Source organism: Pedomonas sp. V897 (assembly GCF_051304405.1).
Taxonomy (GTDB): Bacteria; Pseudomonadota; Alphaproteobacteria; order Sphingomonadales; family Sphingomonadaceae; genus Pedomonas.
The window spans coordinates 173,015-230,133 of record NZ_JBPPGG010000003.1; the positions used below are offsets into that span (position 1 = coordinate 173,015).

A 57,119-nucleotide genomic window follows, 5' to 3' on the forward strand; every position below is an offset into this window, starting at 1 on the left:
CTGACCGCGCCGCCACCACCACATCGGCAGCCAGCGCCAGCATGCAGCCAGCCCCCACCACCGGCCCATGAAGGGCGGAGACAATCGGCACCGGCAGGGCAAACAGGCGCTGCATGATGGGATTGTAATAGTCTTCCAGCACAGCGCCGGCATCGAACCCCGGAGATCCCACTGGCGAGGAACCACCCGACAGGTCCGCACCGCTCGAGAAGCCCTTCCCTTCCCCGCTCAGCAGGAGAACCCGGGCCTCGGCGGATCCAGCAATCAGGTCCAGGGCCGTCCTGAACTCGCCCAGGAGAGTGCGATTGAGCGCATTCAGGGTCTCGGGGCGGTTCAGGCGAATGCGTGCGATGCCGCCCTCGATTGAGAACAGGATAGTTTCGAACTGCATGGTCGGCTCGTCCAAGTTTCAGATCCCCTTGCTTTACGTTGCAGCCCGGCAGGGAGGGAGGGACGCGAGGCCCGGATGGAACCAGCGTGCACGTTTCACTGCACCGGCAGGCAAACGGGCCCGCACCGCCATTGATACACTGCTGTGACGGACTGGGGAAATCCTGGACGAGCCCCACCGGAAACTGTGGCAGGAGACTGTGGATGTCTGAGCGAATTGATGCAGCGCCGGCCAGCGTGCCGGAGACTCCGGTCTCCCGCAATTGGCGGACCATTCTGGCCTGTGCGGTTGCATTCAACTTCCCCATGGGCTTTGCCTTTGGCTCGTTCAGCCCGCTGGTCGCCACCAACGAGCTTGCGGTGGGCGCAGACCGGGCCTCGATCTCGTTCGGAATGAGCTGCATCGTCACGGCAATCGGGCTTTCTTCCCTGTTCCTCGGCTCTGTGGTGCAACGGCTGTCCCCCCGGCTCGTGATCGGCGCGGGATTTGCTCTGTGCGCGGCCGCCTATGCGGTTCTCGGCGTGACGTCATCGCTCTCGATTCTGCTTGCGATGTACACGGTGATCGGCGTGGGGTGCGGGCTTGCCTCCATTCTCGGCCCCGTAATCGTTATCGCCCGGCAATTTCCCGGGCGCAGCGGGCAGATCCTCGGCATTGTCAACACCCCGGTGGTGCTGTTCGCCACACCCTATCTTGTGGCGCTGGTCCTGCCGCACATCGGTCGCGAGGCCCTTTATCTTTTCATGGCCGTTCTTCTCGTGGCGCTGCTGCCCTTGCTCCTCCTGTTGCCCGGCGCCACCGCACCGGCAAGCCAGCAGGGGGCAGCGCAAAAGCCCGCGCAGGCCGTGCCCGCGCGGCAGATTCTCGGCCGAGTTGACTTCTGGCAGGTGTCACTGGCCATCGGCGTGATTGCCGGGACGGGCACCGCCTTCAACATCCACGCCGTGCCATTTGCCCAGGCGCGGGGCCTTGACGCCGCAACCGCGGCAATGATGCTCTCCGTCTACTCAGGGGCCGGCATTTTCGGGAATGTTATCCTCGGCACTCTGGCAGACAGGATCGGGCCCATTGCCACGTTCAGCCTGTCGGCCCTCGTCCAGGTGCTGGCCTGGGCATCGCTTGCCCTCGGCCCGGTATCACTGCTGTTTCCGCTCTCCTTCCTGCTCGGGCTGGCGGTGGTGCCCATCACCACACTGCATGGCGCGGCAATGACACGGATGTTCGGGCTGAACGGGCTGGGCCAGGCCATGGGTTACAGCTACGCGGTCAAGCTGCCTTTCCTGTTCTGCCTGGGGCCCATCGTCGGCGCGGCCTATCTTGCCTTCGCCGATTACCGCTTCGCCTTCCTCGGGGCGGCGGCAATGCTCTGTGTCGCCACGCTCCTCTTTGCAATTGCTGCCCGCCGCCACAAGGCGTGACGCGGGGGCGGCGCTGGCGCTGGATGGTCCATGCGGCCGAGGTCTACTCGCCGCATCCGGCCCTCATGATTCCCGCGTCAGATCGCGCGGCGGCCGGTCGAGTTTGAGAGGACGGTGATAGGAAATGTCGGTGCGGTCCTGCGTGCCCTGAAGAAATATCGAGGCATCAAAATTGGCCTGACCAGGGCTGACCTCCGCATTCCATTCGACCAGACAGGCCCGGTCTGCCACAGCCCACCGCCCGTCCCGCTTGGCGAAGCGATCCACATAGCGGCCGCCGACCATATCGCAGGTGCCGTCAGCGCGCTTCAGAACCGCCACGAAATAGGACTCGCAATGGGCGGTGTCCCCGTCGAGGTCGATGACCTGATTGGTAATGTAATGCTGGTGCGACACCCAATGGGCGGAATGCACCCGGTTGGCGTATTCCACAAAATCTTCGGGGCTGCCAATGAACGCACCATGATCATCCTTTGCGTCCGGATGATAGGCCGCAAGCATCAGCTCACGGTCGTGCCGGTCAATCCCGCGGGTATAGCGCAGCGACGCCTCACGGATCGCTTCCTTCTCCAGAAGATCGCGGAGTGCGGCCAGATCAACGTCCACAGCATGCCCTCCCTGCAAGCGAGTGGCACCGCACCGGCATCGTGGCTGTTCACGACACCCGGATCATTGCGTGCGGTAGCAGAACAGGTTCAACGCCACAGAGCGCACAAGTTCGTCATGCTGATTGAACAGCAGGTTCTCGCCGAGGAGGAAATACCCCTCGCCCAGCCGGGTCTTCCTGAGCGGGCTACAGGTCAGCAACCGCTGCTCGGTGCGGAGCGTGTCCCCGACGCCGAGCGGGCGATAGAACTTGAATGTGGCCTCGGTGACGACCGTCTCGGGGCAGTCGGGCGGCGGGAACGGAACGCCGCCCTTGATGATTTCCTGGCGCAGGGCGCTCAGCAACTCCATGCCCTTCAGCCCCTGGCGAATGGGGGCCGGAACCTCGGCTCCAGGCTTGCGGTAGCCCAGGCCAACGTTGAGCGATGAGCCCGCACCGTAGAACAGGCCGGTTGGCGGCGCGATGATCCGGCCAAAGGGCGAAGCGGCCGCATAGTCCGCGTCCCAATAGAGGGGGTTCCAGTCCTCGAGCGCTTCGCACCAGAGATGGATGTCGCTCTGAAGCAGTGGTTCCCGCGGCTCCCAGTTGCCGACGCGCACCTTGCCGAGCATGGCCCGCGCGAACTCCGGCATGTCCTCGTTGGGCGGGACCGTTTCATCCGCACTGCGCTCCCGGGCAATGCGGGGGAGCTGGCCGGTTGAAAAGGGCATCTCCAGCGTGGCGGTTGCGCTGACGGCAGTCGCAACCGAACCGGTCGCAATATTCAGATCGACGAGATCGACCAGATAGCTGCCATCGTCGCCGCGGTACTTGCGCCCGACCTTGCCCGAGACGGTCAGCACATCATCGCGAAGGCACTGCGCCGTCATACGGTAGGTGAGCCGCCGCAGCACGCTCCCCGGCCCTGACCAGTCGGTAATAAGACGGGTCAGGAGCCCGCCCACATGCGGGGTGGAGATGAAGGATGCCTTCGCGCCGACGGCCTGCGCATAGCGGTCATCGTGGTGCACGTAGTCATAAAGACCGGTCGCGCGCACGAAAGCGACCAGACGCAGCAGGCTGAGCTCATAGTCGAAGGGCGGCAGCGTGTCGCCCTCTGACACGTCTTCCCACATGAGCGAGGGATAGCGGTTGGTGGTCATGCTGCGTCCTCCCTATGCGCAAGCCGCAGTCTGAGAAAATCAGCCGTGCTTTCCAAACCAGAGGATTGCCGTTCACGGGCAAGGCGTGCGCCCCAGTAGGACTCCGAACCAAAGGCGAGCTGCCATTGCTTGAGGCGGCGGGTGTAGAGTTGCAGATCGAACTCCTCGGTCGCGCCGATTGCACCGTGGACAGCGTGAGAAATGGCACAGACGGTATGCGAGGCTTCATTTGCCCGGCACTTGCCCGTGGCAACGCGGGCGAGGTCGAATTCCGTGCCGACGAAGGCAATGCGCGTGGCCACCTGCGTCGAGATCACCTGTTCCGCCAGAACAGCGATCTGCTGCTGGATCGCCTGGAACTTGCCGATTGCTCGGCCGAACTGCTGGCGATCCGATGCATGACGCAGCGTCATGTCGAGAATGCGCGCCATGGCCCCCGCCATCTGGGCACTGGTCGTCGCAGCAGCGGCCAGCAAAAGCGGCTCGCCCCCCGCCGGGGCCGACCAGACCGTCTCTCCGTAGGCAAGGGCGGTCGCGCTCCCCGTGTGGAAAACGTCATCCCCTTCGGCCGACGCCTCGACCAGCATGAGGGCGCCGTCCCGTTCGATCAGCGCGTGGGTCGCGTAGCGCGCACCCGGAATGAGCGCGCTGCCCGGCGCCAGCACCACAATCGCCTCATCCGGCACCGTGCCGCCGCGCGCGCTGACCAGACCGCGCGCCACCATGGTCTCGCCGAACGGCAGCGGGACGGCATGTTCGCCGAGCACCATCAGCAGCGGAAACAACTGCTGCAGGCCAAGGCCCGCACCGCCTGCCGCCTCCGGCATAAGCGCGTCCAGAAATCCTGACTGGACCAGGTCCTGCCACATCGATTGCGCCGCGTCGCCACGCTCGACCGCGCGGACCGCTTCCGGGGTCGATATGTCCGCAATGTGACGCCGGAAGGCATCCACCAGAACATCGTTGTTGTCGGTCATCGTAACCCCAGACTCTTGGCGATCATTCCGCGAAGGATCTCGCGCGTCCCTCCCCGAAGGGAGAACACATGATTGAGCTGCATCAGATAGGCGAGTGTGCGCAGCAGCTCGGGATCGGGCGTCCTGTCAGGGGCAGCCGCAACGGCATCGGCGATCTCGGACGGAATGGTCTGCTCAAACTCGGTTCCCAGATCCTTGAACAGAGCCGCCTCGGTGAGCGGCGACTGGCCAGCCGCCAGAAGCCCGGTGATCGCCACCGACATTTCGCGCAGAGGCGCAAGACGGGCCGTCAGGCGGCCGAGACGCGCGGCATCCTCAGGGCTCGCGTTCTCCCCGAGCAGGCTGGCCCAAAGGTCGAGGAGGACGAGACTGGAATAGAGCCGCTCGGGCCCGCTGCGCTCGAACGCCAGCTCGGCGTTGACCTGGGCCCAGCCATTCCCTTCCGTCCCGACCAGCGCATCCTCGGGAAGCAGCACATTGTCAAAGAAGACCTCATTGAAGTCCGCGTCACCGGTGCCAAGCGCGATGGGACGCACCGTGACACCCGGCAGGGACAGATCGACCAGGAACTGGGACAGGCCCGCGTGCCGATCCTGCGGCGTGCCCGACGTCCGCACCAGCGCAATCATGTAGTGGGCCTTGTGGGCGTACGTCGTCCAGATCTTCTGGCCGTTGAGCCGCCAGCCGCCCTCCACCCGTTCGGCCCGCGTGCGGACACTGGCCAGATCGGACCCGGAGTTGGGCTCGCTCATGCCGATGCAGAAGAACAGCTCGCCCCGGCAGATGCGCGGCAGGAAAAAGCGGCGCTGCTCTTCCGTGCCATAGTGCAGGATGAGAGGCGCGCTCTGCCGATCGCCGATCCAGTGGGCGGCCACCGGCGCCCCGTAAGCCAGCAACTCCTCGACCAGCACGAACCGGCTGAACGGGTCGAGACCCGGCCCGCCATATTCTCTGGGCACGGTAACCCCGACCCAACCCCGCGCCGCCATGGCGCGGCTGAAATCTGCATCAAAACCCGACCATGTGCGGGCGCGGCGGTGCGGAGGAATATGGCCCGCATGCTCAGCGATAAAGGCCTTGACCTCTTGCCGCAGCGCTTCCGCATGTGGCGGGATGATTGTGGGCGGAAAATTATGAACGTTTAAAGCCACACCGATCCCCGCAATGGACTGGCCGTGAACCGGCCCCGACACCCTGCGCTATAATGCAGGTGCGTGTCCCCCTCCTGCAGCCGGGCTAGCCTGCAACGGAAGCCAGCACTTGGGGGCCCCGGGATTCGACCTCGCGCAGTTTTGCCGCAACCGCGCCGATGTCCTGAAGCGCGCGCAACATGTCGTTGAGATGGGTGCAACCGCGCGTGCCCGACAGCAACTCGATCACCAGCTTCCGAAACTCGAGCCCGCTCCGCCCAATGAGCGCCTTTGCGGACTCCGGCCCCGCAAGGCAGGTGCGATAGGGCAGAACCCGCGGTGTCGCCTCGATCGAGCGCAGGCGCAGTTCGTCGTCATCGTCGAAGGTCGCCAGGAGCGAATATTCATGGAAGATGCGGCGGAGATCCGTGCGGTCAGGCAGGACCGAGCTGTCCTGAAACCACGCATCAACCACAAGCCGGCCATCCTCGCGGAAGACATCCATGCGCCGCAGGCGCCAGCAATTCGGCCCGGCGGTCTGCACGAACTCATGCCATTGCCACGGGTCATCGTCGGAGAACGGAGGCGGGAAGAACGGATGTTCGGCAATCGCCTCGTTGTTCAACCCCTCTGGCGTCATCGCCTCCGAACCCGGCGTGTAGGAGAGGCACAGCCCTTCCACCGGCCAGTGAAAGCTGATCAGCTCTCCGCTCTCCTTGCTGTAGCCTTCAACGCCGCCCGGCCAGTCATACCAGGCCGACGGAGACATGAAGGCGGCACCCGCCATGTCATCCAGCAGGCGATGAAGAAGCGTGTTCGCCTCCCCTTCCTGAGGAATCTGCGCAGCCATCGCCTTGCGGATCGGTCCGCCCGGCGCGAGGCCGGCGAAACCGGCAAGAATATCCCGGTGCTGGCTGCCATCGAGCGAGACGATCTGGCGTTTGGCGTTGAGGCGGGCGTCAATCCAGGCGTCGTCCACCACCTCCACCTGATCCGCCGTCGCTCGCGTATAGAGATCCCGGGCGCGCCCGGCCATGACGGCAGGCGCCGCACCGCCGCCGGGCCAGTACGTCTGATGGGAACTGGTCCGTCGCAGCGAGTAGGGCCGGCGCGGCGGCGGAGCACCTGCGGTCTGGTTGGATAGAACGAACTGAACAGCCATCACATCTCTCCCTGCACCGGGCAGGATAAAACTGCGCAATGCCCGGTGGTCTTAAGATAGTTTCTGGCCGTCAGCTTTCATTCGCGAAGTTCGCCGAGCTTATTGAATCATTTTGAACGATCGCACCGAGTTCGTTGCGCAGCCAACGCGCAAAGGCGCGCCCCAGGCGCATATTGCCCCGCTCGCTGACCACCACACCCAGGCTTGGCAGCACAGGGCTCTCGAAGGACAGCGGCCGCACCAGCCGCCCCTCCCTGAGAAAATTGCTGATCAGAGTGGGGTTGGCCAAAGCCACCCCCAGGCCGGCAGCGGCAGCACGATACAGCATCGTGTGGTTGTCGCAGGCCAGGGCCGGAGACGGCTGTTCAACGTCGATTCCGGCGGCACGAAACCATGTCTTCCACACGTTGATCGAAGGAATCGTATCGATAAGCGGCAGATTCAGCAGGTCGTGAGGACTCTCTATGGTGTGGCGAGCCAGAAAATCAGGGCTGCACACCGGCGTAACCACGATATCAAGGAGCGGCTCTGCACCATCCCGCAGGGAAGAAGGCGAAAGCGGAACGATTGCCACATCGTTTCCCGCAGCCCGGCGACGCCCGGAGAGCAACTCTATGCGCGTCAGCGGGTGGTCATTCAGAAAACTGTCAAGGCGGGGCACGATGATGAGATCGTGAATGATGGCAGGAGCCGCAACACGGAGCACGGGCCGGGCCAAAGCCTTGCGCGTGTCGGTCGTTGCTTCCGCAAGGGAAGCCAGCCCGGGCTGCAACCGGTCGAGAAAGGCGCGTCCTTCCTCCGTCAGCCGCAGTCGACGCTGACTGCGGTCAAACAACTTGACCCCCAGTTCATCTTCCAGCGCCTGAATGCGATAACTGATGGCCGAAACGGTCACGTTCAGCCGCTCGGACGCGAGCCGCAGGTTCAGCAACTCGGCAACGCAAACGAACGTCTCGATGCCACGCAGAGAGGGTAAGCGGCCAGCCATGCCCGATTCTATATGCCGGCATACGCACAACCGCAACTGCGGGCCTGTTTACCCCGGCACCCACATTTTCTATGACACCCATACAGGCGCGTCCCACAGGCATGGGCAATCCCCATCGCCAGGGCATTTTCCGTGGCCACGACCCGGCTTCAGGCGAGAAATTTGCCTGCAAGTGAACTCTACCCGCTTTCATTTCCATATGAGACAATCGGGACTGCGGAGACAGACAAGCCCAGCCTTCTCGATAATGAGCAAGCAGTGATAGCCTCATAGCGTCTTGGGAGAGAAAGCATATCGAGAGCTGCACCGACTTATGAGGACGATCTCCTGCAGACCTACACAACCGTTGCAGGCCTGAGAGCAGGAGCCTTTCCGGCTCTACCAGCATCTGTCGGACCTGTCTGTGCAGCCCTGCCGAATGCTGTCGCCTTTTGAGAATAACACGAGACCGCGCCGCGCAAATGCAGGCCTGGAGGACAAAATGAACGACATCTCCACCGAAATCTCGAAGGAAGTCGAGAACGACATCACCAAATATGGCAACAAGAAATACGTTCGCGCTGTCTTCGGCAGGCAGTTCGAGGACATGCCGCAGTACGTTGATTATCTCGCCCGCGCCGGGGAGAAAATCCCTGATACGGTTGCAGAGCGCGGCACGCATCGCCCCAATTGCCGGCCCTTGCCCTACAAATATTACATCGACCCGAAATACGTCGATGAGGAAGTTGAAAAGATCTGGATGAAATGCTGGCAGGTCGCCTGCCGCGTCGAAGACATCCCGAACGTCGGCGATCGCGTTGCCTACGATGTCGGCCCCCTGTCGTTCCTCGTCGTTCGCACTTCGGAGACGAGCTTCAAGGCCTTCTGGAACAGCTGCCGGCACCGCGCACGCCGCCTGTGCGGCGACACGCCCGAATCCGGCGACATGATTCAGTGCCCCTTCCACGCATGGAGTTACGGGCTGGACGGCAAGCTCATCTGGGTGCCGCGCGAGGAGGAATTCCCTGGCATCCAGCTTGAAAAGGTCGGCCTGCGCCCGGTGCAGTGCGACACCTGGGGCGGCAACGTCTTCATCAACCCGGATCTGAATGCGCCGCCGCTGAGCGAAGCGCTCGGCGTTATGCCCAGGCACTTCCGTGATTGCCCGCAGGAAAACCGCTACACGGCAATCCGCATCAAGAAGAAGGTCAAGATCAACTGGAAGTCGGGGCTGGAGGCGTTCCTCGAAGGATACCACGTCCTCACCACCCATCCGTCCGGGATGCCGATTTTCGGCTCCACCTACACGCAAACCGACTGCTGGGACGACGGCAAGTCTGCGGTCAGCCGCCTGATCACCCCTGCCCTCGTCCCGGACGGCTGGGTGCAGAACGAAGTCAGCCCGCGGCTCTCGCTTGAGCTGTTCTGCAATACGTATGGTCTGCCCTTCCCGCCGCCCGAGCGGGGCACGACCGTGGCCGATGCGCGCGAATACGCCGCGCAGAAGACTGCCGAAAAGTACCTCCAGACGCTCGGCATCGACTTCCGCGACCGGTCGATTTCCTATCTGGTCGACATGCACCAGTGGTTCATGTTCCCGGCATTCTTCCCCTGGTGGGGTGAAGGTCTGCCCTGGTGGTACAACTTCACGCCGCTCGGCAACAGCCCGGACGAATGCGTCATGGAAATCCGTCTGCTCCAGCCCCTTCCGGCGGATGGTTCGGCGCCTCCGACCGCCAAGACGGTGTGGATCGATTTCAACGAAAAGGGCCGCGATTACCCGGAGACGGGCCAGGTCGGCTACATCATGGACGAGGACATGGAGAACATGGAGGAAGTCCACAGGGGCATGAAGGCGACGGATCCCCGCGTGGCGCGTCCGCTCCTTGCGACCGAGCAGGAGATCCGCATCCGCCACTTCCATGAAGCCTACATGCGGGCCATGGGCATCTCCGACTAACAGCACCTGAAGCCTCGCAGCGCTGGCTCCCGGCCATGGCTTGGGACCAGCGCTGCATCTTTTCTTGACCATACCGGCAAAGCCGCCCGGGCTGTCTGGCCAACCGCCCGAGAATCGATCAACCTCCTGAACAACTGGAACTTTCTGATGCCTGCATCAGATCGGACGAATGGAGGAAAAGTTGGCCACCGACCTTGTGCAACTGGTAAAGGACGCCTACGCCTCGATGCTCGAGCGTGGCGACATTGAGGGCTTCCTGGATTTCTTTGCCGAAGATGGAGCCCTTCTGGAAGCGGACACCCTGCCCTACGGTGGTCGGCATGTCGGACGCGATGCGATCCGTTCAGCACTGCACAAGATGGCAGGCTCGTTCAGCAATTTTTCCTTCCAGCCCGAGGTCTTCACCACCGCGGATGAGTGGGTGGTCGTCTATGGCACGTTTACGGCGACGGCCCGGAATTCGGGCAAGACCGCCTCATTCAAGCTGGCCGAGGCTGTTCACATCGTCGATGGCAAGATCAAGCTGATCAACCCGGTGTATGGCGACACGGCCGCGATCCTCGAAATCCTGCGCTGACGCATCGTCAATCGATGATCTGCATTTTAGGGAGGCGGTAGCATGATCAAGATCATTTATTTCCTGAAGCGGAAAGAGGGCATCACGCCGGAGCAGTTCCGCACCCACTATGAAAACAGCCATGTTCTTCTGGCCAAGAAATACATCGGCCATCTGCTGAAGAGCTATGTCCGCAACTATCCGACCTTTGCCCTGCTCAATCCCAGCAACATCCCGGAAGGGACAGAGCCGGTGCCCTATGACATCGGGTACGACTGCATTACCGAGATGGTCGTTGGCGGCCAGGCCGACGTCGAGGAAATGAAGCGCATTTTCAACGATCCCGAGATCAACCCGATTCTCGTTGAAGACGAACTCAAGTTCCTTGATCGCGACAAGACGGTCATGATTGTGGTGGATGTTGTCAACACGGGGACCCGGGAATGAGCCACGCTTCCCCCAATTCTGTGTCGACGTTTCGCCCCGGCATCCGGGATTCGGTCCTCAATCTTCTGGCACGGGCCACAAGCGCTCATCCCGACCGTGAATTCGTTGTGGTTGACGGCCAGCCCCTGACCTATGGCGAGCTGGACCGCCTGTCCAACGCCATGGCCCACAAGCTGGCGGAGCTGGGCGTAAGTGCGGGCAAGTGCGTCGTCACCCTGCTTGATTCAAGCACGGATGTATTTGTCTGCTGGTTTGCGATCAACAAGCTGGGCGCCATCTGGGTGCCGATCAACACCGCCTATCGCGGTGAATTTCTCCGGCACCAGGTGCACGACACCGAAGCGGAAGTCGTCATCAGCGACCCGCACTATCTCGAACGGTTCGTGCAGATTGCCGACGGCATTCCCTGCGTCAAAATCATTCTGTGCCGGAACCTGACGGAGACGCCTGACTGCCACATCCCGATCCGCTCTCTGGATGAGTACCGCGGCAACGACACCTCGCCGACCGGCATCGAGGTCAAGCCGAGCGATCTTGCCGCATTGCTCTATACGTCGGGAACAACCGGCCCCTCGAAGGGCTGCATGATCTCGCACAACTATCTGGCAGCCGTGGGCCGGATCAACCGCCGCCATACCATCCTCGAAGAGGGGCAGACGCTCTTTACCTGTCTCCCCCTGTTCCATGCCGCCGCCCTTTCGGCCGCGATCGCGGTGATGAGCGATGCCTCCCGCATTGCCATCTCCAGCCAGTTCTCGGTCCGGCGCTTCTGGGAGGATATCGAGGCGTCTGGGGCCGTCTCGGCGCTTCTCATGGCGTCAATCTTTCAGCTTGTGGCACAGGCGCCCGATTGTGACGCCGCAAAACGCTGCTATGGCCAGCTGAAGATGATCTTCGGTTTCCCGATCACGCCGGAAGTCCGAAAGATCTGGCGGGAGCGGTTTGGCGTCCCGCTGGCGTCGAGCTGGTCCTATGGTCAGACCGAGGCCATCCGCATCACCGCCGTTCCCATCGGCGAGACGCCGCCCGAGACCTGTGCCGGTCGTGTGGTCGATGAATACGAGTTGATGATCTTCGACGAGAACGATCAGCCGGTCCCGGAAGGAACCGTTGGCCAGATCGTCGTGCGCCCGCGCGAGGCGAACGTGATGTTCGAGGGGTACTGGAAACGCCCGGCGGAAACGGTGGCAGTCTGGAAGAACATGTGGATGCACACCGGCGACCTGGGAAAACTGGTCAATGGCTACCTGTTCTTTGCGGACCGCGCGAAGGATTACCTCCGCTCACGGGGCGAGAACGTCTCCAGTTTCGAACTGGAGCGCGCCTTCAGCGCCCACCCCGACATTGCGGAGGTTGCGGTTCATGCGGTCGGCGCACAGACCGGCGAAGACGACATCAAGGTCACGGTCGTTCTGCGCGAAGGCGCGGCCCTGACCGAGCGGGAGCTCTGCCTCTGGTCGATCGATAACCTGCCGCACTTCGCGGTCCCCCGTTACTACGAGTTCCGTTCTGAACTGCCGAAGAATCCGACGGGTCGGGTTCTGAAGTATCAGCTGCGGGCTGAGGGGGTCACGGCCGGCACATGGGACCGGGAAGCCGCCGGCATCCAGGTCCGTCGTCGCAAGTTGACAGTGGCCGCAAGCTAAACCGCGGCCCAACCAAAATCTGAGGGGAGAACGCATGCGTGCGTGGATGATCGATGGCCAGACTGGGCCCGGCGCGCTCAAACTGGTCGAAGTAGACAAGCCGGTCCCAACCGGGTCGGAAATCCTGGTGAAGATTACGGCGCCGGGCGTGGTGCCGTTCGATGTGGCCATTATCAACGACCAGAACGAACCCAATTTCCCGCAATGCAACCTGCCCCTGATCCCGGGTAACCAGGGGGCCGGCATCGTTGAGGATGCGGGCAACTCCACCCGCTTCAAGGCTGGAGACCGGGTGATGTTCGGCGCGTTTCCTTACGGCTTCATGCGCGCCGGAAGCTGGGCGGAATACTGCACGGTTGAGGAAATCCATGCCTGGAAGATCCCGGACAGCGTTTCGGACGGTGCCGCCGCGCAGGCCGCCGTTGCCTATCCGACCGCTTACCGGGCCCTCATGGAAGCCGGGTTCAAGCCCGGCATGACCGTCCTGGCGCCGGGCATTGGCGGATCGGTCGGCAACGCCGCCTATCAGCTCGCCCGCGCCCTCGGTGCCGCCAACGTGATCAGCACCACAAGCTCCACCGCCAAGGCCGAGCAGGCCCGCGCGGCAGGCTTCACCAATGTGATCGACCTGTCGAAGCAGTCCATGCAGGAAGGCGTCCATGCGCTCAACGGCGGCGAAGGCGTGGACATTGTGATCGACTCCCTCGGCGGCCAGATCCTTGCCGAGGCGGCCAAATGCATCAAGCGCTACAGCAAGATGATCTGCCTGGGCTTTGCGGCGGGACGCCAGTCGACCATTACGCTTGCGGACCTCATCCTGTACCGGGGCAGCATCCAGGGTTACGGTGTGTATACCTGCACCCCGGAGGAATGGGCTGACGCTTGGACGGTGTTCACCCGTCTGGCGGACGAGGGCAGCATCAAGCCGCTGTTCGCCCGCAGCTTCCCCTTCGACCAGGCACCTCAAGCGCTGGAATACGTGGAAAAGGCGCGGCCCTTCGGCGCCGTTGCGCTCACGATGCCAGAATAATCCGCTCCTCCGGGAGATCGCTGCCTCAGGCGCCGGCCGAACGTTCGGCCGACGCCGCATTTTTTCAGGCCAATGCCGAAAACAATTTGGGGAGCGAGGCCCGGAATGGCTGGCCTCGCTCCCCAGTGAATCAACAACTCTTAAATACCAGTTCCGGCCTTCACCGCAAAAGGGACCGGCAGAACGCCTGACCCGGCCTCAGGCGGTAAACCCGCCGTCCACGACATGCGTGCTGCCGGTGACAAAGCTGCTCATGTCGCTGGCGAGGTAAAGCACCGAATTGGCGATTTCCTCGGCCTTGCCGTGCCGTCCAAGCGGAATCATCGAGTTCATGAGAGCGGTCGCATCGCCACCGCCCATCATCGGGCTGAATGAATCTTCGATATGGGTCTGGAAAGCGTTGTCGACAGGCCCCGGATGAATGGAATTCACCCGAATACCCCGCCCCGCCAGTTCCTTCGCCAGCGACCGCATGAACCCGATCTGGGCGTGCTTGGCCGTGCAGTAAGCATAGATGCCCGGGCTGCCGCCGAGACCGGCCACGCTCGAATTGATGATGATCGAGCCCCCCTGCCCCATGTGCGGCAAGGCGTATTTGCACCCGAGAAACGTGCCCCGCACATGAACCCGGAATGCCAGGTCAAGGCCGTCGTCGGGATAGTCCTCGATCCCTGCGATCGAGCCGGAAATACCGGCATTGCAGAACAGGACGTCAATGCGTCCCCAACGCGATACCGCAGCATCAATATAGGCCCTGGTCTGAGCCACATCCCCAACGTCCGCAGCGCAGGTCGCAACGCGATCGGCAGGGAGACCCTCGGCTGCGCGAGCGAGGTCTGCCTCGCTCAGATCAACCAGCAGAACCTTCGCCCCCTCCGCCAGGAACTTCCTGGCCGTTGCAAGCCCGATGCTGCCCGCACCGCCAGTGATAATGCAGCTCTTGCCCTCCAGCATCCCCATGCCTCTCTCCTCCCCATGATTTTGGCATTATGCGCCGGTTTCCGGTAGATCCAGCGTGATTTGAGCCGCAATCCTGTCCCGCAGCTGTTCGGGCGTGCCATGCAGCAGCTCGTTCATCAGCGCCCGCTTGAGGAACAGGTGGCAGTTGAACTCCCACGTAAAGCCGACGCCGCCGTGGAGCTGCACCGCGTCCTCGGCAACCTGCCGGAACACATCCGTTGCAAGGACCCGGGCTTGCGTGGCCAGCAGCGACCAATTGCCGGAGCGGGACGCGAACATCTGCGCGGCGTGATTGGCCAGCGACCGGGCCAGCTCGACAGCAACCTTGAGGTCGGCCGCGCGGTGCTTCAACGCCTGGAACGAGGCGATGGGGCGGCCGAACTGCTGCCGCCCAAGCATGTACGTGACCGTCTCATCCAGACACTGTTGAGACGCCCCGACGCAGTCCAGAGCGAGCGCCAGTTCGCAGTGCGCCCGGGCGGTGATGGCGGCGTCTTGCGACAGGACCAGGCCGTCCGCCACGTTATCCAGAATGACTTCAACGTAACCCCGGCCAAGATCCCAGGTCTCGACCGGCTTCACCGTCAGCCCCGTCACTCCAACCGGGATGAGCCGCGCCTCCCTTGCGTCGTGTGTTACCACGAGAAAATGGGTCGCGTTCTCGTCGGCGGGGACCACCGGCAGCGACGCTTTGCCGATGCTTTGGCCCTCGGGCAGCATGACAAACGCAATGCGCGTTCCGCCCTCCAGAACACCGGCGACACCCTCACGCGCCGCGTCTGAACCATCGACCAGGAGCGCATCGATCGCCGCCATGGTCCCCGACAGCCAGATCGGCGCCAGACTGCGGCCCAGCTCCTCATAGATCGGTGCCAGCGCGACAAAGCTCTGACCAAGCCCGCCCAGGTCTTCGGGCGCGGTGAGCATGAACCATCCCTGCTCGGCAGCGATGCGGTCAAGCTCCTCTGTCTTGCGCCCATTTCCGATCCATGGAGAACGCCGCTCAATCTTGTCCGCAAGCAGCCGCTGCGTCGTCGAGCGCAATTCACTCAGGTCAATCATGTCCACAGGCATTGTGTTCATGACAACCGCTCCTTCGGCATGTTGAGCACACGTTCTGCAACGATGTTGCGCTGGATCTCGTTGCTGCCGCCGGCAATGTTGTACTGGTAGCTGTTCAGGAAATCGAACATCCAGTTGCCGGTTTCATAGCCTGCGCCCAGCACATAGCTGGTCTCCCGCATGGCGGGGAGACCCCGCAGCCTCAACCCGAGCGACGTGAAGTCCCGCGAGAGACGCGAATAGGCAAGCTTGATAATAGAGGCATCGCCCAACGCCTCGTTGCCAGCAATGCGGTTCGCCATGAAGTTGACAAGTATGGCACGCAGAGCCTCAATCCGTGTGGCGATATCAGCCACGCTGCGCGCAAGGCCGGGATCAATGGCGGAAAGATCTCCCGAACCTCCCGTTGCCGCATCCACCAGCCGCCACAGGGACTGGGCCATGCGCTCGGTCAGTTCCACGAGAGTCAGGCCGCGTTCCGACGCCAGCGTGACCTGCGCGACGCGCCATCCCTCATTTTCCTTGCCGACCACGTTTTCGACCGGGATTTCCACCTCATCGAGGAAAATTTCCGCGAATTCCTCGTCCCCGGTCACCTGCCGAATTGGGCGGACATCGACGCCCTTGGACTTCATATCCATCAGCAGGAACGTGATGCCGGCCTGCTTGGGTCCGCTGGAGTCCGTGCGCACGAGCAGCAGGCACTGGTCAGCGAATTGACCCAGTGTCGACCAGATCTTCTGGCCGGATACGATATAGCGATCCCCCTTGCGGACCGCGCGGGTTCTCAGGCTGGCAAGGTCGGAACCGGCGCCCGGCTCGGAGAAACCCTGACACCAGATTTCGCCGTTCAGAATGGCCGGCAGATGCTTTGCCCGCTGCGCCTCGGTTCCGCACTCGATGAGCGTCATGGCCGCATGATACAGCGACACAAAATAGAGGATCATGCGCGGCGCGCCCGCACGGGCCAGCTCCTCGAAGATCGCGATCTGTTCGGCGAGCGACCGCCCGCCGCCCGGCCATTCCTTGGGCCAGTGCGGAATGGCATAGCCAGCCTTCACCAGGCGGCCAAACCACTCCTTCTGCATGGCGAGGAAGCCGGGAATATCATCGCCGCGCTGACGATCACGCCAGTCCTTCGGAAGATTTGTCCGAAGCCACTCGCGGATTTCGCTGCGCAGTGCCTGAATCTTTTCCTGCTCGCTCATGTCTCCGTCCTCGCCTGCCTATTGCCCGGTGAAACGAGCGGGTCGTTTTTCCAGAAAGGCGTCAACCGCTTCAGCGTGATCGTTGGTCGTATGGCAAAGGGCCTGAGCGGCCGCCGATGCTTCGAGGATGGCGGAAAGCGAGGAGAGCCGGCTCTCACGGATCAACCGCTTGGTCATGCGGACCGCATAGGGAGGATTGGCCGCAATCCGCGCTGCCAGGGCGCGCGCCTCGGTCATGAGCTGATCGTGCGGCACCACCTTCGAGACGAGACCGCATGAAAGCGCCTCGGCGGCATCGAGCATATCGCCGGTAAAGGCCAATTCGCTCGCCTTCGACCAGCCGACGACCCGGGGCAGCAACCAGGCGCCACCATCCCCCGGCACGATCCCCATCTTGACGAAGCTCTCCGCGAACCGCGCTTTTTCGGATGCGATCCGAACGTCGCACATGCAGGCGAGATCGCAACCGGCGCCAATCGCAGGGCCATTGACGGCCGCGATGACCGGAACCTCGATAGACTCGAACAAGCGCGGCAACCGCTGGATGCCGTTGCGATAATTGCGCCGCGTCACCGGCGGGAGGGGGTCATTCAGCCCCCCTCCAACCTTCATCGACGCGATATCCCCCCCGCTCGAGAACGCGCTTCCCGCACCGGTAATGATGACAACCCGGTTAGCGATGTCGGCATCCGCCTCCTCGATTGCAGCGCACAAGGCCTCAATCATGGCGGGATCCGACACGGGATTACGCATCTCCGGACGGTTCAGCGTCAGTGTCAGGATCCCCTGATCGAACTCACGAAGGAGGATCTCGCTCATCTCGGCGGCATCCTGATAGCGCCATCGATACGGATCGTCTCGCCGTTCAACATCGCATTGTCGATGATGTGGCAGGCCAGTTTGGCAAACTCGGCCGGATGGCCCAGCCGTTTGGGGTGGGGAACCGCCGCGGCCAGCGCCTCGCGCACCTCCGGCTTGACGTTTTTCAGGATCGGGGTGTCGAAGGTGCCCGGCGCGATGGTGCAGACCCGGATCTTGTGGCTGGCCAGGTCACGCGCCGCCACGATCGTCATGCCGACGATACCGGCCTTAGCCGATGCATAGGGGATTTGCCCGATCTGGCCCTCGAAAGCGGCGACCGAGGCGGTCATGACCACCACGCCGCGTTCGCCGTCGACGGGCTCGTTTTTGGCCATCCGGGCCGCACCCAGGCGCAGCACGTTGAAACTGCCGATCAGGTTGATCCGCACCACGGTTTCATAGGTCTCAAGCGACCCCGGGTTCCCGTCGCGGTCGACGACACGAATGGGACCGCCCCGTCCGGCGCAATGGACCACCGCCCGCAGGGTGCCCATTTCCTCAGCCGCGTCGAAAACGGCATTCATCTGGTCCGTGTTCGTCACGTCGGCCGGCACAAAGCGCACCATGGGGCCAAGGTCACGGGCGACGGCCTCACCGTCCGAGGTCGGCAGGTCCGCAATCACGACCTTGCCCCCGGCCTTGACGATCTGCTCCACTGTCGCGCGACCCAGACCCGACGCACCGCCGGTGACGACCGCTACGGCTCCTTCAATATTCATTTTTACGTTCCCTGTTCAGATACGCTCAATGATTGTCGCGTTGGCAAGACCACCGGCTTCACACATCACCTGAAGCCCGTAGCGCCCCCCCGTTTCCTCAAGACCATTCAGCAAGGACCCCATCAGGCGGGTGCCCGACGCGCCGAGCGGGTGACCGAGGGCAATGGCACCGCCGCGCGGATTGAGGCGGGCGAAATCCGCATTGATTTCGCGCTGCCATGCCAGCGGAACGGGCGCGAAGGCCTCGTTCACTTCGAACTGGTCGATCGCATCGACGCTGAGGCCTGCCTTCTTCAGCACCCGGCGGGTGGCCGGGATGGGTGCCGTCAGCATCAGGATGGGATCGTCACCCACGACATCGAAGGCGACAAAACGGGCGCGGGGCTTCAGACCCAGGCGGTTGGCGGCTTTCTCCGACATGATCAGGGCAGCCGAGGCGCCATCCGTGATCTGCGAGCTGTTACCGGCCGTGATGCTCCACCGGATCTGCGGGAAACGCGACGCCATTTCCTCGCTCTCGAACGAGGTCTTGAGCTGGGCAAGGGCCTCCGGCGTGGTTGAGGGCCGGATCGTCTCGTCCTGCGTGACCCTTCCCTCCGGCGTGTCGACAGGCACGATCTCACGATCGAACTTGCCCGCCTGGCGCGCGGCTTCCGCGAGTTGGTGGGAGCGGGCGGAGTATTCATCCATCTCCTCCCGCGAAATGTTCCACTTGGCCGCAATCAGCTCGGCTGCGATGCCCTGGCCGACCGTGTTCGGGAACAGCACATCATAGGTCGGCCCGTGGGGGTCCTTGCCCATACGGGCGCTGCCCATCGGCACACGACTCATCGATTCAATGCCGCCCGCGATGACAATGTCGTAGGCACCGGCAGCGATGCCTTGAGCGGCGAAATGAACGGCCTGCTGGCTCGAGCCGCAGCGGCGCTCAACCATGGTGCAGGGCACGTGGAAGGGATAGCCAGCCGCGAGCCAGGCCGTTCTCCCGATGGGAACCGCCTGCTCGCCCGCCTGGCTGACGCACCCCACGATCAGGTCATCGACCTCGCCCGGATCGAGCCGGTTGCGCTCCACCAGGGCAACCATAACCTGCCGGAACAGCTCTGCCGGATGCAGCGAGGACAGGGCGCCACCCGGTTTTCCGCGCGCCATGGGGGAACGGACGATATCAACAATGACAGGTACATTAGACATGGGGTTCTCTCTCAGGGACGGCCGAAAGGTCAGCTGGTTTGATTATTGTCATTGCCGGGCAGGCTGGCGACCGCCGCGGCAATCAGATCAAGACCGGCTGCAATTCAGGTCAAGATCCCATCATTTTCCTTGCGGTACGGCTCGGGTTCCTGGCCGGCGCGGAACTTCTCGGCCCAGTTCGGATCGCCGATCATGGCCCGTCCAACCGCGATGAGATCAAACTCGCCGCGCCCGAAGCGCTCCAGCAAGGGGGCGTAGTCCACCACGGCCTGCACCGGCTTGTCGCGGTCATACATGCCCTGGTTGATGCCGATCCCGCCGACGGCCATCGAGAGCTTGCCGGTCAGGCGCTTGGCCCATCCCGCCAGGTTCTCGGGATACCCCTTGAAAGCCGGGCTGTTGTAATACCTGACGCTGGCATCGAACACATCGACCCCCGCTTCCGCCAGCGGGCGAAGAACTTCCCCAAGTTCCTCCGGCGAGTCCGCAAGGGTGGAGCGGAAGTCCTGCTGCCGCCACTGCGAGAAGCGGAAGAAGATCGGCAGATCCTCGCCAATCACGGCCCGGATGCGGCGAACGATCTCGGCCGCGAACTCGGAGCGGCGGGTGCGGTCCCCGCCCCACCGGTCATTGCGCTGGTTCGTCTCCTTCCACAGGAAGTTGTCGATCAGATAGCCATGACCGCCATGCAGCGCGATCCCGTCGAAGCCAGCCTTCATCGCGTTCTCGGCACAGCGAACGAAGGCCTGAATGGCGTCCTCGATGTCCTCGTCGCTCATCGGCTCACCGATGCGCGGGTCGGCCGGGATGCTGCCCGGGTCGATGGACGTCATCCGCCCGAGAGGCCCCCAGATCCCGGACGGGCTCACACTCGGCACATCCGGGTGCGGCCCGGTGCCGGGTTTGCGCATGGCGCCCTGGTGCCACAGCTGGGGAATGATCTTGGCGCCAGCCGCATGCACCGCATCGACAACCGCGCGCCATCCGGCAATCGGGCCATCTCCGGCCAGGACGGGGATGTTGTTTTCGCCCAGCCCTGCATCGCCAAGAGCGGCGGGATGATCCACCGCAATGCCTTCGGTCACGATGAGCCCGACGCCGCCTTCAGCGCGACGGCGGTAATAGGCGACCACATTCTCCCCCGGCGTGCCATTGGGGCAGAAGCCACGGGTCATCGGCGACATGGCGATCCGGTTGCGGAAAGTGACGTTCCGCACGGTCAACGGCGTAAACAGAACCTCCCGCTGGTCCAGATCAGCAGAGTTTGGTGTTATGGCATTCATTGGAACCGCCTCGCGTTGCATTCTCCTTTGGAGTGTTGCCCGCATCCGGAAAAATCCAAAGGCACGATTGAACCCCGGCAAAAGCCACTGCGCGGCAGGACAATTCAGGCTCCTGACCGTACGTTACCCCTGCCGGCACCCCCTCTCCTTCCCGAGAGGGCTCCTGACCCTTGGACGATCAGCGCCCCTTCCACACCGGGGCGCGCTTTTCCGCAAAGGCGGTGGCGCCTTCCCGAGCGTCCTCCGACTGGAAGACCGGGGCGGTCACCTTGAACTGGCGCTCGAACATTTCCGCTTCCGGCCATTCTCGAGACTCGTTCAGCACCTTGCGGCTTGCCGCGACAGCCAACGGTCCATTGGCGGCAATGGTCCTGGCGATTTCCATGGCCGCATTCAGGGCCTCGCCCTGGGGCACCACCCGATTGACGAGCCCGGCCGCCGCAAGCCTGGAGGCCTCATAGATATCGCCCGTGAGCACGAGTTCGGTCGCGAGCTTGATCGGCATCTGCCGTGGCAGACGGACCAGTCCGCCCGCGTTGGCCACAAGGCCGCGCTTGACTTCCGTCAGGCCGAACTTGGCGGTCTCGGCGGCAACAACAATGTCGCATGCGAGGAGAATTTCAAAACCACCCGCCAGCGCATAGCCTTCAACGGCGGCAATAAACGGCTTCTCCAGTTTGGCCTGGGTCATCCCCGCAAAGCCCGTATCCGGGAGGCGCACCACCTCCCCGCGCAGGAAGGCCTTGAGGTCCATGCCGGCACAGAAATTCCCGCCCGCACCGGTGATCACGGCACAGCGAATTTCAGGATCGGCGTTGATCTTCTTGACCGCCGCTTCCAGCGCCAGCGCCGTCTCGCGATCGATTGCATTGCGCGCTTCGGGACGATTGATCGTCACCAGGGCGATATTATTCTGAATTTCGAGATCAGCCGGCATGAAATCCATTCCCCTCAATCACACTCTAGAGTTGCGCTCAAATGGAGCGCGCGATCAGCAACTTCATGATTTCGCTGGTGCCGCCGTAAATGCGAAACGCCCGAGCGTCCTTGTACATTTCGGCAATGGGGTACTCGAGCATGTAGCCGTACCCTCCAAACAGTTGCAGGCACTCATCAATCACGAAAGCCTGGGCCTCGGTTACGAAGAGCTTCGCCATGGAGGCCGTTGCCGCATCCAGCTTCCCTTCCAGAAGCTGCTGCGTGCAGTGGTACAGAAATGTCTTGGCGACGGTTGCGCGCGTCTTGCATTCAGCCAGTTTGAACTGGGTGTTCTGCTGGTCGAACAGAGCCTTCCCGAAAGCCTTGCGCTCCTTGACATAAGCGACGGTCTCTTCCAGCGCGGCCTCCATCATGCCCATGGCCTGCCAGGCGATGACAAGCCGTTCCTTGGGCAGCTGCTCCATCAACATGCGGAAGCCCTGCCCTTCCACACCCCCCAGCAGGTTTTCGGCCGGTACACGCATGTTGTTGAAGAAAAGCTCGGTCGTGTCGCGGCCTTCCTGCCCCAGCTTCTTGAGCAGTCGGCCGCGCTCGAAGCCCTCGACCTTGTCCACCTCTACCGCGAACAGGGAGATGCCGCGCGCCCCGGCAGCAGGGTCCGTCTTGGCCGCCACCACGACAAGATCGCAGGCGTAGCCATTGGAGATGAATGTCTTCTGCCCGTTGATCACATAATGGTCGCCTTCGCGGCGGGCCGTCGTGCGCATGCCTTGCAGGTCCGAGCCCGCGCCCGGCTCCGTCATGGCCACCGCCAGCAAGGTCTCGCCGCTGACAGCGCCGGGGAGCCATCTGCGGCACTGCTCGTCGGTCGCGTAATTGTAAATGTACGAGGCCACCACGGAGGTGTGGAGCGAGAAGGCAAAGTTCAGAGCGTGCTTGATGCCTTGCCGCTCCATCACGAGCGCGTCATACCGGAAGTCGAGGCCGGACCCGCCGTATTTCTCGGGGATGGAGACGCCAAGAATTCCCGCCTCACCAGCCTTGCGCCAGAATTCCCTCTCCACGAAGCCCTGGTCGCGCCAGCGTTGACGGGCGGCCGCATCGGCATGTTCATCAAAGAACCGATCGACCATCGCCTCGAAGATACTTACTTCGTCGCTGCACATGAAAGACGGACGAGGCAGATCAAACGCAGCCAAAACCAAATCTCCCAATTGCGAACACGGGCAGAGACGGCAGCTATACCACAGGCCCGAATCCGGGAGTTGTCTCGTACTGCAATCAAACAAGCCATGATTTGAAACAGGACACGGAACCTATCGTCTGATGCAGACCATAGGGTTATCCATTCCATGCCGTAGGGGAGGTAGAAAATGGACGAAACGTACGACGTCATCATTGCCGGTTCCGGTTCGGCCGGAATGGCAGCTGCGGTGCGGGCAGCCAAACGGGGCCTCAAGGTCCTGATCGTCGAGAAAGCCCATAAGATCGGCGGCACGTCCGCCACGTCAGGCGGTGTGATCTGGATTCCCAACCATGGGCTGGGCACGGATGACTCCAGTGATCAGGCCATGACATATATCCATGCGGTTGCCAACGGGCCGGTTCGCGAGGACCGGGTCAAGGCATTTCTCGAAGCCGGGCCACGGATGATCGCCTTCCTCAAGGAAATGGGGCTCCGCCCGACTGTCATGCCCTGGCCCGACTATTTCCCGGAAGCCCCTGGCGCGCGTGCGGACCGTTCAATCGTCTTCCCGAAATATGATGGACGGCGCCTTAAGGATCTGTTCCCGCTTGTTCGCGAGCAGTACACCCGCTTCAAGCTGATGAACCGCTACACGCTGGACTTCATGGAGGCGAACACCATCTCCACGCGTTCGCCGGGCTGGGTCCGTGAACTGGTCAAGGTGATTGGCCGCTACTGGCTGGATATCGGAACCCGTTTCATCACAAGGCGGGACCGTCTGTTCAGCCTGGGCGCAGCGCTTATTGGCCCGCTGGTCGAGCTTTACGTCAGGCTTGGCGGGCAGTTCCTGCTCGGCAGCGCCGTCAAGGAACTGGTGGTCGAGAACGGCCGGGTGGTTGGCGTTGTCGTGGAACGTTGGGGTCGCCGCGAGACCATTCGCTCCCGCCACGGCGTGATCGTCTGCGCAGGCGGCTTCGAGTGGAACCAGAAGCTGCGTGACCGCTTCTTCACCATCCCCGGAAGCACCCGCTATAGCAGCACCCCGCCCGAGGCCAATTGCGGCGAAGTTCTGGAGGCGGGTCTGGCAATCGGCGCCGCCACCGAATTCACGGAGACGGGCTGGTGGGTTCCCACCATGACCATCCCGATCCCGGGCGTTTCCAATTTCGAGGAAATCCATCAGGCCACGTTTGACGTTGGCCGGCCGCACAGCGTGTGCGTCAACCGCAATGGAGACCGCTTCGTGGATGAGGCCTGCGGCTATGACCGCTTCGGAAATGCCATGATGGAGGACCAGCTCAAGACCGGCGCCAACACGCCGTGCTGGTTGGTATTCGATGCCACCTTCCGGTACAAGTTCACCGCAGGCGGCATTATGCCGACCGCCATCATGCCCGACTGGAAGATCCCGGTTGACTGGTGGGATCATTATATCTTCCGCGCCTCGACCGTGCGGGAGCTGGCGCAGAAAATCGAAATCAACCCGGACAAGCTGGAATCCGTCGTCGCCCGCATGAACGAATACGCCAGAACGGGCCATGATCCGGAGTTCGGACGCGGCAGCAACATCTACGACGTCAATTTTGGCGACCCCGCAGTCAAACCCAACCCGTGCCTTGGCCCCATCGAAAAGGCTCCTTTCTACGCCGTCCCGATCAACCTCGGCGACCTCGGCACCAAGGGGGGCCTGAAGTGCGACGCCTCCGCGCGCGTCCTCGACCAGTCAGGGCAACCGATCCCGGGCCTTTATGCGGCGGGCAACGCCTCCGGCTCCCCGTTCGGCAATTCCTATCCGGGCGCAGGGGGGACCATTGGTCCGGCCATGGTGTTCGGCTTCATTGCGGCTGACATGGTTGCGGCCGAAGCCGCCCAATCCTGACATCGGCTCACGTTGGACAACAGAGAACACAGAAATCGACGCATAGGGGGAGGAAAATTCATGGGTCGCCTGCAAGGCAAGGTCGCGATTATCACGGGCGCTGCGCGCGGTCAGGGCGAGGCAACCGCCCGTCTCTTTGCCGATGAGGGCTGCTCTGTCGTGCTGACAGACATTCTCGCGGCTGGAGGCGAGGCCGTCGCCGCGAGCATTGGTGAGCGCGCACGGTTTGTGCGCCACAATGTGACGGACGCAGCGGACTGGGAAACGGTGGTCCAGACCGCACTGTCCGCGTTCGGGAAGGTGGATATCCTGGTGAACAACGCGGCGATCACCATGTACAACCCCATCGAGCAGACCACCAGGGACGATCTCCAGCGGGTGCTCTCGGTAAACGTGGTGGGCCCTTTTCTCGGGATCAAGGCTGTCCTTCCGCTGATGAAGGAAGCGCGCCGGGGCTCGATCGTCAACATCTCCTCGGTCAATGGCCTGCGCGGAACCATGGGCATGAGCGCCTATGATGCGTGCAAGTGGGCGGTGCGCGGGATGACAAAATCCATCGCGCTCGAAGGGGCCCCCTACAATGTGCGGGCGAATTCCGTCCACCCGGGCGCGATCGACACGCCGATGCTCAATCCGACCGGCACTTTCGAGTCCGAACCGCTGGCGCGCGCCTTCGGCATTCCCTTTGGCCGCATCGGCCAGCCGGCAGAGGTCGCTTACGCCTCTCTCTTCCTCGCCAGCGATGAAGCGTCCTACATCAGCGGCGCCGAACTGGCAGTGGATGGTGCCTGGACTGCGGGGCTGACCTCCAACATGCAGGAGCTGGACAACGCTTCCTGATCCCGGCACCCGTGCGCGTTCCGCACGTGAGGCCAGCCGTCCGAAGGCATATCGCTCCTTGCAGCGGCGAAGTGATCGTTGGACTTCGCCGCTGCCGCAGGATCACAGCGTATAGCCGCCATCCGCAATCAGCGTCTGGCCGCTAAAATAGCTCGACCGATCGGAAGCAAAGAAGGCGGCAGCCTCCCCGATGTCCTCAGCCGTGCCGAAGCGGCGCAGTGGTATGGACTTGCGGAACGTCTCCCAGAATTCTGGCGTCATGCGCTCGGCGATGTACTGCTCGCCAAGACCCGCATTCATTGCGCCCGGAGCCACCGTATTGGCACGGATGCCATACTTGCCCTCTTCCTTCGCAACGCCCCGGCACAGCGCCTCGATCGCCGCCTTGGGGGCCGCCGAGATGCTGTCTCCCGGGATCACGCGGGTGTTGGCCATCGATGTCACCGCAACAATGCTGCCGCCCCCCTGCGCGCGAAATCGCGGCAGGATAGCCGCGAGCACTCGTGTGAAACCGAGCGTTTCCGTCTCGAACACATCGCGCCACTGCGCTTCGCTGATTTGGGAAATATAAGGCTGGTCAATGGCGCATCCCGCCGCAAAGACCACGGCGCCGATCGGCCCGCACGCGGATGTCACTTCCGCCACAACGGATTCGACCGACGCGCTGTCCATGACATCGCATTGCACAGCGTAGGCGCGACATGTTGCGGGCAGCGACCTGGCCAGTGTGTCCGCCCGTTCCCGACCTGCGCGATAGGTGAACGCAACGTTGGGCCACTCGCGGGCAAGCGCCCGGACGCAACCGGCACCAAGGCCGCCGGAACCACCGAAAACCAGCGCCGTCTTTGTCATTCCTTCCCTCCCTCAGGCGCGAATGGTGCTGCCGCCATCGACCTTCAGCTCCATCCCCGTTGTGAAGCTTGACGCATCGGAGGCGAGCCACAGCGCCGCCTGCGCCACCTCCTCGGGTTTGCCGATGCGGCCAAGCGGGTGGATCCGGGAAAACAGCGCATAGGCCTTTTCGCGCTCCATCCCGGTCCGCCGGAGTTCTTCCTCGAACATCTCGGTCTCGATGCCCCCCGGGATCACGGCATTCACCCGGATCGGCCACCCGGCGGCAGCACATTCAAGTGCCAGCACCCGCGTCATCGCATTGAGCGCGGCCTTGCTCACGCTGTAGGCGGCGAACCCCGGGGTGACGCGGATACCGAAAGCCGAAGAAATGTTGACGATGCTGCCCGGTTCACCAGACCGCTGCATCAGCGGCAGCGCAGCCCGGCATCCCAGAAATGGGCCGCGCAGATTGATCTCCATGTGATCATCCCAGTTCGCGTCGTCCGCGGCCGCGAGCGTTGAACCGCGGGTAATGCCGGCACAGTTGACCAGAACATTGAGCTTTCCGAACCGGGACTCGGTCGCCGCAAGTGCTTCCCGCCACTGTCCATCGTTGCGCACATCCAGCGCGACAGCGAGCGTCTCCCCTTCGATCTGGCTGGCAGCGGCCCTGGATTGCTCAAGCGAACGGGCCGCGACAACGACCTGCGCGCCTTCGGCTGCGAACAATCGGGCGATACTGAATCCTATTCCCTTTGCCGCGCCTGTTACAAAGGCAACCTTTCCCTCCAGAACTGGCACCGGCTCCCTCCTGATTGATGATCCGATGCCCGAACGATGCCTTCTTGCAGGTCCGCGATCCAGCTCTGACAGCCCGGTTCCGGCGGCACCATGCGCCGTGATGCACGCCATTCTTCATCAGCAGACAATCCGCGCTACTGTTGTCGTCGCCTCGAGCCAGCTATTGTTCTGTACCAATAAGAGAACGAGGGGGATCATGGCTTTCGAAACACTGCGTCTATCGGTCGAAAATGGTGTGGCGGAAATCCGTCTGGCGCGACCGGACCTGCTGAACCGGTTCGACATGCAGGCGCATGTCGAATTCGTGTCGGCAATCGAGCAGGTATCGGAAGACATTCCGGCGATCCGGGCCCTGATCCTTTCGGCTGAAGGCAAGGCCTTCTCCGCCGGCGGCGACTTCGAGGAAATGCTTGAGGCCAACGCCTCCAAGGCCGTTCGCAACAACATGGTCAAATATGCCAAGGGCGTTTTCTATGGCATTGCCGAACTGCCGATCCCGGTGATCTCCGCCGTTCAGGGCGCCGCAATCGGACTAGGCGCCACCATTGCCACGCTTTCCGATATCGTTATTGCCTGGAAGGGCGCCAAGATCGCCGACACCCATGTCAACGTCGGCCTGGCGGCGGGCGACGGCGGCATCATCAGCTGGTCGCAGTCGATCGGCATCAACCGCGCGAAACGCTACCTCTTGACCGGCGACATCATCACGGGCGAGCAGGCCTATGAATGGGGTCTGGTCACCGAGCTGGTCGAGACGCCGGAAGAAGCCCTGCCCCGCGCCCGCGCACTGGCCGAGAAAATCGCGGCAATGCCTCCCCTCGGCGTGATCGGTACCAAGCGCGCTTTCTCGCGCATCACCAGCCTGATCGCCTCCCAGGCACTGACCCCCGGCCTTGAGTTCGAAATGGAAGCCATGGCCAGCCCGGACCTTGTCGCGACCGTCAATCGTCTGCGCCAGAAGTAGTTCCGCTTCCGACCCGCTTGATGCCTGCCCCGGGCCACAGGAGTGAACAATGCACTACACGCACGTCCATACGCCCCTCCGCATTGGCAACCAGACAATAAAGAACCGTATTTTCCGTCCGGCCCATGGGACCATCCTGGGCAAGGGATCGATGAACGACACCCTGATTGCCTATCATGAAGCACGTGCGCGCGGCGGTGCGGGGCTGTCGATCATCGAAGTGGGCTCGGTCCATCCCACAAGTCCGCTCTCGATTGACCTGTGGAAGCCCGAGCTCGAGCCCGGCTATCGCAAGCTGATGGACGTCTGCCGCAAATACGACATGAAGGTCTACCAGCAGCTCTGGCACGCGGGGCATCACGCCATTCCGCGGGACGGCAGCCCGCCCTGGGGCGTCAGCGCCACGCCCAGCGTCGAGGTGGGTGTTGTCCCGATCGAGATGACCAAGGCGATGATCGCCCAGATCATCGAAGCCTACACGACCGCTGCCCGCCGGATGGAAGCCTGGGGCCTTGACGGCGTCGAGGTCCATTGCGCCCACGGCTACCTGCCCGCCCAGTTCCTCTCGGCAAACACCAACCTGAGGACCGACGAGTATGGCGGCGCGACCATCGAAGAGCGGGCGCGGTTCGTCATCGAACTGATGGAGTCCGTGCGCAGCGCGGTCTCCCGCGATTTTGTCGTTGGCGTTCGGCTGGCCCCGGACCTCACCGTCGGCGGCGTTGACGAGGAGCAGAACCTCGCTGTCGCCCGCATGCTCCAGGACCGCGGCCTGATCGATTACGTCAACGTCTCGGTGGGCAATTACAACAGCTACACCAAGATGGTCGGCGGAATGCACGAGCCGGTTGGCTACGAACTGCCGACCAGCCGGCCGATTACGCGCCAGATCGATCTGCCGACCATGGTTGTCGGCCGCTTCCGCACGCTCGAGGAATGCGACCAGGTCATCCGGGCCGGTGATGCCGACATGGTGGGCCTGGTGCGCGCGATGATCGCCGACCCTGACCTTGTCACGAAGAGCCTTGCCGGCAAGGCAGACCAGGTGCGCCCCTGCATCGGCTGCAACCAGGCCTGCGTCGCGCAGGTCTCGACCGAGCATGGCCATATGGAATGCGCCGTCAATCCGGGCACCGGGCACGAGCTTTACCGGGGTGATGCCGTTCTGGTGCCGGCGACGGAGCCGAAGAACGTTCTGGTGGTCGGCGGCGGACCGGCGGGGCTGGAAGCGGCCCGTGTGGCAGCGCTGCGTGGCCACAAGGTGACGCTGGCAGAAGCCAGCCCGCAACTTGGCGGTGCTTTGCGCGCTGCTGCCAAGGCGCCGACCCGTCACGGCATGATCGACATCGTGACCTGGCTTGAATCCGAGATCTTCCGCCTCGGTGTCAGCGTCAACCTCTCCACCTACATGGACGAGAACGATGTGATTGCCTCGGGAGCCGATGCCATCGTGATCGCAACCGGCTCGATCCCGCGCATGGATGGCATTCAGCACTCCCATCCGGGCCAGCCGATCCGAGGCTTCAACCGGCCCAATGTCATCTCGTCGCTCGACCTGTTCATGCAGCCGCCGTCCAACCTCGGGCGCAGCGCCGTCGTCATTGACGATGTCGGTCACTACGAAGGTCTGGCGTCTGCCGAGCACCTGATCGAGCAAGGCCTTGCCGTGACCTATGTGACACGGCTGCGGATGCTCGCCCCCCTGGCCCAGGGCCCGCTGATGGTGGAGCCGTTCCTGACGCGGATGCGGGGCAAGCCGTTCGACTACCGGATCCGGCACCGCGTGGTGGAGATCGCCGATGGCGAGGTTCTGATCAGCCCGACCCATTTCACCGACGATGCCGACGTCCAGCGTCTGCCCGCCGATACCGTGGTGTTCATTTCGGCGAACGCTCCCAACCGCGAGCTCTACACGGCGCTGTCCGACCGCTTCAAGGACATCCGGGTGGTTGGCGATGCCAACTCCCCCCGTTTTCTCCAGTCCGCCATTCGCGAAGGACACATCGCTGGCGCGTCGATCTGAAGGGAGTGGAACACATGGCTGTACTCGAAGGAAAGGTGGCGATCGTTCTGGGAGCCTCGGCGCCCAGTGGAACTGGCTGGGCGATTGCCAAGCGTTTCGCCAAGGAGGGCGCAAGGCTCGTCGTTGGGGCCCGCCGCAGCGAGCCGTTGGCCGAACTTGCGAAAGCGACCGGGGGAATCGCACAGGCGTGCGACGTGGCGGATGAGGAACAGGTCCGCGCCTTTGTCGCCCGCGCCATCGACAGCTACGGGCAGCTCGACATTGCGGTGAACGCGGCCGCCCTGCCGATGGGGGGAACAATTGCCAATGCCCCCGTAAGCGACGCTCGCGCGGCGATGGAGGTCAACTACTTCGGCAGCCTCTATTTCGTCCGCCACAGCGCGGCCGCGATGCGGAACGGCGGCTCGATCATCCTCTTCTCGTCGCTTGCTGCGGCAAAGCCGATGGAGTTCGTCTACCCTTACGCCTGCGCCAAGGCGGCAATCGACTGCCTGGTACGGTATGCGGCCGCCGAATATGGCCGCAAGGGCATCAAGGTGAATTCCATCCTCCCCGGCCCGATCCGCAGCGAGATGTCGTCCGGCCTGTGGAGCGTTCCCGGCATGGAAGAAACCTACGCCCGCGCAATTCCGCTGGGGCGCATCGGCGAGCCGGAAGACTATGCCGACGCCGCACTGTGGCTCGCCGGCCCCTCCTTCGTGACCGGGCTCAACCTCCATGTGAGTGGCGGCAACCAGTTGACGCGACTGCCAACGCTTGACGAACGCCCCAGTCTGGTCGGCCCCGACCCCACAAACGCTGCATGAACAGAAAGTAGCATTGCGATGGATCTTGATAATGATGTGCTCCGGCTCACCGGAAAGAAAGCCCTTGTGGTCGGCGGCTCGAGCGGGATCGGTAATGGCATTGCCCAGCTGTTTCGCAGCCAGGGTGCGTCCGTGCGGGTCTGGGGCACCCGGCCTTCGCCGGACGATTATGACGCCAGCGAGGGCTCGGACCTGACCGGCCTGGAGTACGAGCAGGTTGACCTCTCGGACCCGGCCGCCATTGACACGGCCGCCGATTTCCCCGACGGGCTGGACCTGCTCGTCCTGTCCCAGGGCACTGTGGTCTACAAGCGCAAGGAATTCGAGATCGAGACGTTCCGTCGCGTGATCGACATCAACCTGAACAGTGTCATGCACTGCTGCACCCGCTTCTATCCCAGCGTGCGGAAGCAGCAGGGCTCGATCCTCATCATCAGCTCGATCGGCGCGTATAAATCCGTCATCGGCAACCCGGCCTATGCCGCCTCCAAGGCGGCGGTCGTCGGCCTCACCCGCACGCTCGGCGACGCCTGGGGCCGGGAGAGTGTGCGGGTCAATGGCATCGCGCCGGGCATGATTGCCACCAAGATGACCAAGGTGACGACGGAGCATCCCGATCGCCTGGCGTCCGCCCTGTCCACGATTTCGCTGGGGCGGCTCGGCCTGCCCGCCGACATCGCGCACACGGCCCTGTTTCTGGTCTCACCGCTGGCGTCCTACATCACCGGCCAGACCATCATCGTGGACGGCGGCCGCAGCCTGTAGCCGCGCTTTCCTCTCCCACCCGTCCAACGGCCAGTGGCGCGCTCCGCCTGAGCGCCGTGGGATGAGGGGGAAAACGGATCACAAAAAAAGTGGCGGGAGCGGATAACCGCTCCCGCCACTTCTTGTATGGCCTCCTCAGAACGAGACGCGGACTTCCGCACCGTACATGCGGGGACGGCCCACATTCGCCGAGTTGATACCCAGCGACGTGCCCTGGGCGAGACCGCCCACATAGTATTTCTCGTTGAAGGCATTGCGGACCCACAGCGACGCACCGAAGGTGCTGCCGCCGATCTCCTCCCAGTCAACACGGAAATTGGCGGTCGTGTAACCGGGCAGGCGGGTGTTCGGGCTCAGCGAATTTGCCGTATTCGAGAAATAGAACCCGCTCTGGGTATAGAGATCACCCCGCAGATTGAGATGCCCCATATCGCCCAGAGGCACGGTCACGCTTGCATAGGCTGAACCGGACCAGCTGGGCACATCCGCGACCGGACCGAACGTGGTCGGAACACCGAACGCATAGGCGATGTTCTTGGTGAACTTCGCATCGGTGTGGGCGGCCGTCAAACCCAGGCTCAGCCACTCGTTCGGCGTGATGCCGGCCTCAAGCTCAAGGCCCTTGATCCGCGCCTCCGGCACGTTGACCGTGATGGCGATCGAGCCCAGCGACGGATCGACCGGATTGACCGGGAACATGGTGCGCTGCACGTTCTTGACCTGCATCGTGTAGGCCGAGCCGTACAGATGGACGCGGGTCGTGCCGATCTCACCGTTGTACTTGAAGCCGCCTTCAAAATCCTGGGCCACTTCCGACTTGAACTTGTCGGTGTTGGTGAGCGTCGCACTGAGCGCCGGAGGCGCCACACCGTTGATGCCGCCGGAACGCCAGCTCTCGCGCGCCACGATATAGAGCATCAGCTCCGGGTTGGCCTGATATTCCAGACCCACGTTCCAGCTCGGACGGTCGAACTTCACGTCAGGCGTGGTGAGCCCATAGAACGTGCCGCCCGGCTGGTGATCCAGGCTGATCTTCTCCCAGGCATAGCGGCCGCCGATGGTGAACTTCAGCCCTTCCAGACCGGCAAGCACGCCCAGATCGAACGTGCCGTGGGCATAGACCGCCGTCGAGCGGTCCTTGATCTTGAAGTTCGACGTGGTCGAAGCCGGAGCACTGATCGGACTCAGGCCGAAATAGCTCTGCGGAAAGATCGTGTGATTGCGCAGATCCTGGAAGTAGCCGCCAACGGCATACTCCAGGCCGTTTCCGAACGCTTCACCCTGCAACTGGAGTTCCTCCGTGACGGACCGGTTGGTCACATCATTGGCGAAGTTCCGCAAGGGATCGGTCGACGGACGATTGATGTCGAAGTTGGAGATCAGCAGGTACGGCGTGCCGGTTTGGCCGGTCGAGTCAATGGCCCGGGACCACGAATAGCCGAAGATGTTCTTCAGGCGGGCACTCTCGGCAATGTCGATCGTCGTGGTGTTGGTGATCGCGAGATCCTTGCCACGATGGTACGACGGCATTGCATCGTTGACTTCCCAGAAGCCAAGCTCCTTGTTCTGGCGCTCCAGAACCGCGCGCAGGCCGCCCGGATCATATCCGGGGTTCGCCGCAAGCACGGCTTCCCATGCGCCCGGGATACCAAGGTTCGCATCCAGCTGCGGACCAAACAGGAAGTCCGCATTGCAGGGAAGCGGGGTTCCGTCGGGCGCGGTCTCGCCGCAGCGGTTGTACGAGTAGATCCGGGTACCGGAGTTGTTTCCACGGGTGCGTTCATATTGCACCATGGTCAGGTTTTCGATCCCTTCCGCAGGGCGCACCAGCAGGGACACGCGGAACGCGTTGCTGTCCAGTTCGCCCAGTCTGCGGTTGTCGTTGTTGTCGAAAACCGGCCCTTTGTAGACGTTCTTGATGTACCCGTCGCGCCGCGCCAGCTTGAAGGCACCACGGAACAGCACCTTGTCGCTGACAAGAGGCGCGTTGACCATGCCCTCAACGTTGATGGCGTTGAAGTTGCCGTAACCGGCCTTGAGATTGCCGGCGAACTCCTCCTTCGGGCGGGCCGTGGTCGAGAGAACGGCGCCACCGGTGGCGTTGCGGCCGAACAGGGTTCCCTGCGGACCTTTGAGGACCTGCACCGACTCCAGATCAAAGAAGGAGGCCACGCCGCCCGCCACGAAGGGCACTTCGTTCAGGTACGGCACGACCGCCGTCGATGCGCCCGAGAAGGCATCGACCGTTTGGCCGCGAATGGAATAGTTCAGCTGGTTGTTGGACTGCGTCTCTCGAACCACCAGGCCCGGCACTGCCGCTTGCAGATCCGACTGGGTTGCGATCGAGCGTTGCTCAAGGGCCTCCGCGCCCAGCGCCGTGATGCTTGTCGGCACCCGCGAGATGTCTTCGGCGCGGCGGCGGGCGGTCACGACAATCCCGTCGAAATCCGAGCTGGCCGCAGTGCTGGCTGTTTCGGTTGCCTGACCTTGCGCCGCACTGACGTTTGCCGGCGCAATCAAAGCCAAGGCTGTTGTCGATGCCAACAACCCGGCAATTCTCCCAAGATTCTTCCTCAAGGCATCTTCCTTTCCCTGCGGGGTAATTTTGTTATTCGTGCACTCCCCTGACCGACACATCCTATATTCGTCACCATACAGATGCCTGAACTGACCCTTGACCAGAGGTGCACTGTGAAGCGCCCTTGTCAGGACATACTCTTGCCCGGCCCTTCAACACGTTGCTGACTGGGGAGAAGGAAGGAGATCTGTCGTGGAACAGAAATTTGAATACATCGGCTACGATCTGGTGGCGCCGCACGTGGCGCGCATTACCCTGGATCGCCCGCAGAGAAGGAATGCCCAGAATACGCACATGCTGCGCGAGCTGAACGCCGCCTTTGACCGCGCCGCCCAGGACGACTCCATTCACGTCATCATCCTTGCAGCGAATGGTCCGCACTTTTCATCCGGCCATGACCTTGACGAAATCGCGGACGGCAGCGCTGTCGAAAATCTTCAGCAACTCGGGCCGATCGGCACCTTCTGCGGGTTTTCCTGCGCAGGGGCGGAAGGCTGGATGGCCTACGAGCGCGAAGTCTATTTCGGCCTCAGCGAGAGGTGGCGCAACATTCCCAAACCGACCATCGCCCAGGTTCACGGCAAGGTCATAACCGGGGGCCTGATGCTGGTCTGGCCCTGCGATATCATCATTGCGTCAGAAGACGCGACCTTTCAGGACACGGCCGTTGATCTTGGCGTTTGCGGCGTGGAGTTCTTCAACCACCCCTATGAGCTCGGCATTCGCAAGGCCAAGGAATTCCTCTTTCGATCCAATGTCTTGACAGCAAGGGAAGCCCTGTCGGCGGGCATGGTCAACCATGTGGTCCCGCGCGACGAGCTGGAGGCCTTCACTCTCAAGATCGCCTGCGAGATTGCCCGCAAACCGCTGTTTGCCCTGAAGCTGGCAAAGGAAGCCGTGAATGCCGCCCAGGATGCGGCCGGGCGAAGCACCGTTCTGCAATCGGCCTTCGGTCACCACCAGCTCACCCATGCCCACAACATGATGGTACACGGTTTGCTGATGGACCCGACCAACCTCCAGGCGGCATCACAGCAGAAGAAAGATGGGGCCGCGCCCGATCAGTCCTGATAGCGTTTCTGCTCAAGCAGAGCGATGGTCCGGGCATGCACTTCGTCCGGGCCATCGGCAATGCGCAGGGCCCGAATGCGCGCAAAGAGCGCCGCCGTCCCCGCCTCGCTGTCGAGACCCGCTGCGCCGAAGGCCTGGATCGCATCATCCACGATTTTCAGGGCCGTGCGCGGGGCCTTGACCTTGATCATGGCAATTTCCAGCCGGGCGACCTTGTTGCCCACCTTGTCCATCATGTCCGCGGCCTTGAGCGTCAGGAGCCGCGAAGTCTCGATGTCAATGCGGGCCTCGGCAATGCGCTGCTCCCAGACCGAGTGCTCGATGAGCCGGCGCCCGAAGGTGGAGCGGCTCATCAGGCGCCGCACCATCTTTTCGAGGGCCACTTCGGCCATGCCAATGATGCGCATGCAGTGGTGAATGCGCCCCGGGCCAAGCCGGCCCTGCGAAATCTCGAAACCGCGTCCTTCGCCGAGAATCATGTTCTCCGCGGGCACCCGGACATTGTCGAAAATGACCTCGCAGTGGCCGTGCGGCGCGTCATCGTAGCCAAAGTTGGTCATGTTGCGCCCGATGGTAATGCCGGGCGTGTCGATCGGAACGATGATCTGCGAGGCCTGCTTGTGGCGCGGCGCGTCCGGGTTGCTCCGCCCCATCACGATCATGAAGCGGCAACGGGGGTCCATGACGCCCGAAATCCACCATTTACGCCCATTGATCACGTAACTGTCGCCGTCGCGCCGGATTTCGGTCTGCATGTTGGTGGCGTCGGACGACGCGACGTCGGGTTCTGTCATCGCATAGGCGGAGCGGATTTCGCCCGCCATCAGCGGCCTCAGCCACCGCTCTTTCTGCTCCCGCGTGCCATAGAGGTGCAGGAGGTCCATGTTCCCGGTATCTGGCGCACTACAGTTGAACACCTCGGAGGCCCAGGTGATTTTCCCCATTTCCTCCGCCAGCGGCGCATATTCGAGGTTGGTCAGGCCAGCCCCCCGGAAGTCATCTTCGTCGTGCTCCGACGGACACATGAACAGGTTCCAGAGGCCTTCCGCGCGCGCCTTCGCCTTCAACTCCTGAAGGATCTGCGGCTGCTCCCAACGGTTTTTCTCCAGCTGGGCATAGTAGACAGGCACAGCGGGATAGACATGCTCAGCCATGAACCGGCGGACACGACCGAGCCATTCGGCCTGACGAGGGGAAAGGTCAAAGTCCATGTGCAAACTCCTGGTCGATCGGGTCGGGTCAAGCCCCGGCAATGATTTTACGGGCGTGGTCCAGCAAGGCGACAGCTGAGCGATGCAGCCGCTCCCCGGTCGCCTTGTCGGCCAATCCGGCCTGTGCGCGTGCGTGACTGCCTTCGAGAATGAGGCCCAGCTTGTAGCAGGCCAGCACTTCGAACCATGGCAGGTCATCCAGCGCCCGGCCGGTGCGAGCGGCGTACCGCTCGATCATTTCCGCGCGGGTCGGGAAGCCATCCAGACGCTCCACCCGCATGGTGTACGGCTTCGGCTCCCCGCCGTCCGGCCAGCTGATCAGGATGCGCCCCAGATCGACCAAAGGATCGCCGAGCGTGGCCATTTCCCAGTCCACAATTGCCTGAAGGGCGCCGTCCTCGCTGAAGATGGCGTTGCCGACATGATAGTCGCCGTGAATGACGCCGGGCTTCATGGTGCGCGGGCAATACCTGCTGAGCCAGTCACCCACCATGGCAACATCGCCCAGGGCGCCCGGCCCCTCCCATCCTTCGAAACGGCTGTAGCTTTCCAGCTCTTTCGCCCAGCGTTCAACCTGACGCTCAAGGAACCCATCGAGCTTGCCGAAATCACCCAGACCAACAGCGACCGGATCAACTGCCGCCAGGCTGGCAAGCCCGTCCATCATCCCCAGCCCCATGCGATGGCGGATCTCCGGCCGGTCCAGCACAGGCGCGGGCAAGCCCACGGTAGGATTGAACCCGTCAACCGCCGCCATGACGTAGAAAACGGCACCACCCTCCCCCGGGTCAGTGCGCGCGGCAATCAGGGCGGGGTGCGGAACCTGGGTACCGCGCAGCGCGGACACAAGCCTCACTTCCCGGGCCAGCAGAGTGTTGCTGTTCGGGCGGGGCCGCGCCGGCGGATGGCGCAGCACATAATCCCGCCCCCCGCAGGAAAACCTCAGAACAATATTCTGGGTGCCACCGGCAAGGAGACGCGCTGACTCAATCTGCCGGGCGCCGGGCACTCCGGCAGACTCCAGAAGTTCGGATACGGGCGCGAGATCGATTGGCAGGTTCGGTTCCACTGTCGTCATGGTACTCTCTCCACCCTCCCGTCTTGCGGATACACCCTTTCAATGACAACCGGACGATTACTCTAGTTCAGTGACGATGAAGGGATGTGCTGACTACAGGCAAGGGCCAAGGCTCATGATGGCACTGCCATTTCCGACCACCCGATCCGCGCTTCCTCACGGCCTGTTTTGACGTGTGGATACGCCCCCTGGAGCGCTTCCTTGCCAGACTGATTTCACTTCTCTTTCAGGCCACCGCAATCGCCAATTTTAGCTATGCTTCCCGAAATGCTGCGGAAGCCAAGACCCAGGGTCGAGCCATGGATGAGATAAGCAGGAAAGTGCTGGAGAGCGTGCATGACTGCCTCTGCCGCCTGACCCATGCCCAGAACCTTTCGCAAGAACAGCTGACCGAGATCCACATGTCGGCGACAGCGCTGGCCTACCAGATCCGCCGCATGGATTATCCCGAAGCTGTTGCGGCGCAGGTCCGGGAGGGCGAGCAGGCCCTTGCCCGCCGGTTGACGGACCACCCGCCTGCCGTTCAGAGCAGACGACATGCGGACGTGTGGGCCGGGCAACCGGGGGCCACGCTGTGCGCCGCGATCGAGGGAGCGGACCCGGCGGACGCCCTGTCCCGGCTCGGCGATGTCCGCGATCTGCTGGTGGCGCTCTACGAGCCCATGGACCCGGCTGTCAGCGCCGGTACCCACAGCACCTATGCCGGAGGACGGGGCGACAGGGTCCAGGACGAAAACGAGCCACAGGTACGCGATCTGTCGGCACCGCTGCTTGAGGCCTGGCTGCGGCGCACTGGAAACGGCGCTGCGGATGTGTCCGTCACCGAATGCCGGAAGCTGATGGGCGGTTTTTCCAAATCGACCTACGTCGTCACCCTTGTTGATGGCGGCGCGCCGCAAAAAATCGTGGTCCGCAAGGATTTTCCGGGCCTTCCGACCGGCTCCAGCGTCGTCTCCGAATATCCGGTGTTGCAGGACATGGCGAAACTGGAGGTGCCCGCGCCGCGGCCGCTCTGGCTGGAGGCCGACAGCGCGGTCTGCGATGGCGCCTTCATGGGCGTCACCTTCGTTGCCGGAGAGCCGGCCAACCGCGCCGTCCCTGCCGACAGCGAGGCCAGACGCTCGTGGGCCAGAAGCATTGCCACGGCGCTCGGCCGCCTCCACGCTGGCACCGCCCTGGCAGGGACGGACCCCCGGGATCACATCCTCCAGGAAATCGCCGATGTGGAACGCCGGATGCTGGAGCGTGAACGCGCCCCGCATCCCGGTCTGGTGCTGGGCCTCAAATGGCTGCGCCAGCACATCGACGATCTTCGCGGCCGGCCCGCCTGCCGGATTCACGGCGACGTTGGGTTTCACAACATGATGATCGCCGAAAACGGCGTCTCCGCCCTGCTCGACTGGGAGTTCAGCCGGATCGGCGACCCGGTGGAAGATCTGGCCAGCGTCAAGCCGTTCATGGAGCAGATCGAAAGCTGGGAGGAATTTTACGCGACCTATCGGGAGATCTGCGGTTTCGAACTTGACCCGACGGCGGACCGCTACTTCACGGTCTGGCACGAGGCGCGCAACATGGTGGCGTGCATCGGCTCCCTGAATTCGCTGCTCCTTCCCGGGGTTCGTTCCGTGCCGCTGTCTCTCGCGGGCACGGTGTACGCCCCCAAGTATGAAGTCAGCCTGCTGGATGCCATCAAGGAGGCGGAACGCACCCATGTCTGAAGTGATCGAGTGGACCAAGAGTGCGCGCGGATTCGGCAAGCCCGGGCCGAACGATGATTTTTATCATGGACGCACGCTGCCCGAAAAACATCATGAGATGACCGAGACCTGGTACTGGGGATTCAATGAACCCCGGTCCGGCATGCATGGCTTCATCCATATCTGGACCCACCCCAATCTCAACCTCTGCACCGGCGGCCTGTTCGTCCACTTCGGCAGCAAGCGCGAGCAGCTGGCGTGCGAGCTGTTTGATTTCCGCAACTTCACCCCGGACACGATCTTCGACGAAAAGGGCAATATCACGCTCGCCAACGGTCTGACGGTGGAGTTCGAGAAGCCGATGGAGCGGATGCACATCCGCTACCGCAATCCGGACCGGCAGTTCGAACTGGAAATGACCCAGGAGGCTGTGCAACCGGCCATCATGCGCTCGAACAACCAGCATTTCGAGCAGGTCATGCGCTCGGTGGGATGCGCCAGGTTCGAAGGCCGGGAGTACCGGTTTGACAACCTGACGATCCGCGATCGCAGCTGGGGCGAGCGCCGCCCCGAGGATGGTCACAAGTTGCCACCCTACACGTGGATGAACGGCGCGTTTTCGAAGGATTTCGCCTTCTGCATTTCGGGTCTGGACGATCCCGACCGCAACCCCGACTGGGCCGGGATGTACGACATTCCGCGCGACAAGCTGATGAGCGATGCGTGGGTCTTCCTGAACGGGCAACAGTTCCGCCTGTCCCGCTACTCCAAGATTACGGAGCGGGCGAAGGAATGTGGCCTGCGGCCGGTGCGCCATGTGATCGACTGCACCCTGGAAGATGGGCGCGATATTCAGTTCATCGGCGAGGTCACCGGCAGCGTGCCCTGGCACTGCTGGCAGAATGCTCTCTGCCACACGGGCCTGACCCGGTGGACCTGCACGCAAACGGGCGAAACCTGCTGGGGCGAAACCCAGGAGGTGCAATGGAATGATTATGTCTACCGGGTGTGCCGCCCGGTCAGTGACGCTTGAGAAAGGAACCGGAAATGGGCGCTAACGACCGGGGACACAACGCTCCCTGTTCCAACCGCGATTACGACTTCTTCTACCGGGGGCTGGAGCAAGGAAAGCTGCTTGCGCAGAAATGCTCGGGCTGCGGTGCGCTGCGCAGCCTCCCCTCGCCCGCCTGCGGCAAGTGCGGTTCGCTGGACTGGACGGAGGTTGAGCTCTCCGGCGAAGGCGAAGTCTACAGCTATGTCGTCCACCACCATCCGCCGCTCCCGGGGTTTCAGGTTCCCCACGTGATCGCGCTCGTCCAGCTGCGCGAAGGCGTTCGGCTGCTGGGGGCCATGGATGGCACCGATCCAGCCGAAGTCGCCGTAGGCAAGCCTGTCCGGGTCGAGTTCCTACGCCGTGGCGATGTCGCCGCCTACCGGTTCCGCAACGCATGAATGACCGCGAGCACGGGATAAAATCATGACCAGCATTTCCAACAAGACCGTCATCGCCGGATATGGTGCGACCGAATTCTCGAAAAACAGCGGCCGGAGTGAACTGCGGCTTGCTGTCGAGGCCACCCTCAGCGCCCTGAAGGACGCAGGGATCGACCCGTCCGAGGTGGATGGCATGTCCACCTTCACCATGGACAACAACAGCGAACAGGAAATCCACCGGGCCATCGGCGGCAAGGATCTGAAGTTCTTCACCCGTATCCCGCAAGGGGGCGGCGGAACCTGCGCGCCGCTGCAACAGGCCGCCATGGCCATCACCACCGGCATTGCCAACGTGGTGGTTGTCTACCGGGCCATGAACGAGCGCTCGGAGTATCGCTTCGGCCAGCCGATGCACTCGCTCCCGCCGACGAGCGACAACGTCATCTTTGCCTACCACGGCTTCAGCGGGCTGATGACTCCGGCCGCGATGATCGCCCTCATGATGCGCCGTTACATGCATGAAACCGGCGCTACCAGCCTTGATTTCGCCAACTATGCGGTCCTTGCCCGCAAGTATGCGTCCACCAATCCGAACGCGTTCTTCTACCAGAAGCCGATCACGATCGAGGATCACCAGAGTTCCCGGATGATCGCGGACCCGCTGCGCCTGTACGATTGCTGCCAGGAAAGCGACGGCGCCGTGGCGTTGGTGGTCGTGAGCGCGGAGCGGGCACGGGACCTGAAGCAGAAGCCCGTCTACATCCGGGCCGCGGCGCAGGGCTCGCCGGGCGGCACCGTGAGCCTTGGCGGATACTACAAGGACTGCATCTGGCCCTATGACGAATGCGCGGCCGCCGCACGGCAGCTTTACGCCCAGTCCGGCCTGTCGCCGAACGATATCGACGCGGCCATTATCTATGACCACTTCGGGCCGAGCGTCTTTCCTGCCCTTGAAGCCTATGGCTTCTGCGCGAAGGGCGAGGCGAAGGAGTTCGTGAAGGACGGCAATCTGGAAATTGGCGGCAGGCTTCCGATCAACATGCACGGCGGACAGCTGGGCGAAGCCTACATCCACGGCATGAACGGCGTCGCCGAGGCTGTGCGGCAGCTCCGTGGCCAGGCAATCAACCAGGTTCCCAACGTGCAGAACATGGTGGTCACCGGCGGCAGCGGCCTGCCGACCAGCGCCGTCATTCTGGGGGTGAACTGATGCCATCCGTCGAACGCGAAGATATCCACGCCGCGCCGGGCATGACGCCCGAGTCGCGGGTGCTCTCCCGCCTGTTGAAGGAGCGCTTCAGTTGCCGGGCCTATCGCCCGGACCCGGTGCAGCACGAGACCATCGAGACGATGCTGCGCCTCGCGCAGAACGCCGCGTCCTGGTGCAACAGCCAGCCCTGGCAGGTGTACGTCACCGAGGGGGAGGCCACCGAGCGGTTTCGCAAGGCCTTCCACGAGCGCGCCCTGGCCGATGCGGCAGCGGGGTCACCGACCACGGAGTCGGACCTGCCCTTCCCGGCCGCCTACAAGGGCATCTACAAGGAGCGGCAGCGCGAGGTTGGCTGGCAGCTCTACGAAGCGGTGGGCGTGGCCTACGGCGACCGTGAGGGCTCGGCCCGGCAGGCGCTCGAGAACTTCCGCCTGTTTGGTGCGCCCCATGCGCTGGTGATCACCACCGAGCGCGATCTGGGCGTCTACGGTGTCCTTGATTGCGGCTCCTATCTGGGAACGCTTCTGCTCGCGGCGCAGTCGCTGGGCATTGCCATGATTCCGCAAGCGGCATTCGCCAACTACAGCCCGTTGCTGCGCGAATTTTTCGGAATTCCCGAGAACCGCGCCATCGTGTGCGGCGCCTCCTTTGGCTACGCCGACATGACCCATGCGGCGAACAGCTTCCGCTCCCGCCGGGCAACACTCGATGAGGCCGTGACATGGCTGAACAAGTAGACTCTCAACTGGTTCTCCCGGCCCATCCTGCCAACTACAGCGACGCGGGCTTTGCGTCGGCTTGCCATTACAGCCGGAAATACACGCCCTATATCTGGTTTGCGCAGTCCGCGCACCGCTTTCCCGAGCGGCTTGCCCTGACCCATCCGGGCGGCCGCTTGACCTACCGCGCGCTTGACGACATGGTGCGCGCCTTTGCCCGCGGCCTTCTGCGGCTTGGTATGCAGCCGGGAGAGGCCATTGCCGTCGCCTCCGGCAATCGCTGGGAGCTGGCGCCGCTGTTTCTCGCGTCGTCCGCCATCGGCATATCGTTTACCGCGTTCAACCCGATGCTGACGACCCACGAGCTCGCCTATCAGATCTCGGAGCTGCGTCCACGCCTGCTGATTGCCGAAGGCTACACCACCATCGAGGCCGTGCTTGATGCCGACGATGGCGGATCAATCGAACCGTCCGGGGACGAATGGGGGCCGTTGATGGTTCGCTTCTCCTCCGGCACGACCGGCAAGCCCAAGGCCATGGTCAACAGCCAGCGCGCCCAGCTCGAGAACTACCGTCTCGCGATGACAATGCTGGATATGCGCCCCGGCGATATTCACCTTGTCACAGGTCCGCTGGGCCATGCCGCCCTGCACGCGGGCCTGCCCCAGTTGCTGGCGGGCGGCACCATCGCCGTGATGGGCCGCTTCGACAAGGCGAAGTTCTGGGACGACTGCGCCGAGTATGGCGCAACCAATGCCCTGATGGTGCCGACCATGCTTTCCGGTGCCCTGGAGTATCCCGGAGAGGCGCCGAACCTGCGGCGGCTGCTGTCAACGGCGGCCCCGCTGGCGCCCGCCCTCAAGCAGAGGTTTGCGGAGCGCTTCCCCCATGTCGGCCTGGTCGAGGCCTACGGCTCGTCCGAGTTCGGCTATGTGTCAGCCCTGTTCCCGGACGAGCATCGCGACCGCCCGCGCTCGGTGGGGCGCCCGCTGCCGGGGCAGGACGTGGCCATCTTCGACGAGGCCGGGCGCGAGTGCGCGGCTGGCGAGATCGGCATGATTCATGTGCGCAGTCCCGAGCTGGTCACCCGGCATGTGGGCTCCATACGCCCGGAGCCCACGGCCGCCGAGCAGCGCGGCGAAGGCTGGCTGACCTCCGGTGATCTCGGCTATTTCGACGCCGAAGGCTACCTCTACATCAGCGACCGCCGCTCGGATCTGATCATCTCGGGCGGCCTCAACGTCTACCCGACGGAAGTCGAGGCGGTTCTGAGCGAGATCCCCGGAATCCGGGAGGTTGCCGTGGTCGGCATCCCGGACGCCCACTGGGGCCAGCGCGTGGTCGCCTATGTGGACGCGGATTCCGGGATTACGGTCGAGGATATACGGGCATACTGCGCCGGGAAGCTGGCGAAATACAAAATCCCCCAGGCCGTGCACAGGGTTGGTCCGCTGCCGCGCACCAGCAGCGGCAAGACTTCGCGATCGATGGTGCGTGCCATGGCCGAGCGCGGCGAATTTCCCGTCTGAGCCTGCCGAGGGAGCCGCGCGCACGTGAGCGTGCCGCGTATCGACACATGAGCGAAAACGGAGAAAAGCATTGAGGATGACGATCATCAGCGGACCTGCCAGCCGGGTCCACGCAAGAGTCGCCAGTGGCACCCCAACCCGGGAGGAACGCTGATGGACGCCCTGCAGCGCCTTTTGGCAATCGAGGAAATCAAGACCGTCAAGGCACGCTATTTCCGGGCCCTCGACCAGAAGGACGAGGCCCTGATGCGGGAGGTGTTCGCGGACGATGTCGAGCTGGACTATCGCGGCGCCACGACGGACCCGGCCACGGGCTACAACTTTGCCGGTGACGCGACGGACGTGGTGCATCGCGGCGGCGATCATTCCGCACGGCTGGTCGTCGCGGCCATGGCCGGGATTGTCTCCGTCCACCACGCCTCGACGCCGGAGATCGAAATTCTCGACGAAAAGAACGCTCGCGCCATCTGGCCGATGGCCGACCGGCTCACGTTCGGGGAAAACAGTCCGATCCGGGCGATGATCGGCTACGGCTACTACCACGAGACCTATGTGCACGAGCGCGGGAAATGGCGGATTCGCACGCTGCGTCTGACCCGCCTGCGGCTTGATTTCCTGCCGCGATAAAAGGAGACGAGCCGGCCTTTCACGGCCGGCTCGTTATGGCGGGTCAGGCAACAAGCGAATTGAAATACCGCACCCGGCCGGCCTCCCGTTCCGCCTTCAGCGAGGTCATGGGCAGGCTGAACTTCACACCCGGCACGGTCTCGTTGACGAGGGGGTTGCCACCCCACCAGATAATCCTGCAAACCCGGGAATTGATCCGCCAGCCGGCGTCCGTGCGAACCAGGACATCGTCATACCACCCGGTTCCTTCCCAGAATTCGCCGCCGGCAAGCCCTTTCCGGATCAGCCGCCAGGTCGCATAGGTCATCGCCCAGGCCTGGTCGCCACGGACATTGACCAGGTGGCTCATCATGGCGTGCTGCGTTCCGTCAAAGGGCGCGTGGAAGACGTCGAAGTCCGACTTCAGGGTCGCCAGATCCCGCCAGTGCGACGTCTCGCTGTAGTCCGCATCCACATCGTGCGTGAAAATCTGGTCGAACAGCTCCCAGTGCTGGGTATCGACGGCAAAGCCGTAGAGGTTGATGATCCGCTTGATCTCGAGTTCATCCTGGACCGACATGGCTGTCCTTTCCTCTCAGTAGGGAGTGCCCACAAGGCCGCCGTCAACCATGATCAGCTGGCCCGTAATGTAGCTGGCGCGGGACGAGCAGAGAAAAGCCGCAGCGGCCGCGATTTCCTCCGGCGTCCCCTTCCGGCCCACCGGGATCGTCGCATGGAGTGCGCGCGCGGCTGCCGCCGGATCCTGTCCCTGTTCGCGGGCCAGCTCGTCCATCCACGCCAGGGCCATGTCCGTCGCGATGAAGCCGGGCGCCACCGTGTTGACGGTAATTCCGAACTGGCCCAACTCGTTTGAGAGCGACTTGCTCAAGGCCGCTGCCGCAGCCCGCGTCACGTTGTCCACGATCAGCGGGATCTGCCAGTGCGGCTTTTTCACGCAAAACGAGCCGATCGTGACGATCCGGCCCCAGCCCTTGCGCTTCATCCCGGGCACGACCGCGCGGGCAAGGTGCACGGCGCTCATGACGAGCAGTTCATAGCCCTCGCGGAAGACATCCGGCGTTGCCGTCTCGAAGGAATGGCGGGCCGTGCCGTAGACATTGGCGATGGCAATATCGGGCTCCGTGCCGAAGTGGTGGACACAGGCCTCAACAGCGCCCCCAACGGCCGCGGGGTCGGTCATATCGGCGGACAGGCCGTGGGCATCGCCTCCCGCTTGACGGATCGCCTCGACGGTTTCGTCGATCGCGTCCTGCCCGCGCGCCACGACGAGAACGCGCGTGCCTTCGCGCGCCAGCTCCTCGGCCGTGGCCCGGCCCATGCCCTTGCTGCCGCCGCTGACGAGGGCAACCTTTCCGTTCAATCCAAGGTCCATGCTCTTCTCCCCCAAACCCTTCGGGTAGGGGAGAAGAGTACGACCAGGCCGGGAACAGGCGATGATTGGAGCTGAATTCGGCCTTGCTTCTACACGACCAGGCAGCGGCGGGGTCGGCAGCGCGGGCGCAGACTGCCTCCCGACAGCGGGGTGTCCTTATTCCGCCGGGAGGGCGGCCTGCACTCCGGCTCCCTGCGGGGCACGGTGTCCCCCCAGAATGGATGCCAGAAGGTCGGCCTTCCGCTTTTCGTACGCTTCGTACGCCGCCTCCTTGATCGGACCGTAGCCCCGCACCTCGGTTGCCGCACCCGCCAGCTCGATGGCCTGGGCGAGGTTCGCCGCGGTGAGGTTTTCGATCACCTGGTTCATCATGGCGCGATAATCGGCGATGAGCTGGCGCTCCATGCGGCGCTCGGCAGCATAGCCGAACGGATCGAACGCCGTCCCGCGCAGACCCTTGAGGCGCGCCAGAAGCCGGAACAGCGGCATCACCCACCGGGCAGGAAGGGCCCGCTTCCTGGGGCGTCCCTGCGCATCCCGGCCAGCCAGGAGCAACGGCGAGCCAAGGTGGATCGTGACATCCAGATTGCCGTCAAACTGGTTCCGCAGCCGCTCCCAGAAGCGATTGTCGGTGTAGAGGCGTGCCACCTCGTATTCGTCCTTGTAGGCCATGAGACGGGCGAGCGTGATCGCGATCTCCCGCACCAGAATGTCGCCCCCTTCGAGGCCGCGCTGCGCAACCGCCCGCTCTGCCTGGCGGACAAAATCCACATACTGCGCGGCATAGGCGGCGTTCTGGTATTCCGTCAGCAGCGCCGTCCGGTGCGCGATGATGTCCTCCAGCCCCATGTCCTCCAGTTTGGCCGGAGGCGGTGCGATCATGCGCTTCAGCTCGTCGAGGGCAATCGCTGCCAGTCGGCCAATGGCGAAGATGCGCAGGTTGCCCTTGACGAAGGTCCCGTTGAGGCGGATCGCCTCCTCAAGGGAAGCGACCGAGAGCGGCAGCAGGCCCTTCTGTACCGCATACCCCAGCATCAGGACGTTCGTGCCGATGCTGTCTCCCATGAACGCCGTCGAGAGGCTGCTGGCGTGGAGATGATCCAGCTGGCCGCCCCGCAGCGCCCGCTCGATCACCGCGACAAGCTCACGGTCATCATAACGGGCATCGCGATTGCGATGGAATTCCCCGGTCGGCGTCACATCGGCGTTGACGATCGCCCGAGTGTGCCCCGGAATGATGGTTTTCAGCACATCCTGGCTTGACCCGACGATCGCGTCGCACGCCATGATGACGTCGCTGTGGCCAAAGCTGAGGCGGGTGGAGCCCAGCGCGTCCGGGCTGCTGGCGATACGGATATGCGAGGTCACCGCCCCGCCCTTCTGCGCCATGCCCGTCATGTCGAGCACGGTGCATCCCTTTCCTTCCAGGTGGGCCGCCATGCCGATCAGGGCGCCGACGGTCAGCACGCCCGTGCCGCCGATACCGGCGACCACCATGCTGAACGTCTTGTCGAGCGGTGCAGCCGCAGGCTCGGGCAGCGTCGCCAGCATGGCGTCCAGCTTGCTTGCATCGCCCGAGATGCGGGTGGCGACCTTGGCGCCCTTCACCGTCACGAACGACGGGCAATAGCCCTTCACGCAGCTGAAATCCTTGTTGCACGTGGACTGGTCGATCTGCCGCTTGCGGCCCAGTTCCGTCTCCAGCGGCACGACGGACATGCAGTTCGACTGAACGGAGCAGTCGCCGCAGCCCTCGCAGACCTCCTGGTTGATGAAAACGCGCTTGTCGGGATCGGGGAAGGTGCCGCGCTTGCGGCGACGCCGCTTTTCCGTCGCGCAGGTCTGCTCATAGACGATGGCCGACACGCCGTCCGTCTCGCGCAGGGCCTTCTGCACCAGATCCAGATCGTCGCGATGGCGGACCTCCACCCCTTCCGGCAGTTTTGGGGAGCGGTATTTTTCCGGCTCATCGGACATGAGGACGACCGGGCGGACGCCTTCGGCCACCAGCTGGTTCACCATATCCACCGGAGAGATATGCATCTCCACCGGCTGACCGCCGGTCATGGCCACCGCGTCGTTGTACAGCAGCTTGAAGGTGACGCGCGTTCCGGCGGCGACAGCCGCGCGAATGGCGAGAATTCCCGAATGGGAGTAGGTGCCGTCGCCCATGTTCTGGAACATGTGCTTGCGTTCCACGAACTGGCTGACGGCAAGCCACGGCATGGCCTCGCCCCCCATGTTGACCGGCAACATGGTGCGCCGTTCGGGCATCACATAGGCGGCAAGACCATGACAGCCGACGGCCGCCATGGCCTCGCTGCCCTCGGGCACGCGCGTGCTGGTGTTGTGCGGGCAGCCCGAGCAATAGAACGGCGGCCGCACGCGGCCGCTGCCGACCAGCCCGGCTTCGAGTTCGAGACCGGTGAACCTTTTCGACACGTCGAGCAGTTGGCCATCGGCAAGGCCAAGGCTCTCCAGAACGGTCACGAGGGCCCGGCGGATGATTGCCGGGTTCAACTCGCCCACCTCCGGCAGCAGGCTCGATCCATCAGGGCCGCGCTTGCCCAGCAAGGTCGGCCGCCGGTCGGCGGGCGTGCCGTAGAGCAGTCGGGCCAGTTGTTCCTCCATGACCGGCCGCTTTTCCTCAACGACCAGCAAGGCCTTGTAGCCGGAGGCGAAGCGCTCGGCCCCCTCGGGCTCCATCGGCCAGACGAGCGCCGGCTTGTAGAGCCCGATCCCCAGCTCACGGCAGCGCTCCTCGGTAAGACCGAGATCGGTCAGGGCCTGGCGCAGATCAAGATAGGCCTTGCCGGCGGCCACCAGCCCCAGCGTCCGCCGCGGGCTGTCGATGACAACCCGGTCGAGCGGATTGGCGCGCAGGAATGCCTGCACGGCAGGCAGGCGATATTTGACGGTGAGCTCCTCAAGCTCCAGTGGCGCCGGCGTATAGCGAATATTCAGCCCGCCCTTCGGCTCCTCGACCTCGGGGTGAACGAATTTCCGATAAATATCCGGCAGTTCGATCGAGGCGCTGAGATCAAGCGTGTCGGTGACGCATTTGAGGCCCGCATAGGCGCCGCTGAAACGCGACATCGCCCAGCCGTAGAGGCCATATTCGATGATCTCGTCAATTGTTGCGGGGTAGAGCACGGGGATGAACCCGGCGATGAGGGTGTGCTCCGACTGATGCGCGCTGGCCGAGGACTTGCCGCCGTGATCGTCGCCGGCAACGACGAGCACACCGCCGGTGGCGGACGTCCCTTCCAGGTTGCCGAGCTTCAGCGCTTCACATGCGCGGTCCACACCCAGGCCCTTGGCATACCACAGGCCGAACACGCCCTGATAATCGGACTTGCCGAACCAGCCCAGCTCCTGGGTGCCGCGCACGGCCGTTGCCGCAAGCTCCTCGTTCAGACCCGGCACAAACCGGACATCGAAGGCTTCCAGCTGCTTGCTGGCGGCCCAGAGCGCTGCATCATAAACGCCGAGCGGGGAGCCCCGGTAACCCGAAATATATCCTGCGGTTTTCAAGCCGGCCGCACGGTCGCGCCGGGCCTGATCCATGGGCAGGCGCACCAGGGCCTGGTTGGAGGACAGGAAAACACGGCCCGTTTCGAGCGAGTACTTATCATCAAGAGTAACAACGGACTTGGTCATGACTTATCCAGATTATGCAAGCGCTCTCCCACGCGATCTCTGCGGTCATTTCGCTGGCGATGCACCCGTTTGCAGATTAGGCTGTGTCGTATGCAATGCCAGTATGGAGACGACACTTCTGCCTTTTCCATAGCGATTGCGGTTACGGACCAGCAGGGTTGCACACAGCGAAAACAATACCCACCCCCCTCTCGCTATAACGTTCCCTGCCCCCGCAGCGCAGCGGTTCGGCGTGAGTTTGGTCCCACGTGATACGGAGAGAAGGATGGCGAGCGGCCCGCTCAACGGAGTCAAGGTAGTCGAGTTCGCGGGAATGGGGCCCGGCCCTTTCGCCGGCATGTTTCTTTCGGATCTGGGCGCCGATGTGGTCGAAATTGCGCGCGTCGGCACCCCGGCCCCGGCGGCCTATCGCGGGGATGCGCGCGGTCGCCGGCGTGTCTGCCTGGATCTCAAGACGCCCGAGGGCGTGGAAGCCTGCCTGCGCTTGACCGACAAGGCGGAGATCGTTTTCGAAGGCAACCGCCCCGGCGTGATGGAGCGCCTTGGCCTTGGCCCCGATGTGCTGCTGGCCCGCAATCCGGCGCTCGTCTATGGCCGCATGACCGGCTGGGGCCAGTATGGTCCGCTGGCCCATGCCGCCGGGCACGACATCAATTACCTTGCCCTCACCGGACTTCTGCACGCCATCGGCCCCGCCGACCGTCCTGTGCCGCCGCTCAATCTGGTGGCGGACTACGGAGGCGGCGCCATGTTCCTGGTCGCTGGTCTGCTCGCCGCGCTCCTCCATGCCCGGGCCACGGGCAAGGGCCAGGTGGTTGACACCGGCATGACGGATTGCGCCACCTATCTCGGCTCGCTGTTCCACAATTTCCATGCCGGTGGCCGGTGGCAGGATAAGCGGGAGGCCAATCTCCTCGACGGCGGCGCGCATTTCTACGGGGTCTACGAGTGCGCCGACGGCAAGTTCGTCGCCATCGGGTCGATCGAGCCGCAATTCTATCAATTGCTGCTGGAGAAGACGGGCGCCGCCGACAAGCTGCCCTACCCGCAGATGGACGTGCGCAACTGGCCGGCCATGAAGGAGGCGCTGCGCGAGGTTTTCCGCACGCGCACGCGCGACGAGTGGTGCGAAATCATGGAGGGAACGGACGTCTGCTTCGCGCCTGTTCTCTCCCTGTCCGAAGTTCCCGAGCATCCGCACCACAAGGCCCGCGGGACATTCGTCGAAAGCGGCGGTGTCATGCAGGTTGCCCCGGCGCCGCGCTTCTCCGCCACCCCGGCCGCCATCCAATGGCCGCCGTCCGAGCGTGAATGGCTGGTGGACGAGATCCTCGCCTCCTGGTGAAAAAGCTGTCCCCGAAAAACCGGTCCCCAAAGTGACTCCTGCCTCGCCCTGGCTTCGGCCAGGGTGAGGCCCGTCTCTGCTGGCGTGCGGTCCGCACATGGGGGAAAAAACCGGTCGCGCCGTCTGACGGCGTGAAAAAAATCCGGCGCGCGCCCCGTCCTGCACCCGAAAGCAAGGTGCCGAACCATGGAAGGCAAGTCGCCCGTCCCAGACATGATATACGGCTTGCCGACTGATTTTTGGGAGCAAAGCGAATGAAAGCTCTGGTCTGTGTCAAACGGGTTGTTGACTACAATGTGAAGGTTCGCGTGAAGCCCGACGGCTCGGGCGTCGAGCTTGCGAACGTCAAGATGTCGATGAACCCCTTCGATGAAATTGCCGTCGAGGAAGCGGTGCGCCTCAAGGAGAAGGGCATCATCACCGAAATCGTGGTGGTATCGATCGGCAGCGCCCAATCGCAGGAGACGCTGCGCACCGCCCTTGCCATGGGCGCTGACCGCGGCATCCTCGTCGTCAGCGACCCGGCGCCGGAGCCGCTCGCCGTTGCCAAGATCCTGGCCAAGGTCGCACAGGAGGAGCAGCCCGGTCTCGTCATCCTCGGCAAGCAGGCAATTGATGACGACAGCAATCAGGTCGGCCAGATGCTCGCCAGCCTCCTCGACTGGTCTCAGGGCACCTTCGCCTCCAGGGTCGAGCTGGCGGACGGCCATATCGCCGTGACGCGCGAGGTGGACGGCGGCCTCGAGACGCTGAAGCTCAAGCTCCCGGCGGTGGTCACCACCGACCTGCGCCTCAACGAGCCGCGCTACGCGAGCCTGCCCAACATCATGAAGGCCAAGTCGAAGCCGATCGCGAACAAGACTCCCGCTGACTACGGTGTGGATGTCACGCCCCGGCTCACCGTGCTGAAAGTTGCAGAACCCGCCAAGCGTCAGGCTGGTGTGAAGGTGAAGACTGTCGACGAGCTGATCGACAACCTCAAGACCGCAGGAGTGATCGGATGAGCGTTCTCGTTTTTGCAGAACATGACAATGAGAGCCTGAAGGACGCAACCCTGTCGGCCGTGACCGCGGCCGCGAAGCTTGGTGGCGAGGTTCATGTTCTGGTGGCGGGCGCCAATGCGCAGGCTGCGGCCGAGCAGGCGGCGCGGATCGAGGGCGTGTCCAAGGTGCTGCTCGCCGATGGCCCCGCGTATGACCATCTGCTCGCCGAGAACGTGGCGCCACTCCTTGTCGCGCTGATGGACTCCTATGACGCGCTGGTGGCCCCGGCCACGACCAATGGCAAGAACCTGCTGCCGCGCGTGGCGGCCAAACTCGATGTGGCGCAGATCAGCGACATCATCGCCATCGATGCCCCGGACACCTTCCAGCGCCCCATCTATGGCGGCCAGGCGGTGGCGACCGTCAAGACGTCGGACGCGAAGAAGGTGATCACCGTGCGCGCCACGGCGTTCGCGAAGGCCGCTACGTCCGGTCAGGCGCCCATCGAGTCCGTCTCCGCCACCGGCGATCAGGGCGTGTCCGCCTTCGTCTCCGCCGAGAAGAGCGTCTCTGAGCGGCCGGAGCTGACCTCGGCCAAGATCGTGGTCTCGGGCGGCCGGGCGCTGGGTTCGGCCGAGGCGTTCAAGACGGTGATCGAGCCGCTGGCGGACAAGCTGAGCGCGGCCATCGGCGCCTCGCGCGCGGCGGTCGATGCGGGCTACATGCCCAACGACTACCAGGTGGGCCAGACCGGCAAGATCGTCGCGCCGGAGCTCTATGTGGCCGTCGGCATTTCGGGGGCCATCCAGCACCTGGCGGGCATGAAGGACTCCAAGATCATCGTCGCCATCAACAAGGATGAGGAGGCCCCCATCTTCCAGGTGGCCGACTTCGGCCTCGTCGCCGACCTCTTCCAGGCCGTGCCGGAGATGACCTCCAGGCTCTGAAGGACCGCAGACGCCAAAAGAAAAGAGCGGTCGGGAGAAAACCACCCGGCCGCTCTTTCGCGTTTCAGGAAAGGGTTTGCGCGCTCTCAGCCCTTGAAGCGCCCGCACGGCAGACCGCGCACGCCCGGGTCCACCTCGAACAGGCAGCCGGCGTGGGGCTCCTCCTCCCGCCCGTGGGCGGCGGAGGTGATGAACATGCGGTCGAGGTTGTCGCCCGCGAACACCACGTTGGTGATCTGCGAGGCCGGCAGGTGGATGGAGCGCTCCAGCTTGCCCTCGGGCGAGAAGCGGCTGACGCGGCCCCCGCCCCAGTGGGCCACCCACAGGAAGCCCTCGCTGTCCACGGTCATGCCGTCCGGGCGGCCCCAGTCGTCCTCGAATTCGATGAAGACGCTGCGCTCGCCCAGGCTCCCGTCGTCATGGAGCGCGAAGCGGTAGATGCGCCCGAGGCCGGTGTCGGTGTGGTAAATCCACGTCTGGTCCGGCGAGAGCGCCGGGCCGTTGGCGACCGTGTAGCCCTCATCCATGGTGTGCACGGTGAAGTCCGGGTCGAGGCGGTGGAAGGCCCCGCTCGGCCGGTCCGCGTTCACGTGCATGGAGCCTGCCCAGATGCGGCCATGCCGGTCGGCCTTGGCATCGTTCATCCGGTTGCCCGGCAGGTGGGGATGGGGGTTGTGGATCGGGCGGATGGAAAGCGGCTCCAGTTCCAGCGCGACAAAACCGCTCTGGAACCCGGCGATGAAGCCGGGCTTGTTTTCCCGCTCGATGACCCAGCCCACCATCTCGGGCATGGACCAGCTGGCGATGCTGCCGTTCTCCAGCGAGAGCCGGTGCACCGCCTTGCCGATGATGTCCGTCCAGTAGACCGCGTTGTCCCGCGAGGACCAGTAGAGGCCTTCGCCCAACTGGTCCCGCGTCTCGCGCTGGATGATGCGGTAATCCGCCATGAAGCCCGCTCCCCTCTCAGGCTGGCCGATCAGTGGTTATGCCGCGGAACGCCGTGCTTCTGGGCGATCCGCTGGTACTTCACGGCGGGCTCGAGCACGGCGCCGGTCTCCATCTGGCCGACGGTCATGCGCTGGATCTCCTGCCACGGCGTCTGGCTTTCGGGGTAGGCGTAACCGCCCCTCGCCTCCAGCTCGCGGCGGCGCTCGGCCAGTTCCTCGTCGCTGAGGAGCACGTTGGCCGTACCCTTGCGCAGGTCGATGCGCACCCGGTCGCCGGTGCGCAGCAGCGCAAGACCGCCGTTAGCCGCCGCTTCCGGCGAGGCGTTGAGAATGGACGGCGAGCCGGACGTGCCGGACTGGCGGCCGTCTCCGACGCACGGCAGCGAGTGGACACCCTTGGTGATGAGATACACCGGCGGGCGCATGTTCACCACCTCGGCGGCGCCGGGGTAGCCGATCGGGCCCGCGCCGCGCATGACGAGAATGGTGTTCTCGTCGATGCCCAGCGCCGGATCGTCAATGCGCTTGTGGTAGTCCTCGGGACCGTCGAACACCACCACCGGGCCCTCGAAGGCGTCGGGATCGTCCGGGTTGCTGAGGTAGCGCTGACGGAATTCGTCGGAGATCACGCTCAGCTTCATGATGGCGCTGTCGAACAGGTTGCCGCGCAGCACGGAGAAGCCGGCCGCCTGCTTCAGCGGGCGCTCGAACGGACGGATCACGTCCTCGTCCTCGATCGTGGCGTCGCGGTAGTTCTCGCCGATGGTGCGGCCGTTCACGGTAAGGGCATTCTCGAACACCAGGCCCTGGCGCATCAGCTGGTTCATCACCGCAGGCACGCCGCCCGCGCGATAGAAGTCCTCGCCCAGATATTCACCGGCCGGCTGCAGGTTGACCAGCAGCGGAATATCGCGGCCATAGGTCTGCCAGTCGTCGATGCTCAGCTCGACGCCCAGGTGGCGGGCCAGTGCGGCCAGGTGGATCGGCGCGTTGGTGGAGCCGCCGATCGCCGCGTTGGCGCGGATGGCGTTGAGGAAGGACTCGCGGGTCATGATGTCGGAGGGTTTGCGGTCCGCCCGCACCATCTCGACGATCTGGAGGCCGGTGCGATAGGCCACTTCCTGACGGTCGCGCAGCGGCGCCGGAATGGCGGCCGAGCCCGGCAGCGACATGCCCAGCACCTCGGCCAGCGAGTTCATGGTCGTCGCCGTGCCCATGGTGTTGCAGTAGCCGGTGGACGGCGCCGAGGACGCCACCAGCTTGATGAAGCCCTGATAGTCGATCTCGCCCGCGGCCAGCAGTTCGCGGGCCTTCCACACGATGGTGCCCGAGCCGGTGCGCTTGCCCTTGTACCAGCCGTTCAGCATGGGGCCGACGGAGAGGGCAATGGCCGGAATGTTGACCGTCGCCGCCGCCATGAGGCACGCCGGAGTCGTCTTGTCGCAGCCGATGGTCAGCACCACGCCGTCCAGCGGGTAGCCGTAGAGAACCTCGACCAGGCCCATATAGGCCAGGTTGCGATCAAGGCCTGCCGTCGGGCGCTTGCCGGTTTCCTGAATCGGGTGCACGGGGAATTCGAGCGGGATGCCGCCTGCTTCGATGATGCCCGCGCGAACCCGCTCCGCCAGCACGATGTGGTGCCGGTTGCAGGGGCTGAGATCGCTGCCCGTCTGTGCGATGCCGATGATCGGCTTGCCGGATTGCAGCTCCTCCAGCGACAGACCGAAGTTCATGTAGCGCTCGAGATAGAGCGCGGTCATGTCCGCATTGGACGGGTCATCGAACCAGGCGCGCGAGCGCAGAGGCTTTGAGGCGTTGTTACGATCCTGGGACATGATGCCCTCGTTATGTTATGCGTTGAAAACTATGAGTTAATCCTGTGGAACGTCCGCCACAAGCCTTCTTGCCGCACCCTATAGGCTGACCGTCTGGCCGTGGCACCGCCGCTCATTACTCAGACAATTACAGATGGACCTTGCCAACGCAAGTCCCAATCGCCGGAATGGTGCGGAAAAGCGCCTCGCACCGGCCCGCAGCGGAGACCGCCACCCGGCCTTCGGAACGCAAAAAGCCGGAAACCCAGCGGATTTCCGGCTCTCGCGATTTCATGCCGGCCGTGCGGTCAGCTGATGAGGAAGGTGGCCGCTGCCCGTTCGGCGTCGCTGGCGGGCGCTCCCACCTGAAGGCGGCCGTCCACCACGCGCAGATAGGCGTTGGCAAGCTCCACGGCGGCGAAGGAGACGCCGCTCGCCTCCGTCAGCCCGGCGGTGCGGCGGAAGCTGGCCTGCTCGGCGAACGTCGCCGTGCCGTCGTTCTCCGCAATCACCACCTCGCCGGTTTCCAGGCGGCGCAGGAACCGGCCCGGCGCCGTCACCGGCTCGAGGGAGACGGTGCCCTCGCCGGCAAGGCCCGGCTTCTGGCGGAACTGGGTGTCCGGCAGCGGGCCCTCGCCCGCCAGCACCTTGCCGTCCTCGTGGCGCAGGTAGACGCCCGGCTGGCTCGCTGGCGTGAAGCGGTCCGGCACCTCGCCGTTGCCGACCGGAATGCCGAAGTCCGGCGTGCCGTCCGGCCGGTAGTAGAGGCGCTGCATACGGGTGTGGCGGTTGGGATCGTAGAGCGGGTCGCCCACGATGTCCTTGTAGTCGCGGCCGTGGTAGATCAGCACGTCGCGGCCCTGCTCGTCCACGGTGAAGCTGTTGTGGCCCGGCCCATACACTCCGGTCAGCTCGGAGGTGACGAACACCGGCTCCGGCGACTTGGTCCAGGACTCGGCCGACATCAGGTCCGCATCCTCGTCCGCCGTCAGCAGGCCGAGGCAGTAGCGCGAGTCGGTGGCGCTGGCGGAGTAGGTCAGGAACACCTTGCCGTTGCGCGCGAGGAAGGCCGGTGCCTCGGCCACCTTGAAGCCCTGGATTTCCCACGGCAGCGTCGGCACGGTGAGGCGCACCGGCGCG

At 63.7% G+C, this 57,119-nt stretch carries 50 protein-coding genes (2 of these 50 running past the window's edge); 23 read left to right on the plus strand and 27 right to left on the minus strand.

All coding sequences use genetic code 11. From position 1 onward, the window contains the following. Positions 1–406, minus strand: partial view of an enoyl-CoA hydratase-related protein gene (locus tag ACSJJU_RS09795; protein ID WP_435915211.1) — the 5' portion only. 401 nt of this gene lie to the left of the window's left edge; the window shows 406 of its 807 coding nt (coding positions 1–406); its start codon is at positions 404–406; its stop codon lies off the left edge, out of view. Between the two features lie 188 nt (positions 407–594). Between ACSJJU_RS09795 and ACSJJU_RS09800 the strand changes: the two genes are divergently transcribed. Beyond that, positions 595–1,809 (plus strand): MFS transporter, encoded by a 1,215-nt coding sequence (locus tag ACSJJU_RS09800; RefSeq protein WP_435915212.1) that lies wholly within the window; start codon positions 595–597, stop codon positions 1,807–1,809. A 63-nt stretch (positions 1,810–1,872) separates the two neighbouring features. Here ACSJJU_RS09800 and ACSJJU_RS09805 read toward each other — a convergent pair whose 3' ends face one another. From ACSJJU_RS09805 to ACSJJU_RS09830, 6 genes are all read right to left on the minus strand, one after another. After that, on the minus strand, positions 1,873–2,415 hold the full coding sequence (locus tag ACSJJU_RS09805; protein ID WP_435915214.1) for a nuclear transport factor 2 family protein: 543 nt from the start codon (positions 2,413–2,415) through the stop codon (positions 1,873–1,875). Positions 2,416–2,478: 63 nt separating this feature from the next. Next, a complete protein-coding gene (locus ACSJJU_RS09810; RefSeq protein ID WP_435915215.1) occupies positions 2,479–3,558 on the minus strand; it encodes an FAS1-like dehydratase domain-containing protein in 1,080 nt (359 codons plus the stop codon). Next, the gene (locus ACSJJU_RS09815) at positions 3,555–4,535 is read right to left on the minus strand and encodes an acyl-CoA dehydrogenase family protein (protein WP_435915216.1); all 981 of its coding nucleotides are present in this window, start codon (positions 4,533–4,535) and stop codon (positions 3,555–3,557) included. Before ACSJJU_RS09815 ends, ACSJJU_RS09810 begins: the two co-directional genes overlap by 4 nt. Continuing rightward, the gene (locus ACSJJU_RS09820) at positions 4,532–5,686 is read right to left on the minus strand and encodes an acyl-CoA dehydrogenase family protein (protein WP_435915219.1); all 1,155 of its coding nucleotides are present in this window, start codon (positions 5,684–5,686) and stop codon (positions 4,532–4,534) included. Before ACSJJU_RS09820 ends, ACSJJU_RS09815 begins: the two co-directional genes overlap by 4 nt. A gap of 85 nt (positions 5,687–5,771) precedes the next feature. Then, positions 5,772–6,827 carry a DUF2889 domain-containing protein gene (locus ACSJJU_RS09825; RefSeq protein ID WP_435915220.1) on the minus strand — a complete coding sequence of 352 codons (1,056 nt, stop codon included), beginning with the start codon at positions 6,825–6,827 and terminating at the stop codon, positions 5,772–5,774. Between the two features lie 70 nt (positions 6,828–6,897). Then, entirely contained in the window at positions 6,898–7,815 is a 918-nt protein-coding gene (locus ACSJJU_RS09830) for a LysR substrate-binding domain-containing protein (RefSeq protein ID WP_435915221.1), read from the minus strand. A 481-nt stretch (positions 7,816–8,296) separates the two neighbouring features. On the opposite strand from ACSJJU_RS09830, the gene ACSJJU_RS09835 reads away from it, so the two are divergent. From ACSJJU_RS09835 to ACSJJU_RS09855, 5 genes are all read left to right on the plus strand, one after another. After that, a complete protein-coding gene (locus ACSJJU_RS09835) occupies positions 8,297–9,754 on the plus strand; it encodes an aromatic ring-hydroxylating oxygenase subunit alpha (protein ID WP_435915222.1) in 1,458 nt (485 codons plus the stop codon). Positions 9,755–9,935: 181 nt separating this feature from the next. After that, positions 9,936–10,331, plus strand: coding sequence for a nuclear transport factor 2 family protein (locus ACSJJU_RS09840; RefSeq protein WP_435915223.1), 396 nt, complete (start codon positions 9,936–9,938; stop codon positions 10,329–10,331). Between the two features lie 42 nt (positions 10,332–10,373). Then, positions 10,374–10,757, plus strand: coding sequence for an EthD domain-containing protein (locus ACSJJU_RS09845; protein ID WP_435915224.1), 384 nt, complete (start codon positions 10,374–10,376; stop codon positions 10,755–10,757). Beyond that, a complete protein-coding gene (locus ACSJJU_RS09850; RefSeq protein ID WP_435915225.1) occupies positions 10,754–12,403 on the plus strand; it encodes an AMP-binding protein in 1,650 nt (549 codons plus the stop codon). The genes ACSJJU_RS09845 and ACSJJU_RS09850 overlap by 4 nt, the downstream gene beginning before the upstream one ends. A 34-nt stretch (positions 12,404–12,437) precedes the next feature. After that, complete coding sequence (locus ACSJJU_RS09855) at positions 12,438–13,433, plus strand: quinone oxidoreductase family protein (protein ID WP_435915226.1); 996 nt, start codon at positions 12,438–12,440, stop codon at positions 13,431–13,433. A 198-nt stretch (positions 13,434–13,631) separates the two neighbouring features. On the opposite strand, the gene ACSJJU_RS09860 is transcribed toward ACSJJU_RS09855, so the two are convergent. The 9 genes from ACSJJU_RS09860 to ACSJJU_RS09900 all read right to left on the minus strand — a co-directional run bounded on the left by ACSJJU_RS09860 (position 13,632) and on the right by ACSJJU_RS09900 (position 22,858). Beyond that, complete coding sequence (locus ACSJJU_RS09860) at positions 13,632–14,393, minus strand: SDR family NAD(P)-dependent oxidoreductase (protein ID WP_435915227.1); 762 nt, start codon at positions 14,391–14,393, stop codon at positions 13,632–13,634. 27 nt (positions 14,394–14,420) lie between these two features. Further along, on the minus strand, positions 14,421–15,476 hold the full coding sequence (locus tag ACSJJU_RS09865; protein ID WP_435915228.1) for an acyl-CoA dehydrogenase family protein: 1,056 nt from the start codon (positions 15,474–15,476) through the stop codon (positions 14,421–14,423). Next, positions 15,473–16,663, minus strand: coding sequence for an acyl-CoA dehydrogenase family protein (locus ACSJJU_RS09870; RefSeq protein WP_435915230.1), 1,191 nt, complete (start codon positions 16,661–16,663; stop codon positions 15,473–15,475). The genes ACSJJU_RS09865 and ACSJJU_RS09870 overlap by 4 nt, the downstream gene beginning before the upstream one ends. Positions 16,664–16,681: 18 nt before the next feature. After that, entirely contained in the window at positions 16,682–17,482 is an 801-nt protein-coding gene (locus tag ACSJJU_RS09875) for a crotonase/enoyl-CoA hydratase family protein (protein ID WP_435915232.1), read from the minus strand. Next, positions 17,479–18,243, minus strand: coding sequence for an SDR family NAD(P)-dependent oxidoreductase (locus tag ACSJJU_RS09880; protein ID WP_435915233.1), 765 nt, complete (start codon positions 18,241–18,243; stop codon positions 17,479–17,481). The genes ACSJJU_RS09875 and ACSJJU_RS09880 overlap by 4 nt, the downstream gene beginning before the upstream one ends. Positions 18,244–18,258: 15 nt before the next feature. After that, positions 18,259–19,437, minus strand: coding sequence for a thiolase family protein (locus ACSJJU_RS09885; RefSeq protein ID WP_435915234.1), 1,179 nt, complete (start codon positions 19,435–19,437; stop codon positions 18,259–18,261). A 104-nt stretch (positions 19,438–19,541) separates the two neighbouring features. Further along, the gene (locus ACSJJU_RS09890; protein WP_435915235.1) at positions 19,542–20,720 is read right to left on the minus strand and encodes an NADH:flavin oxidoreductase; all 1,179 of its coding nucleotides are present in this window, start codon (positions 20,718–20,720) and stop codon (positions 19,542–19,544) included. A 178-nt stretch (positions 20,721–20,898) separates the two neighbouring features. Continuing rightward, entirely contained in the window at positions 20,899–21,657 is a 759-nt protein-coding gene (locus ACSJJU_RS09895; RefSeq protein ID WP_435915236.1) for a crotonase/enoyl-CoA hydratase family protein, read from the minus strand. Positions 21,658–21,694: 37 nt separating this feature from the next. Next, on the minus strand, positions 21,695–22,858 hold the full coding sequence (locus ACSJJU_RS09900; RefSeq protein ID WP_435915237.1) for an acyl-CoA dehydrogenase family protein: 1,164 nt from the start codon (positions 22,856–22,858) through the stop codon (positions 21,695–21,697). Between the two features lie 174 nt (positions 22,859–23,032). On the opposite strand from ACSJJU_RS09900, the gene ACSJJU_RS09905 reads away from it, so the two are divergent. Together ACSJJU_RS09905 and ACSJJU_RS09910 are read left to right on the plus strand one after the other, a co-directional pair. After that, positions 23,033–24,724: an FAD-dependent oxidoreductase gene (locus ACSJJU_RS09905; protein ID WP_435915238.1), complete on the plus strand. Its 1,692-nt coding sequence runs from the start codon at positions 23,033–23,035 to the stop codon at positions 24,722–24,724. Between the two features lie 60 nt (positions 24,725–24,784). Continuing rightward, positions 24,785–25,564 (plus strand): glucose 1-dehydrogenase, encoded by a 780-nt coding sequence (locus tag ACSJJU_RS09910; protein ID WP_435915239.1) that lies wholly within the window; start codon positions 24,785–24,787, stop codon positions 25,562–25,564. Positions 25,565–25,666: 102 nt separating this feature from the next. Here ACSJJU_RS09910 and ACSJJU_RS09915 read toward each other — a convergent pair whose 3' ends face one another. After that, on the minus strand, positions 25,667–26,416 hold the full coding sequence (locus tag ACSJJU_RS09915; protein WP_435915240.1) for an SDR family NAD(P)-dependent oxidoreductase: 750 nt from the start codon (positions 26,414–26,416) through the stop codon (positions 25,667–25,669). A gap of 12 nt (positions 26,417–26,428) precedes the next feature. After that, the gene (locus tag ACSJJU_RS09920) at positions 26,429–27,199 is read right to left on the minus strand and encodes an SDR family NAD(P)-dependent oxidoreductase (protein ID WP_435915242.1); all 771 of its coding nucleotides are present in this window, start codon (positions 27,197–27,199) and stop codon (positions 26,429–26,431) included. 196 nt (positions 27,200–27,395) lie between these two features. On the opposite strand from ACSJJU_RS09920, the gene ACSJJU_RS09925 reads away from it, so the two are divergent. From ACSJJU_RS09925 to ACSJJU_RS09940, 4 genes are read left to right on the plus strand one after another with little or no spacing between them, the layout of a single operon-like run. After that, the gene (locus tag ACSJJU_RS09925; RefSeq protein ID WP_435915243.1) at positions 27,396–28,163 is read left to right on the plus strand and encodes an enoyl-CoA hydratase/isomerase family protein; all 768 of its coding nucleotides are present in this window, start codon (positions 27,396–27,398) and stop codon (positions 28,161–28,163) included. Between the two features lie 49 nt (positions 28,164–28,212). Further along, complete coding sequence (locus ACSJJU_RS09930) at positions 28,213–30,186, plus strand: FAD-dependent oxidoreductase (protein WP_435915244.1); 1,974 nt, start codon at positions 28,213–28,215, stop codon at positions 30,184–30,186. A gap of 14 nt (positions 30,187–30,200) precedes the next feature. Next, positions 30,201–30,992, plus strand: coding sequence for an SDR family NAD(P)-dependent oxidoreductase (locus ACSJJU_RS09935; protein ID WP_435915245.1), 792 nt, complete (start codon positions 30,201–30,203; stop codon positions 30,990–30,992). A gap of 18 nt (positions 30,993–31,010) precedes the next feature. After that, positions 31,011–31,757: an SDR family NAD(P)-dependent oxidoreductase gene (locus ACSJJU_RS09940; protein WP_435915246.1), complete on the plus strand. Its 747-nt coding sequence runs from the start codon at positions 31,011–31,013 to the stop codon at positions 31,755–31,757. A gap of 135 nt (positions 31,758–31,892) precedes the next feature. Here the strand turns inward: ACSJJU_RS09940 and ACSJJU_RS09945 are convergent, their stop codons facing one another. Then, a complete protein-coding gene (locus tag ACSJJU_RS09945) occupies positions 31,893–34,334 on the minus strand; it encodes a TonB-dependent receptor (protein ID WP_435915247.1) in 2,442 nt (813 codons plus the stop codon). A 193-nt stretch (positions 34,335–34,527) separates the two neighbouring features. Between ACSJJU_RS09945 and ACSJJU_RS09950 the strand changes: the two genes are divergently transcribed. Beyond that, positions 34,528–35,406: an enoyl-CoA hydratase gene (locus tag ACSJJU_RS09950; RefSeq protein ID WP_435915248.1), complete on the plus strand. Its 879-nt coding sequence runs from the start codon at positions 34,528–34,530 to the stop codon at positions 35,404–35,406. Here the strand turns inward: ACSJJU_RS09950 and ACSJJU_RS09955 are convergent. Both ACSJJU_RS09955 and ACSJJU_RS09960 read right to left on the minus strand, forming a co-directional pair. Then, a complete protein-coding gene (locus ACSJJU_RS09955; RefSeq protein WP_435915249.1) occupies positions 35,397–36,617 on the minus strand; it encodes an acyl-CoA dehydrogenase family protein in 1,221 nt (406 codons plus the stop codon). The genes ACSJJU_RS09950 and ACSJJU_RS09955 overlap by 10 nt on opposite strands. Before the next feature lie 28 nt (positions 36,618–36,645). Then, a complete protein-coding gene (locus tag ACSJJU_RS09960) occupies positions 36,646–37,695 on the minus strand; it encodes a phosphotransferase family protein (RefSeq protein ID WP_435915250.1) in 1,050 nt (349 codons plus the stop codon). A 299-nt stretch (positions 37,696–37,994) separates the two neighbouring features. Here ACSJJU_RS09960 and ACSJJU_RS09965 point away from each other — a divergent pair, with 299 nt between their 5' ends. The 7 genes from ACSJJU_RS09965 (at position 37,995) to ACSJJU_RS09995 (ending at position 44,911) form a co-directional block, all read left to right on the plus strand. Continuing rightward, positions 37,995–39,413 carry a phosphotransferase gene (locus tag ACSJJU_RS09965; protein ID WP_435915251.1) on the plus strand — a complete coding sequence of 473 codons (1,419 nt, stop codon included), beginning with the start codon at positions 37,995–37,997 and terminating at the stop codon, positions 39,411–39,413. Continuing rightward, complete coding sequence (locus ACSJJU_RS09970) at positions 39,406–40,425, plus strand: DUF7064 domain-containing protein (RefSeq protein ID WP_435915252.1); 1,020 nt, start codon at positions 39,406–39,408, stop codon at positions 40,423–40,425. The genes ACSJJU_RS09965 and ACSJJU_RS09970 overlap by 8 nt, the downstream gene beginning before the upstream one ends. 14 nt (positions 40,426–40,439) lie before the next feature. Next, positions 40,440–40,844: a Zn-ribbon domain-containing OB-fold protein gene (locus ACSJJU_RS09975; RefSeq protein ID WP_435915254.1), complete on the plus strand. Its 405-nt coding sequence runs from the start codon at positions 40,440–40,442 to the stop codon at positions 40,842–40,844. A 25-nt stretch (positions 40,845–40,869) separates the two neighbouring features. Continuing rightward, positions 40,870–42,036 (plus strand): lipid-transfer protein, encoded by a 1,167-nt coding sequence (locus ACSJJU_RS09980; RefSeq protein WP_435915255.1) that lies wholly within the window; start codon positions 40,870–40,872, stop codon positions 42,034–42,036. After that, positions 42,036–42,773 carry a nitroreductase gene (locus ACSJJU_RS09985; RefSeq protein ID WP_435915257.1) on the plus strand — a complete coding sequence of 246 codons (738 nt, stop codon included), beginning with the start codon at positions 42,036–42,038 and terminating at the stop codon, positions 42,771–42,773. Before ACSJJU_RS09980 ends, ACSJJU_RS09985 begins: the two co-directional genes overlap by 1 nt. After that, positions 42,758–44,284, plus strand: coding sequence for a class I adenylate-forming enzyme family protein (locus tag ACSJJU_RS09990; protein WP_435915258.1), 1,527 nt, complete (start codon positions 42,758–42,760; stop codon positions 44,282–44,284). Before ACSJJU_RS09985 ends, ACSJJU_RS09990 begins: the two co-directional genes overlap by 16 nt. Before the next feature lie 153 nt (positions 44,285–44,437). Then, entirely contained in the window at positions 44,438–44,911 is a 474-nt protein-coding gene (locus tag ACSJJU_RS09995) for a nuclear transport factor 2 family protein (protein ID WP_435915259.1), read from the plus strand. 43 nt (positions 44,912–44,954) lie between these two features. Here the strand turns inward: ACSJJU_RS09995 and ACSJJU_RS10000 are convergent, their stop codons facing one another. The 3 genes from ACSJJU_RS10000 to ACSJJU_RS10010 all read right to left on the minus strand — a co-directional run bounded on the left by ACSJJU_RS10000 (position 44,955) and on the right by ACSJJU_RS10010 (position 49,943). Beyond that, complete coding sequence (locus ACSJJU_RS10000) at positions 44,955–45,470, minus strand: nuclear transport factor 2 family protein (RefSeq protein WP_435915261.1); 516 nt, start codon at positions 45,468–45,470, stop codon at positions 44,955–44,957. A gap of 15 nt (positions 45,471–45,485) precedes the next feature. Further along, the gene (locus ACSJJU_RS10005; RefSeq protein WP_435915262.1) at positions 45,486–46,283 is read right to left on the minus strand and encodes an SDR family oxidoreductase; all 798 of its coding nucleotides are present in this window, start codon (positions 46,281–46,283) and stop codon (positions 45,486–45,488) included. Positions 46,284–46,439: 156 nt separating this feature from the next. Then, entirely contained in the window at positions 46,440–49,943 is a 3,504-nt protein-coding gene (locus ACSJJU_RS10010) for an indolepyruvate ferredoxin oxidoreductase family protein (RefSeq protein ID WP_435915263.1), read from the minus strand. A gap of 265 nt (positions 49,944–50,208) precedes the next feature. Between ACSJJU_RS10010 and ACSJJU_RS10015 the strand changes: the two genes are divergently transcribed. The 3 genes from ACSJJU_RS10015 (at position 50,209) to ACSJJU_RS10025 (ending at position 53,218) form a co-directional block, all read left to right on the plus strand. Beyond that, entirely contained in the window at positions 50,209–51,288 is a 1,080-nt protein-coding gene (locus ACSJJU_RS10015; protein WP_435915264.1) for a CaiB/BaiF CoA transferase family protein, read from the plus strand. A gap of 254 nt (positions 51,289–51,542) precedes the next feature. After that, positions 51,543–52,292, plus strand: coding sequence for an electron transfer flavoprotein subunit beta/FixA family protein (locus ACSJJU_RS10020; RefSeq protein ID WP_435915265.1), 750 nt, complete (start codon positions 51,543–51,545; stop codon positions 52,290–52,292). Continuing rightward, positions 52,289–53,218 carry an electron transfer flavoprotein subunit alpha/FixB family protein gene (locus tag ACSJJU_RS10025; RefSeq protein ID WP_435915266.1) on the plus strand — a complete coding sequence of 310 codons (930 nt, stop codon included), beginning with the start codon at positions 52,289–52,291 and terminating at the stop codon, positions 53,216–53,218. The genes ACSJJU_RS10020 and ACSJJU_RS10025 overlap by 4 nt, the downstream gene beginning before the upstream one ends. A gap of 86 nt (positions 53,219–53,304) precedes the next feature. Here the strand turns inward: ACSJJU_RS10025 and ACSJJU_RS10030 are convergent, their stop codons facing one another. The 3 genes from ACSJJU_RS10030 to ACSJJU_RS10040 form a co-directional block, all read right to left on the minus strand. Beyond that, the gene (locus ACSJJU_RS10030) at positions 53,305–54,165 is read right to left on the minus strand and encodes an SMP-30/gluconolactonase/LRE family protein (RefSeq protein WP_435915268.1); all 861 of its coding nucleotides are present in this window, start codon (positions 54,163–54,165) and stop codon (positions 53,305–53,307) included. A 29-nt stretch (positions 54,166–54,194) separates the two neighbouring features. After that, on the minus strand, positions 54,195–56,000 hold the full coding sequence (locus ACSJJU_RS10035) for an IlvD/Edd family dehydratase (RefSeq protein ID WP_435915269.1): 1,806 nt from the start codon (positions 55,998–56,000) through the stop codon (positions 54,195–54,197). A 287-nt stretch (positions 56,001–56,287) separates the two neighbouring features. Continuing rightward, positions 56,288–57,119 carry the 3' portion of a family 43 glycosylhydrolase gene (locus tag ACSJJU_RS10040; protein WP_435915270.1) on the minus strand. 632 nt of this gene lie beyond the right edge of the window, so the window shows 832 of its 1,464 coding nt (coding positions 633–1,464); its start codon lies off the right edge, out of view; the stop codon is at positions 56,288–56,290.

Bases quoted from the DNA above. Each gene is read 5' to 3' on its own strand.
- ACSJJU_RS10035 (WP_435915269.1), bottom strand. From the start codon at position 56,000: ATGTCCCAGGATCGTAACAACGCCTCAAAGCCTCTGCGCTCGCGCGCC.
- ACSJJU_RS09800 (WP_435915212.1), top strand. From the start codon at position 595: ATGTCTGAGCGAATTGATGCAGCGCCGGCCAGCGTGCCGGAGACTCCG.
- ACSJJU_RS09885 (WP_435915234.1), bottom strand. From the start codon at position 19,437: ATGTCTAATGTACCTGTCATTGTTGATATCGTCCGTTCCCCCATGGCG.
- ACSJJU_RS09930 (WP_435915244.1), top strand. From the start codon at position 28,213: ATGCACTACACGCACGTCCATACGCCCCTCCGCATTGGCAACCAGACA.
- ACSJJU_RS09955 (WP_435915249.1), bottom strand. From the start codon at position 36,617: ATGGACTTTGACCTTTCCCCTCGTCAGGCCGAATGGCTCGGTCGTGTC.
- ACSJJU_RS10020 (WP_435915265.1), top strand. From the start codon at position 51,543: ATGAAAGCTCTGGTCTGTGTCAAACGGGTTGTTGACTACAATGTGAAG.
- ACSJJU_RS10000 (WP_435915261.1), bottom strand. From the start codon at position 45,470: ATGTCGGTCCAGGATGAACTCGAGATCAAGCGGATCATCAACCTCTAC.
- ACSJJU_RS09980 (WP_435915255.1), top strand. From the start codon at position 40,870: ATGACCAGCATTTCCAACAAGACCGTCATCGCCGGATATGGTGCGACC.
- ACSJJU_RS09925 (WP_435915243.1), top strand. From the start codon at position 27,396: ATGGCTTTCGAAACACTGCGTCTATCGGTCGAAAATGGTGTGGCGGAA.
- ACSJJU_RS09965 (WP_435915251.1), top strand. From the start codon at position 37,995: ATGGATGAGATAAGCAGGAAAGTGCTGGAGAGCGTGCATGACTGCCTC.
- ACSJJU_RS10005 (WP_435915262.1), bottom strand. From the start codon at position 46,283: ATGGACCTTGGATTGAACGGAAAGGTTGCCCTCGTCAGCGGCGGCAGC.
- ACSJJU_RS09915 (WP_435915240.1), bottom strand. From the start codon at position 26,416: ATGACAAAGACGGCGCTGGTTTTCGGTGGTTCCGGCGGCCTTGGTGCC.
- ACSJJU_RS10025 (WP_435915266.1), top strand. From the start codon at position 52,289: ATGAGCGTTCTCGTTTTTGCAGAACATGACAATGAGAGCCTGAAGGAC.
- ACSJJU_RS09860 (WP_435915227.1), bottom strand. From the start codon at position 14,393: ATGGGGATGCTGGAGGGCAAGAGCTGCATTATCACTGGCGGTGCGGGC.
- ACSJJU_RS09850 (WP_435915225.1), top strand. From the start codon at position 10,754: ATGAGCCACGCTTCCCCCAATTCTGTGTCGACGTTTCGCCCCGGCATC.
- ACSJJU_RS09855 (WP_435915226.1), top strand. From the start codon at position 12,438: ATGCGTGCGTGGATGATCGATGGCCAGACTGGGCCCGGCGCGCTCAAA.
- ACSJJU_RS09880 (WP_435915233.1), bottom strand. From the start codon at position 18,243: ATGAATATTGAAGGAGCCGTAGCGGTCGTCACCGGCGGTGCGTCGGGT.
- ACSJJU_RS10030 (WP_435915268.1), bottom strand. From the start codon at position 54,165: ATGGCGGATTACCGCATCATCCAGCGCGAGACGCGGGACCAGTTGGGC.
- ACSJJU_RS09870 (WP_435915230.1), bottom strand. From the start codon at position 16,663: ATGAGCGAGCAGGAAAAGATTCAGGCACTGCGCAGCGAAATCCGCGAG.
- ACSJJU_RS09910 (WP_435915239.1), top strand. From the start codon at position 24,785: ATGGGTCGCCTGCAAGGCAAGGTCGCGATTATCACGGGCGCTGCGCGC.
- ACSJJU_RS09895 (WP_435915236.1), bottom strand. From the start codon at position 21,657: ATGCCGGCTGATCTCGAAATTCAGAATAATATCGCCCTGGTGACGATC.
- ACSJJU_RS09875 (WP_435915232.1), bottom strand. From the start codon at position 17,482: ATGAGCGAGATCCTCCTTCGTGAGTTCGATCAGGGGATCCTGACACTG.
- ACSJJU_RS09940 (WP_435915246.1), top strand. From the start codon at position 31,011: ATGGATCTTGATAATGATGTGCTCCGGCTCACCGGAAAGAAAGCCCTT.
- ACSJJU_RS09935 (WP_435915245.1), top strand. From the start codon at position 30,201: ATGGCTGTACTCGAAGGAAAGGTGGCGATCGTTCTGGGAGCCTCGGCG.
- ACSJJU_RS09810 (WP_435915215.1), bottom strand. From the start codon at position 3,558: ATGACCACCAACCGCTATCCCTCGCTCATGTGGGAAGACGTGTCAGAG.
- ACSJJU_RS10015 (WP_435915264.1), top strand. From the start codon at position 50,209: ATGGCGAGCGGCCCGCTCAACGGAGTCAAGGTAGTCGAGTTCGCGGGA.
- ACSJJU_RS09825 (WP_435915220.1), bottom strand. From the start codon at position 6,827: ATGGCTGTTCAGTTCGTTCTATCCAACCAGACCGCAGGTGCTCCGCCG.
- ACSJJU_RS09890 (WP_435915235.1), bottom strand. From the start codon at position 20,720: ATGAATGCCATAACACCAAACTCTGCTGATCTGGACCAGCGGGAGGTT.
- ACSJJU_RS09835 (WP_435915222.1), top strand. From the start codon at position 8,297: ATGAACGACATCTCCACCGAAATCTCGAAGGAAGTCGAGAACGACATC.
- ACSJJU_RS09995 (WP_435915259.1), top strand. From the start codon at position 44,438: ATGGACGCCCTGCAGCGCCTTTTGGCAATCGAGGAAATCAAGACCGTC.
- ACSJJU_RS09975 (WP_435915254.1), top strand. From the start codon at position 40,440: ATGGGCGCTAACGACCGGGGACACAACGCTCCCTGTTCCAACCGCGAT.
- ACSJJU_RS09905 (WP_435915238.1), top strand. From the start codon at position 23,033: ATGGACGAAACGTACGACGTCATCATTGCCGGTTCCGGTTCGGCCGGA.
- ACSJJU_RS09815 (WP_435915216.1), bottom strand. From the start codon at position 4,535: ATGACCGACAACAACGATGTTCTGGTGGATGCCTTCCGGCGTCACATT.
- ACSJJU_RS09830 (WP_435915221.1), bottom strand. From the start codon at position 7,815: ATGGCTGGCCGCTTACCCTCTCTGCGTGGCATCGAGACGTTCGTTTGC.
- ACSJJU_RS09970 (WP_435915252.1), top strand. From the start codon at position 39,406: ATGTCTGAAGTGATCGAGTGGACCAAGAGTGCGCGCGGATTCGGCAAG.
- ACSJJU_RS09845 (WP_435915224.1), top strand. From the start codon at position 10,374: ATGATCAAGATCATTTATTTCCTGAAGCGGAAAGAGGGCATCACGCCG.
- ACSJJU_RS09865 (WP_435915228.1), bottom strand. From the start codon at position 15,476: ATGAACACAATGCCTGTGGACATGATTGACCTGAGTGAATTGCGCTCG.
- ACSJJU_RS10010 (WP_435915263.1), bottom strand. From the start codon at position 49,943: ATGACCAAGTCCGTTGTTACTCTTGATGATAAGTACTCGCTCGAAACG.
- ACSJJU_RS09990 (WP_435915258.1), top strand. From the start codon at position 42,758: ATGGCTGAACAAGTAGACTCTCAACTGGTTCTCCCGGCCCATCCTGCC.
- ACSJJU_RS09985 (WP_435915257.1), top strand. From the start codon at position 42,036: ATGCCATCCGTCGAACGCGAAGATATCCACGCCGCGCCGGGCATGACG.
- ACSJJU_RS09960 (WP_435915250.1), bottom strand. From the start codon at position 37,695: ATGACGACAGTGGAACCGAACCTGCCAATCGATCTCGCGCCCGTATCC.